Source organism: Bacteroides sp. RTP21281st1_H5_RTP21281_210402 (assembly GCF_040918965.1).
GTDB lineage: Bacteria > Bacteroidota > Bacteroidia > Bacteroidales > Bacteroidaceae > Bacteroides > Bacteroides congonensis.
The window spans coordinates 1-57671 of sequence record NZ_JBCOWR010000017.1; the positions used below are offsets into that span (position 1 = coordinate 1).

Consider the following 57671-nt stretch of genomic DNA (forward strand, 5'->3'; position numbering starts at 1 on the left):
AGGGCAAACATAAAATTACTGTTTGCTAAAATTAATGGATTTAGCACATAAAAAAGCACGGAATTTGACGAAGAACCAATACGCGCTAGAAGGCATTAATTTCCACCAGCCACTTCTCTATATTTCTCGTTTCAACACTAAAGTTCACGCCAATCTTAAAAAGTTTCCGTGAGTCTGTCGCAAACGGACGAGCATAATGTTTATCATTTATCTGCCGCAAAGCTTCTTCCGCCGTACCATCCAATTTAAGGAGCTTCCACTTTATCCACATTCGCATAATAAGGGAGCAAAAAACGAACAAAGCCTTCCTCCACCTCACGATTGGGAAAACCCAAACGATAAATATCAAACTCCTCATCATACCCTTTAATAGTAAGGTACCCGCTTTGGTATATTACCGGAATAGGATTGATAGACTCAGAATCGATACTGTTTAGCACTTGAGTGTCAGTTTCTTCATGAGCCATCCGGTGCAAATCATAATTATGTTTTTTCAGCAACTCCACCAAATAGGTAGGAGTCCCCGTTTCAAACCAGTAACTTTTAAACTCATTGCGCTTAAAAGCCAAAAGCAAACTGAAAGGGTTGTACATTCCTTTAGAGTTATGCGTAAAATGATAACCGTCATACATCTCTTTCAAACGGGCACATACTTCCTCATACGTCATTCCCCGCGCATCAGCAAATTCATGGAGTTCGACATCCAGATTATCGTATAGTTCCTGTTCGCTGACTCCACAAATATCCACATACTTATTCCACATGGAAATGTCATCCAGATTATTCAAATCACTGAACACACTAACTTTACTAAACTTGGTAACTCCCGTCAACAAAGCAAACCTGATAGAGCCATCCTGACTTTTCAATGCACCATAGAAGGCATTCAATGTATTACGGAAACTCTTTTGCAAAGCATCATTACCTATAGCCTGCAACATCGGTTTATCGTACTCATCTACAAGAATAGCGACACGTTGTCCCTCCTGCCGACAGGCACGCTTAATAATACCCTCAAAACGCATCGCTAAGGATTTCTCCGAAGACTCCGCGCCATACATCTTCTCCCACTCCACCAAAGCCCCATTCAGTTTATTCTCCAAACTTTCCGGAGTATCGTATTTTTCCGTATTAAGGTCAAGATGTAATACAGGATATTTTACCCAATCTTTTTCCAGCTTCTCCATAGCCAGCCCTTCAAAGAGCTCCCGCTTTCCTTGAAAGTAGGCTTCAAGCGTAGAAATAAGCAGACTTTTTCCGAAACGACGCGGACGGCTGAGAAAATAATAACTTCCAGTTTTCACCAATTGATAAACCAATGCTGTTTTATCAATATAAAAATAGCCACCTCTACGGATTTTCTCAAAATTCTGTATACCGATAGGGTAAATCTTGCTACTCATATTTCACTGGATTTAGTTTACATAACACAAATATATGCAGAAATATCTATATTGCAGCAACTCATACAAGGAAAGAATTACAAAATTAAAATATAGCACATAGACTTTACATAAAATCAAAACAAGATACCAACAACCCCAATCGGCACCTTATATCTGTAAGGTGTTCCTATTCCATCAGCTATAATAATAGGAATCGGGCAGAGCCGCTAGGATGAGAAGTCAGAAATCGGAATACATATCATACACCTCTTTTATCGCCTTGCTCCAAGTCGGATATTTATGTACCTCGTCCAAGAAGAGATGCTTCCCTCCATTTTTCACAAATACATCCACCAACTCCAACAAAGTATGATTGGAGAAATAAACAGAATCCAGCATACAATAAAGCACTTCCCTACTATAAATCTCATAATACTGCTTCATATACTGCAACATTAAAGTAGTCTTTCCCACTCCACGAGGCCCTTTAATAGCAACCAACTGGGCATTCCAATTGTTCTGATACATCAATGTCCTTATTATCCCGGTCGATGTCAGCGACAACAAACGGTCTTGTTTAGCAAAAAGAGTTTCCATAAATTCTTATGTAAGCATTCGGTAAACCACGTATTTTTTCCTCAAACTTCCGTCATTAACTTTACGTCCAAAAAGCAAAGTTATGATGACACGAGAAGAAGTAGTAGAGATAATGAACTACTGCAAAGAGCACAAAGTGACTTATAAGTCAAGATTAGAGGAACTCAACATCCCTGTATGGCGGTTTTATGACAGCAAATCCCGTTATGCCGGCGAGCAATCATCGGGTAAAACGGCTCAAGGTGAGTTTATCGAGCTCCCGCACAGTGGATCTTTTGTTCCGGTTCCTTCATTTGCCGGTACAACCGGACGGAAACAGAAAAGTACACTGGCTACGCCAAGCGGATTGAAAGAGATAGAAATACGTACACCGGGTGGTAGTGCCATACGCATTTGCGGTGAGCTAAATGAAAAGGAACTGTTTTCAATCATCCAGTCCTGCAACCATGTTCAGCCTTAATGACAGTATGCGCTATCTGTTGTATAACCGCCCGACTGATATGCGCAAAAGCTTCCATACCCTCAGCGGTATCATCACAGACGCCATGGGTCAGGACCCCTGCAACGGCAACGTGTATATCTTTATAAACCGTGCCCGTGACCGTATAAAACTCCTGCATTGGGAGCCAGGCGGCATGGTGCTGTATTCCAAACTTCTGGAAGCCGGCACTTTAGGTAAGCCTGATTCTGCCAGCGATAATGAGGTCTGTGCAAATATAGAATGGCGAGAACTTGTCATGATTGTGGAGGGTATCATGGAAGCCCGCGATTCGCGACGCACGAGACTTGAAAACCTGCAAAAGCTTCGAAAATAGTACCGGCTTTTTACTCCGTTCGCTTTTGTATGCCATGGGATTTTAGTATATTTACATTGTGAAACAATGAGATGCAGATGCTTACAGAAGAACAGGAAAAAGCCTTATTGGAAGAAATTGAGAAGCTCCGTCAGGATAAAGCGGCGCTTATCAGCAGGGTTTCCTCGCTGGAACAATCCCTGTACTGGCTCCGGAAAAAAGTCTTTGGCCGGATGAGCGAGAAGAGTCTTCCGCTTGATCCCAACCAGCTGTTTCTGTTCTCAAAGGAAGCAATGTCCTCCATGGAAATATCCCGGCTTGAGGAGGAAGTCCGCAAGAGTGAAGAAGAAATCACCAGAACTATAAAAGTAAAGGAAAAACCGGTCCGCAAGTCTCTGGACACTTCCTCACTGCCTGTAGAGATTATTGATCTTTACCCCGAAGGGACAACAGACGAGGAAGGCAGGCTTAAGGATGATTTCATTGAAATCGGAAAGGAAGAGAGTTCACGCCTAGAACGTGTTCCGGCAAAAGTATATATTCTGAAGACCGTCCGTCACAAAGTGATAAGTAAATCCGATATGGAGAAATACCCCGAGGAAAGGCAGATTCTGATTCACCCGCTACCTCTTGTTCCGGTCAGCAAATGTATGGCAGACTCCTCGGTTCTGACAGACATTATCATTGGCAAGTTCATGTATCATCTCCCGTTCTACCGTCTGATACAGCAGTATCGCGAATCAGGAATTAGCATAAGCGAATCTACCATGTGCGGATGGTATGAAATGGCGGTGGAGAAACTCAAGCTGCTGTACAACCTGCTCAAACATAAGATACTCTCCAGTGATTATATACAAGTGGACGAGAGTGTCATTCCTGTGATGGACAATGAGAAACATAAAGCGAAAAAGGGGTATGAGTGGTGCGTGCGCGACGGCATCACGGGAGACGTCATGTTCCATTATGACCGTGGCAGCCGTTCGGGTATGGTAGCCCGTGAACTGCTGGGATGCTACCATGGCATTGTGCAATGCGATGGCTATGCAGCTTACGAACAGTTTGAGCAGATGAAAGGAATCACTCTGGTCGGCTGTTGGGCACATGTCAGAAGGAAGTACGTGGATGCCCTGGAAGAAAACAGGACGCTGGCCACACAGGCGATTCATTACATCGGTAGGCTGTACAAGGTAGAGTCTGATGCCGGTGAAGCCGGACTCACAGCTGAAGAGCGTAAGGAAAAACGTATTCGTGAGGCCTATCCGCTGATACTTGAATTTGAAAAGTGGCTGCAGGAGCTTATCTTAGAGTGCTTCCTAAAAGCCGCATGGGTAAAGCTATCGAATATACGTACGCGCTTCTTCCCAGGCTTTCCAGATACGTAAACGATGGAAGAATAGAAATTGATGACAACCGCATAGAAAATGTCATAAGACCTTTGGCTTTGGGAAGAAAGAACTATCTGTTCTGCGGCAACGACGCATCCGCATACAGGGCTGCCATCGTGTACTCTCTGATAGCCACCTGCAAGTCTGCAGAAGTAGACCCTAGAGTCTGGATGGAAGATGTCATGAGTAAAATCCCATATTATGAAAGGGATAAAAAGGATATGACAGAACTTCTACCACGTAATTGGGCAAAATCCAATCAAACTTGTTCCGAATAGATACTATTAACTACGAATAGCACCGATTCGGAACTAATTCACAAAATTTGCAACGTGGTTTACCGAATGCTTACATTCTTATATCTTAGTACTTTCAAAGACAAAGACAATCATTTGCTGTTTACAAACAGCAAATAAACTTTAAAAACTCTGCACACCGATAGGGTAAATGTAAGCGATCAGTCAACTGCTTATTGTCAGCAATAATAAAATCCTGAGATTCCTAGTTCTATGTGGTGATTTTCCCTTATCTGGTAGATGTGGATGATTTCGTGGATTTAATGGATTTCAAAGTAGTCATGCTGCTTTCAAGTTATCAGGAAGCAAATTAGCTATATCCTTGGTGCAGTCTTCATCATAATCATAGACATGATCAGAAGTAAATCACCCACGTTCTGAAGTCTACATCGGCAGCTTTGCAGCATCCCATAAAGCTATAAAAATAATAGCTGTGCTTTCTGCCATATCGTCATTTTGACAGAATAAATATTTTTTCTTCCCACAGCAACGGGTCTTGCCACATTTTCAATCCCATTATTATCAATACTACATCTGCCATCCAAATGATAACGGGATAACTTGTTGAAGCGGTTGTAAGTATATAAAATAGCCTCTTCGATGGGACTGCCTTTGATGCCCCTGGCATGTTCGGCGACTAGCCATTTTTCAATGATAGTAATACGATATATAAATTCAAAGAGAAGTTGGCAAAAGAATGTCCTTATCCAACTTCTCTCTTGAAATAGTTACCGTCTTTTAAACACACTTCTACGAAACGATTTTAAAGTTGGCAATAAACCACTTCTTTGTAATACTTCCAAAAAACATCCCTTTATCTTCAAATACTTGTAATAAGGAACATTTCCGAAATATTCATTCAAAACATTTCTTGCAGTTGACAAATCAAAAGATACTTCCTTCTCCAAATAGAGATACTGAATAATTCGGCTACCCACAAAATGCGACAGAACACGGCATTTATCATATTCAATAGTTTTTTCTGAGATAAGCCCCCTCTCCATATATATTTTATAAATACCGTAATAGTTCACAACATGAGGAATAAAAAAGGCATAAGACATCTTTTTATTAGGCACAACCAAAGTTTCATAACAATGGTAATTCACAACGAGTGAGTTTCGCAATGAAACCTCATGCAAGGTCCAATCCATTTGCGCCAATTGAGTCTTCCATAATTCATCATCATCCCGAAGTTCCTCAAAATTCTTCTTCCAAACACCAAAATTCGTAATCCAAGTAATTTTATTATTAATTATACGCACAAACGAATCCACATTTTCAATTTGGACTTCTTTTGACCTACGATAAGGATTCCGGAGATTCGAATAAAAAAACAAATTAACATCTTCACCTTCACATTTTCGGATGTAATCCTTCATTATTCCTAATCCGCCTGCCTTGAATAATATATAATCATTCAATAACTTCAGATAGCGTCCCTTTCCTCTAGAAAGAGCTAAATAAAAATTCCGGTCTTGAACATTCTCTGAGTTACGATAATATTTAATATTAGGATACTCAGAAGCCATTCTTCGCATTTGCGCTTCTGTATCATCAGTAGAACAATTATCAGAAATTACAATCTCCACTTCCTCGTCAAAATCAGGATCATGTACAACCCGTTCCAACATCACAGTCAAAGTTTCCACCCTATTATAAGTAGGAATACAAAGAGAAAGTAGTATCGTATTATTACTCATAAGCAGCCTGACTGATTAAATATGACAATATACACATTTTTCCTGAAGTTCATCAGGCATGAAAGGAGCCATTTTCTCCAAAGGAGCAGAAGACATTTTTCCATTCTTATCCATAAAAGAAGCAGACTTTGGATAAAGGGTTTGAAGCGGGTGCATCTTTATCTCACAAATATATGCTCCTTCATACTGAAGAACAGCAGCTATTGAACTTTTCAAAGAATCGCCTTCCTGATTTAACCTAACAAAAGGAATATCATAAGCATTAGCTATCTTTTCCATATCGGGACAAACCACTCCACTGCTTGGATCACTCCCCATATAATGCCCTTGAAAGAAAGACTGCTGAGTCGTCTTGATAGCCAAATACCCTTGATTCTCCAATATAAATACTTTCAGCGGAATATGATAAGTCAGCAACGTTTGGAGTTCTTGAATATTCATTTGAACACTTCCATCTCCCGTTACAAGAATTGTACGACCTTTATCATTAGCAATTGCCGCACCAATAGCAGCAGGCAAGTCATACCCCATAGCCGCACAACCTTGGTTTGCAAATACACGTACTCCTCTATTTACTTTCATAGCCTGATAGGTCGAAGTATAGGCTGTACCATTTCCAGTCACCACTACATCTCCCTTATGCAGTTGTTTAAACAATTCATCAGCAAAAACATATGAACTTATATATTCCGGTATAGAAGGATTATCATCAAACAAAGTTGGCAATTCTTTTTCAATCGCACGTCCCCAATTTCTCCAATGTTCAAAAGACGGAAGACGTGTCCCTGCCAATTTAGCCTGAAAAAGATCCAAAAAATCTCGTAAATCTGCATGAATTGGCAAATCAATAGAAAGAGTCGGTTTCTTCAGTTCATTCTCGTCAATATCAACCATCACTTTGTAAGCTTTGGGAGCCAATAAGTCATATGCATAACTTATCTGCCTAATACTCAAACGAGTACCCAACACAATCAACAAATCCGAGTTCTGTACCATTATATTACCGATACGGTCCCCGCATATTCCAGGTTTTCCAAAACACAAAGGATGATCATGCCAAATAATATCCGAACCACTAATAGCAGTCACGACAGGCACATTCAGTTTCTCTACGATCGACAAAAACTGCTCTACCCTTCCGGCCAGACGCACTCCATTGCCAACATAAACAACCGGGCTTTTTGCTGCCTGAATCTTTTGAAGCAGCAATTCTACACATTCTTCTTTTAACAGAGGAGCTTCTTTTTCTATCTCTTCCGATGAGAATTCACGTAGTTTTTCTTCGTCAACAATAGCTCCTTGAATATCCAATGGCACATCTAGCCACACCGGCCCCGGACGGCCATTCAAAGCTAAAAAAACAGCTTTATCAAGATAGTACTTTATATCCAAAGGGTCAGTCACCATCACTGCCATTTTAGTGATAGGCTTCACGATATCAACTATATCAACCTCCTGATCCCCCAATTGCCGAAGATTTAATTCAGGACACGCACAAATTGTAGTACTTTGCTTCACTTGCCCCGATATATATAATGCCGGGATTGAATCACACCACTGCCCTAGAACTCCTGTTAAGGCATTCGTTCCACCAGGGCCCGTAGTTACATTAGTAACACAAAGCTTCCCACTTGAACGATAATAGCCTTCCGCTGCAATTGCCGCTGCCTGTTCGTGGTGGTTACAAACATACTTAATATGTTTATTACGTCCAATTGCATCATTAAGATGCATTGCCCCTCCACCTGTCACTAAAAACACTTGTTCTACACTATACTGAGCATACAAGTACTCAAAAATAAAGTCGCTTACTTTTACCACAGCCTATTTTTTTAGTTATTAAAAGTTTACTCTTTCGCGTTCTATTACTAAAGGACGTTTTCTTACTTGTGTATAAATAGCACCAATATATTCTCCAATAATGCCTATAAACAACAGTTGCACAGAAGAAAAAAAGAAAAGTCCAATTACCAGTGGAGCCATCCCCACACTAAAGCTATCCCAATAAACCAATTTATATACCAAATAGACTAACCCTACCAATAAACTAATGAAAGCTACAATAAATCCAATAAAACTAGCCATGCGGAGAGGAAGTTTTGAGTGATTTACAAACCCCAGCATTGCCATATCATAAAGGGTATAAAAGTTATTCTTAGTCTTACCGCTTTGACGAACCGGCTGAGTATATGTAACAGTGCAATAATCAGCCCCTAGTTCTGCGACCATTCCTCTAAAATAAGGGTATGGATCCTCAATACCCCGAAGAGTATTTAAAAAAGACTGAGCGTATAAACCAAAACCTGTAAAATTACTAATATGTTCCGTAGAAGAAGACTTTGCCATTAACTGATAATACATCTTCCTCAGCGCAAACATAATCGGATTTTCTTTACTTTTACTTTTTACTCCTAATACGATTTGATGTCCTTCCTCCCACCTTTTAATAAAATCAGGAATTAACGAAGGAGGATCTTGCAAATCCGCAACCATCAATATCGCAGCATCACCAGTTGCTTGCAACAACCCATAATAAGGAGAACGTATATGTCCAAAATTCTTGATATTCAATATTAATTTAACATTCTTATCACTCTTCGCCAATTCACGCAAAATGTCAACAGTGCCATCTTTAGAAGCATTATCTATAAAAATATGTTCATAAGTATAATCAGTCAAAGCATCAAACTGCTGTTTGACCTGATTATAGAGTTCACGTACATTCCCTTCCTCGTTATAGCAAGGAGTTACAATACTTATTTTTTTCTTTACCTCCATAAGGTTGATATGTTAAAATTAGGTTAGGTTATATTCAATTATTAAGTCAAACACAACTTGAATCTAAATTGTAAGAAACAAAAGTAGAGAGAATTAACGAATTATCCAAAATGTTTCACGTAAACCTAACCTCAACCAACAGAAAAAGTTTCATATAACATTATCTTAGAGAGCAAGAAAACAGTCAAACAAGTATTTTTGTATTTGCTTTCTTCGCAAACAATGCCTCCCTAGTTGCCATTACAAGTAAAACGAGCCAAAGTAATATAGCACCTACATTATTGATTACATGAGTAGCAACATTTATAGAACTTGGCATTTGTATCGGAAAGAATATGATAATAAACAGAAAAGAAACTAGAAATAACGTTCTAGGCACATTTTTTTTCGACTCTACAACAAATGGTTGCAATCCTATAAAAATTGGAAATAAATAAATTACATTATATGCAAAAGCCTGTTGTGGAAACAAACAACAAAACATTGACAACAAAGCTATTTTAATAAAAGAAGAGTGAATTTTAATACTCAAAAAAAGTGTGTATCCCCCTAAGAAATAGGTCATGTATTTTCCAATAGAATAAAACAGAAGTTTATGTTCCAACTGTAACTTCTCATCAATCTGTAACAACAAAGGAATTATACCATAACGATAAACAGAAGAATCTTGTCCATAAGCAGCAGTTTGTGCTATAACATTATTGTATAATTGCCCAATATTATCAAATCCTCCTTCAAAAAAACAAAATGGCAGCAAAGCCAACAAGAAACAAATGAAAATATAATAAAATAATAATTTATATGATTTTGCACACAAATAATATAGACAAAAAACAGCAGGAAACACTTTCAATACTGAAGCAATAGCCAAACAAATAGCCGCAATCCATCGACCATTTTTACCATCCTTAAATAAAAGAAAATAATTAATGCATGCAGCAGAAAGCAGTATCTGATTTCCTCGTTCTAATGCATATAAATTAGCAGCAGAAAAAAATATAATAAATAAAGCCATTGTTGCATTACATCCATTCTTCTTACAAAGTAAATAAAGAGAATGAAAAAAAACATAAAGAGAAAGCAACATGAAAAGAAATCCACTAACTAATGCTGTCCCATTTTCCCAACAATCTGATAAAGTTATCCCAGAATAATTAGTCATTCTAGTAAACGGATACAAAATCAAATAAGCAAATGGCAAATAATTCTTATTTAAAGTTCCATTAAGTTCATTGAAATAGGGGTCTTTATCTGCAATATAAATTAATGTATTAAAAAAGTCAGCAAAAAAGTCTCCAACTCGCAAAAAGAAAACATGCATTTGTGTTGTAGGATCTACAAATAATAGGATAATCCACATGCACGCTATAAAAAACATGCAATATGTAAAATTCTGGTTATTGTTTATTTGTTTCATTTTTAATCAAGAAGTACTAGATTTATTTTAAAATATTTAACGAATATATTTATTATAAATCAAAACAGAAACCTCCCTCCCCTCATATTCTACATAATTAACTACAAATACAAAAAATTAACCATCATCCACACACAACATTTAAAATATCAAAAAAATAATTGTACAGAGTAGATTCTATATTGTTTCAGTCCTGCCGCAATTCTTTTTAATTGAAAACAAATCGTTTTTGCAAAACAAATGATGCAATCGCAACAATAGGAGTAACAATTATACCTGCAATATACTCATTTAAATCGGTCAATTCAAGTAACAAATGTATTAACCCTATATTTATAAAATAAACAATAGCATAAGCTGCTACAAATTTAAAAATCAATCGATTCTTTGTGTTTTTGAAAACAAAAGTTCCGATTGTTTTAAAGTTAAATAGTACCCCCAATATAGTACTCAATAAGACAGCAACACGATAAGTTATCCCCACATAAACAAAAAGACAATATAGCCCCACACCAAAGGCTGTATTCAATAGCCCAATTAATACAAACCTAATAAATGTAGCATCAATAGCATGTGAAAATATTTTTACTCTCATTTGTTCACTAATTATACATCAGGCAATAGTATATCAAAATAGCGATTCGTCCAAACTATTTTATAATGATTCATATCTAAAAAATTATTCATAGCTTTTATTTGATCTGGACGAGATAAAACGTTCTCAGGAAGATGATTAACATCCATAAAATTAGGATCATATTCCCCCCACAAATTTGTAGTTCTAAAATTCTGTCGCAATACAACAGGAAGGGGGGTATTCTTTGACATAGCAGCTTGTAACTGTCGTTCCAATTCAGCACCCGAAAGACACCATAACCAAGCATTCGAAATATACGAACGTGTATCTGTCATGTAATTTAGTCCCGGCATAAAATTATAAACCAAAAGAAAATCGTCAGGCTCTACATATTTTTCTAAAACAGGCAACAATTCATTCATCAAATTTGCACGATAAGAGCCTGTATAGATAAAACGACAATACTGATTATCAATAGGATGCACTTTTTCCAATCGACTATCTGGATCATAATAAGCCAAATTATCATTTTTATAAATACCACAAGCTATATAGCACACAAATATAATGCACAAATAACAGCGCATATACCGCTTATATATAGAATATTTTCCTAATCTTTCATTCCAAGTAACCTCATCCTCAAATAAACGACACAAATAAGCCGTCCCTAATGGTAGAGCTAACCAAGCTGATGTCCACATTGTATTAATTCCTTGGTCACTCCCCAAAGGCATACAGACAATCATAAAAAGAGAGGCTAGAGCTACATATCTCATACGAAGCCCTTCAATCCGGTTATAATTTATTAGAATTAATATAGTACCAACATAAGATACAAAATGAGTAAAATACATATCATTATGTCGAAGAGCCTTATTAAAGCACAGACCTAGAAAAATCCAAATAAACACAAACAGAAGATTCAATACCCATGAAGAATATTTATTTATCAGTTTGCTCCGCAACCACGTATAGGCTCCACCCAATAACACGACAATCCCCCCAACGGATATTATTCCCCAATAATTCTTTATATATCTTACAATTAATCTCCCAAACTGGTGAGAATTAGTCTCATCGGTTGCACTACTAGCTACCCCTGTCATGGCCTCCATAAAAAAAGTCCAATATCCCCAGTAATACATAGCTGCAACTATCAGTGCTCCCCCCACAATCGTCCCCCAAATAGCCATCCACATTTGACTATTGAAAAAACGTAGACTACCGTTTTTCCAATATAAACAAACCGGAATTAATAATATAATGGGTAAAATAGCCAGATTAGGTATTCGAACAAAGATATTAACGCCTAACATAAATCCACCCAAAAAGAACCAAACAAGCCTATTAGTTTCAAGTCCCCGCCAAAAAACAATTACAACCGAAAGTACAATAAAAGCAGTTAATGAGTTATAGCCATAAGGTTTAGGATCACCGACAACTATTAACATTTGAGCTATTAAACCAACTAATAACCAACCTGAATTTATACTCTTTTTTAAAAACACATAAGAAAGACAGAATGTTCCTGTCACCATTATTATTCCTAAAATCCGTGTTCCTAAAAAGCCTCCTTCCGGAAGCAACAGATTCCATACTCCACCAATTACACCAGTAACCCAATATGGCATTTGCGCTACCACACATTCTGGATTCTTAAATATTTGTTGATAAAAATACATTCCCCAGCCTTCATCAGACAAGTCAAAACCCTGTACTGCACATGCAAGCTGATACAATATAACTAGAACTAAAGCATATGCAAATTTATGTTTTTGAATAGAATATAAAATAATTTTCATGTTTTTTTATTTATCAATCAACAAGAGGTTTTTATCTAATTGCCCTTTATTACCTGAATACCATATATATAAATCGCGAATAGCCAATGCCAAAGGAGTTAAGTTAAGGTCAAATTCACTCTTCAAACGAGAGTTATCCCCACTATATTCCAATCCCATCCCCTCTTGAGATATAACAATTGGATGCAAAGGTTTTCCCGCTACCTCACGCACAATTACCGCTAAGTCATATAATGAGATTGAAGAATCTGGAGTAATATTATAAGCCTGATATTTGGGCTCATTCTGTACAAACCAATCTAATATAGGCATAAAATCATTTACATATAAATAATCAAACTTGCGGTTCTGTTTAATAGAAATTGGCAAATCAAATAAGACCTTACAAATAGCATTTGAAATAAAACGGATAGCATAGTCTTCATATTTACCAAAAATGCCAAACACGCGTAAATCATAAATATTGGAACAATGAGCAATAACTTTCTCACATACATACTTACAATACCCATGTTCATCTACTGGGATATGCTCCTTCCATGAATCCTCTTTCATCTTAGGTTGATAATTACGATTATCATATATCGCTCCAGAACCTATTACCAGGATTTTTTCAAAATACTCCTTATATCTCTCTAAATTAAAAAACATACGGGTATTAATATAAAATATATTTGAGAAATCCTTTGCATTTCTATGACTAGGTTTCACTGCCGCATGTATAACAACATCTACTGTATGTTTATGTAAATAATCAGCAACACTCTTCTCATCCGCTACATTTAACTCCAAACTTGAAGGAGATAATACATTGTATTTATCAACCAGAAAGCTCTCATGTATATTACGCCCGATGAAACCGCTACCACCTGTTAAAAGTATTGTTTTACTTCCCATCAATTATATTTCATTCATTTATATATTTATTGATTTGTTCCACACACAAATCATAGACAGCCTCATCATTATATCGTTTATACCAATCTACTGTCATTTGAACAGTTTGTTCCAAATTAAGTCTGGGTTGCCATCCTAACCTAAAATAAACCTTTGAAATATCAAGCATTAATAATTTGGCTTCATGCAAGCTATTGGGATCAGAGCAGTCATAAAGTTCCCCCTTACCATAATATTTCACAACACGTTCAGCAATTCCCCACACATTTTCAACAGACTCCAATTTCGGACCAAAATTCCATCCTTCACAATATTCAGTAGGGGCTTCCCACATTTTCTTCGCCAATAACATATAGCCGCCTAATGGTTCTAAAACATGTTGCCATGGACGAATAGACCTAGGACTTCTAATATCAATTATCTTATTAGCCTCCAAAGCTCTTATACAATCAGGAATTATCCGGTCTTTTGACCAATCCCCACCTCCAATAACATTCCCGGCACGAACACTTGCAATTGCTTTACCATGCATATTGTAATCAGCAGGATTAAAGAAAGAGCGTCTCCATGAAGATATCGCAATTTCAGCACAACCTTTTGAGGAAGAATAAGGGTCATACCCCCCCATAGGTTCATTTTCGCGATATCCCCATAACTGCTCTGCATTTTCATAACATTTATCAGTGGTTATCATAACTCCCACTTTCACACTTTCCGTAGCACGAATCGCTTCTAAAACATGAAGTGTTCCCATCACATTGGTTTCATATGTTTCGATAGGCATCTCATAAGAAAGCCTAACAAGAGGCTGGGCAGCCAAATGAAAGACGATATCAGGCTGATAGGTTTTAAAAATTTCTTTGAGCAATTCTCCATTACATATATCACCACGCAAATCGGTTATCATAGTACCAATTCCCGAAAGTACATAATTATCCTTTTCAGAAGTTGGCTCTAATGCTAGCCCAATAACCTCAGCACCCAACTCATGCAACCATATAGAAAGCCAGGATCCTTTAAAGCCTGTATGTCCTGTCACCAGAACTCTCTTTCCACGATAAAAATTATGAAAAATATCGACCATCTCTATCTATTTTATTTCCAAACCTTCCAAGGAGCTTTATTTTGCTCCCACATCTCATTCAATTCCGAGTTATCCCTCAAGGTATCCATCGGCTTCCAAAATCCTCGGTGTTTATAGGCATGCATTTGTCCAGCTTTAGCAATCTCCTCCAAAGGTTTTCCCTCAAAAGAAGTAGTATCACCACCTTTTATAAAGCTTAGTACCTCCGGTTCACAAACAAAATAACCTGCATTTATCCAATTACGGTCACCGTCCGGTTTTTCCATAAAGGACTTCACCTTATTGGTGCCCAAATCGATTTCTAATGCTCCAAACTTCCCGCCCGGCTTATAGGCAGTCACAGAAAGCAAACAACCGGATTTTTCATGCTCGGCTATAGTATCTGCAATATTTAAATCTGTCACACCGTCACCATAAGTCAACAAGAATGGTTCATTTTCCAAATACTTTTCGACTCGTTTTATTCTGCCACCCGTCATTGTATTAAGTCCGGTATCTACCATCGTAACACGCCAGTTTTCAGAATGATTATCTAAAATCTCGACACGATTATTAGATAAATCTACTGTCATATCGCAATTATGCCGAAAATAGTTAGCAAAATATTCCTTTATGACATACTGTTTATAACCACAGCAGATAATAAAATCATTAATTCCATAATAACTATAAGTCTTCATTATATGCCATAAAATAGGTTTTCCTCCTATTTCCACCATTGGCTTTGGAATTAAATTTGTAGCTTCACTCAATCTTGAGCCAAAGCCACCGGCTAAAATGACAGCTTTCATAATCTAATTTATTTTGTGTTATAATATTAATGTGAATCCACAAACTGTTTAATCATATCCACCATGAATTGTAACATTTCAGGTTTCATTCCCGGATAAACTCCAATCCAAAAAGTATTATTCATTACGAAGTCGGTATTTACCAACTCACCAACAACACGATAACCTTCACCGGCTTTCTTCATTTCATCAAAAGCCGGATGTTTCAACAGGTTACCTGCAAAAAGATTACGAGTCTGTATTTTATTCTTTTCCAAATACTCAGATAATTCATTACGAGTAAAACCGGCATCCTCTTTCACAGAAATAAGAAAACCGAACCAACTCGGATTGGAATTCTTCTCGGCTTCAGGTAAAATCAAGCCTCTTGTTCCAGCCAGCTTTTCTTTCAGAAAATTAAAGTTCTTTCTACGATCTGATACTATTTGGTCCAATTTCTCCAGTTGCGCGCAACCTATAGCTGCCTGCATATCTGTTACTTTCAGATTATACCCAAAATGGGAGTAAACATATTTATGATCATATCCAAGAGGCAATTCGCCATATTGTTTACTAAAACGAGACTGACAAGTATTATCTACTCCACCCATGCACCAACAATCACGTCCCCAATCACGAAATGAGTTTATCAGCCTATGCAACAATGGATCGTTTGTGTAAACTGCTCCCCCTTCTCCCATTGTCATATGATGAGGAGGATAAAAACTGGAAGTTCCAATATGCCCGAATGTCCCGGTTTTACGGGTTTCACCTTTTAAAGTATATTCAGTACCCAAAGCATCACAATTATCTTCTACTAACCACAGATTGTGAGTATCGCAAAACTCTTTCACGGCCTCTAAATTAAACGCATTCCCCAAAGAGTGGGCAATCATTACCGCTTTTGTCTTGTCTGAATATGCCGCTTCGAGTTGAGTTATATCTATGTTATATTCCGGAACAGTTATGTCTACAAAAACAGGGATAGCACCATATTGAATACAAGGAGTTACCGTAGTAGGGAATCCACAGGCCACAGTTATAACTTCATCCCCTCTTTGTATACGACGTTCCCCAAGCTCGGGAGAGGTTAAAGCCATAAATGCCAACAAATTAGCAGATGAGCCGGAATTGGTTAATGAACAATATTTAATCCCCAGCCAATCAGCCAGTCTTTTTTCAAAACGGTGAGCCCACGGACCGGCAGTCAACCAAAAATCCAAGGAAGAGTCGACCAGATTCACCAATTCTTCCTCGCCAAAATAACGACCGCCATAATTTACAAATGTTTTACCCGGAACAAATTCTTTAGACTGTCCAAAAGTCTCAGCATAATACTCTTTCACAAGCGAAAGTATCTGTTCCTTCAAATTATTTCCTTTCTGTTCCATAATCACTTTTTTCCTTATTCCTCGTTTTTAAATTCACAAATAGAACCATCAAAACTTATTATTAAATGCGCAAAGATACGAAATACTGCGCCATCTTTACATCTTTTATGCAAAAAAGAGGTTCTATCTCCTCCTTTTTAGCTTTTTAAGGCAGTTATAGCTTTGATAACTGCACTAGAAAAATATTCTCCGCCCTGAAGTTTCCGGCTGATCCCTATGACATTTTTTTGCATTTCAGCATATTGCTGCAGCGTCAAATCAGACAGAACCGCATCCAAATCCTCCAATGAATCAACACATAGTCCAATTTTATGTTCACGAACAAAGGATGCTAAAGCAGCCTTGCTCCAAATAATAACAGGCAACCCGCAACGGATGTATAAAGATGTTTTATGAGGATTATTATATTGAAGATATTCTCCCCAGTCGCCTGCACATGTCGAGATAGAAGAGCCGTCCCATACCAGGCCAAAATCCCCCTGTGCAGTAGAAATCAGATCGTCGGACTTGACAAACCCCATATAAGTAAAATGTTCTTTTCCCTTCGCTTTATCCAATTCGAAGCCCGCCCCATAAAGATTGAATCGGAATGACGGACCGGCATATGTACCGATTTCATACAGAAAAGCATTTTTACGCGGATGCAGACCTCCCGCGTAAAGGATCCTAAAAGGTCTTCGCACATCTGAAGGCACACCGACAACAGAAGTTGAAAGATAATCAAAAATTTCAAGAGTTCCTAATTCCGCCTTACAACCTTGTTCTTCAAGCCATTGTTTCATTTTATCATTATGGGCTATGATATAGTCCGAATGATTCAAACGTTGAATCTCACGTACAACAGAAAGTTTATGTCTACGAAAGCTTCCCAAATCATGAATGACCGTTACAACTTTTGCTCCTCTTAAATGAGCCATATTACAAACAAATTCATAATATTTCTTCAGTGGATACTGCAATACCAGAACATCCCCCTTATGCAGACAGAAAGGAGATTTCAATACTCCCAAAAGAGTCACGACAAACGCCAGCATCTTATTTGAATAGACAGTCTGTTTCAAACCGACATTCTTAAATGACATATCAGACATTATCTGTTCAATATCAGTCTTTGCTTTATTCCCTGCGCTAGAAAGCCCTCTGTAATTTCGTGACAAATAACAATTCATATTACTTTTTTCTTAAATCTATTTCTTTTTTCGCCAAACTTAATGCAGCTTCCACTGTATCGTCCATATCCAGATAGGCATACTTCCCTAAACGCCCTCCAAACAAAACACTACTATCCCGAACAGCCAACTCTTGATATTTACAATACAACTTCATATTTTTTTCATCATTCACAGGATAGTAAGGTTCTTTTCCAATTCCAAACGAATCCGGGAATTCATATGTAACCACTGTCGTAGGCTGTGTGCCAAATTCAAAGTGTTTATGTTCAACCACCCTGGTATAAGGAACCTCACGCTCGCAATAATTAATGACTGCATTTCCCTGAAAATTACCGGTATTCAAACTATGATTCTCAAAACGTAAACTGCGATACTCCAAATTTCCAAAACAGCAATCAAAATATTCATCTATACAACCGGTAAACAAAGTCTTATCCGCAATAAAACCCAATTCGGCCTTAGATTTAAAATAGTCAGTATTCAAACGCACATCAACCCCTTCCAACAGAGCAGCTATAAGCACATTATATCCGCCAATAGGAATACCCTGATAAGCATCATTAAAATAATTATTATCATATATAAAACGGAAAGGTATCCTTTTAATGATAAAGGCCGGAAGCTCTTTAGCCGAACGTCCCCACTGTTTCTCCGTATACCCCTTTATCAGGCAGGAATAGATATCTTCTCCACACAGTTTTAACGCCTGTTCTTCCAAATTCCGTGGTTCTTTTATAAAATCAAAAGCTTTACGCTGCTCTGCAATTTTTGCTTGTGCCTCTGCAGGAGTCTTTACTCCCCACAACTGAGAAAAAGTATTCATATTAAAAGGCAAATTATACAATTTGCCCTTAAAACAGGCTAATGGGGAATTTGTGTACCGATTGAATTTCGCAAAACGATTCACAAAATCCCAAACATCCTGATTATCCGTATGAAAAATATGAGCACCATATTTGTGAACACGTATACTATCTATATCTTCACAGTAAACATTTCCTCCTTTATGAGAACGTTTATCTATCACCAAACAAGAAAAGCCCGCCTGACGCATCTGATAAGCAAACACTGCTCCGTATAAGCCAGCACCTACAATTAAATAGTCATATTTCCGTTTCATAAATAGCCTCAACTTATAATAATTTGACAAAGATATGCAAAATCCCCTTAGAAACAGAAGGTATCTTATTATTTTTATTACATTTGCCATATCATTAAAAAAGGTTTCAACATATGAGAATAGGTTTTGACGGTAAACGAGCAGTAGAAAATAAAACAGGGTTAGGAAACTATAGTCGCTTCATCATAGATATATTGAGCCGGCTTCACAAAGAAAATCAATACACCATCTACGCCCCGAAGCCAAAAGAGAACAAACCCCTAGACCGTATTCTTTCAAGAGAAAACATACAGATAATATATCCTGCATCCCATTTTTGGAAAAGACTTTGTTCATTATGGAGAATTTGGGGAATAAACAAACAGATAAAGGAAGAACAACTGTCACTCTTTCATGGACTCAGCAATGAACTGCCATTATCTATAAAAAAAAGTAAAACCAGAAGCATAGTAACCATACATGACTTAATTTTTATACGCTACCCACAATTCTACAAATGGATTGACAGACGTATATATATTTACAAATTCAAAAAAGCATGTCAAAACAGTGACCGCATCATTGCTATCAGTGAAATGACTAAACGCGATATCATTACTTTTTTCGGAATAGACGCACATAAAATCGATGTTGTCTACCAAAGTTGCCATCCTATTTTTAAACAACCGGCAAGCAGCACACAGAAAAAAGAAATCCGGCAAAAATATCAGCTTCCAGACAAGTATATCCTAAACGTAGGAAGTATAGAAAGCCGCAAAAATCTACTTTTAGTTGTGAAAGCACTACATTATATCCCTGAGGACATATCGTTAGTCGCTATTGGGAAAAGAACAACATACACTAATGAGGTTGAAGAGTATATTAACAAACACCAACTTAATCACAGAGTGCATATATTACACAATATTCCTTTTCAGGAACTCCCCGTTTTCTATCAATTGGCAAAGCTATTTGTATATCCTTCCTTTTTTGAAGGTTTTGGCATTCCAATCATAGAAGCTATACACTCCAACATTCCTGTTATTGCCGCTACCGGCTCGTGCCTGGAAGAAGCTGGCGGTCCGGACTCTATTTACATCAGCCCGAATAACGAAAAAGAGCTTGCTATAAATATCAACAAAATACTCACCTCATCCGACCTGGTCAACAAGATGACAACAAAAGGGAAAGAATATATCAAACGCTTTTCCGATGAAACAATAGCCCAAGATATTATGCAAGTATATCAGAAAGCATTATCTGCCACTAAGGCTTAAGGGCTAACTTCACTTTAAAATCCGGCAAATCAAAACGCGCAGCACAACGAGGCAAAAGGAAAGGGTCACTATTTTTTTGCAAACGCTCGTTCATTGTAGTAAAAGCAAGTTTATACCCGGCTTCCTTTACTGCTACACGAGCAGATTCACTAATATCACCTTGCTTTAGATTTCCATTGGGAAAAGCCAGATAAACACATTCACTTCCTATTCTTTGCCGGAGAGCATGCCTGCTCTCAAAAATTTGCCTACGAGTCTCCCTTTCCTGTTGGAACGAATTACATATAAAATGATCTAAGCAATGAGAACCTATGATACAGTCATAATCCCGCTTTAGTTTCACAAGCTCATCCCAATTCATCGGAGCGTCAGAAGAATATTTTTCATAAAGCTCATCCAAAACATTGCTTGAAAGATTAGCTTCCAACTGCGAGCAAATCAAATCAACCTTTGCCATATCCGAATGTTTTAAAGCTTTATTTATCCTTTTCATAATCGCCACCCGTTCAGTATCAGTTGGCAAATCACAGTCAATATCAAGACAATCAACCTGAATGTGAGTTAATTGAGCGCCTAATAATACAGCCCTGTTTATGAAAGTAGGAAAACGCCTCCCCTTTTCCAAATGATTCACCGACACAAATACAGTAAAAGGCAAAGACAAAGAAGAAAGAATCGGAGCAGCAACAGTTAGGTTGTTTCGATACCCATCATCAAAAGTAATAACTACTTCTTGACCGTTAAATCCCGCAGAGACAAACCTTTCGTAATATTCATCCATCGAAATTACATCATAATGTTTTCGCAAATATCGCATTTCCGCCTCAAAAACATCCGGCCGCAGATGTAATGTTTGAACTGATGAATCTATAATTGTATCAACTCCATGATAAAACAATACTCTTGGGGTCTTGTTAAATGTCCGCCATAATCCAAGCACTCCAGAGCCAATCATTAAGTTTTTTAAAAAGGCATGTCGCATAAATACATTTTTTAGAAGAGACAAAGCTATATAAAGTTTTCAAAAGAAGCAATTAATAGTCAAGAAAAGTATTATCTTTGCCCAGACTTACAATATTCAAAAGTAATGGAAAAAGATTCAACCATTTTAGTAACAGGAGGGGCAGGATTTATTGGTTCCAATCTGTGTGATCATCTCCTGAGTCAAGGGCATCGTGTTGTATGTTTAGATAGCTTCATAACAGGGAAACCTGAAAATATACAGCACCAGTTCAATAATCCTAATTTTAAATTGATAGTAGGCGATATACGTAATCTTGAAGACTGCAGAAAGGCAACAGAAGGAGTAGATTATGTATTGCACGAGGCTGCATTAGGCTCTGTTCCCCGTTCAATAAAAGATCCGATTACCACAAACGAAGTCAATATAGGTGGATTTCTAAATATGTTGGTTGCCGCCAGAGATGCAAAAATCAAACGCTTTGTTTACGCCGCCAGTTCTTCTACTTATGGAGACTCACAGTCATTGCCTAAAGTAGAAGAAGTAATAGGCAAACCTTTATCTCCTTATGCCATAACTAAATATGTCAATGAACTATATGCTGATGTTTTCTCCAAAACTTATGGAATAGAATGCATCGGACTTCGCTATTTCAATGTGTTCGGACGACGCCAGGACCCCAATGGGGCATACGCTGCTGTCATCCCTCTTTTTGTAAGGAAGCTTATACAATATAAATCTCCCGTCATCAACGGTGACGGAGAATACTCCAGAGACTTTACCTATATCGATAATGTCGTCCAAATGAATGTATTAGCATTATCAACCAAGAATCCTAATGCTCTTAACACTGTATATAATACAGCATTTGGAGAACGTACAACCCTTAATCAACTGACTGGTTATTTAAAAGATTTTCTAAGTGTTTACGATCCGAAGATTGCTTCTGTTGAGATAAAACATGGTCCAAACAGATTGGGGGACATTCCACATTCTCTTGCCTGCATTGATAAAGCTAAAATGTTACTGAACTATTCACCCAAATTCAGCATGAAAGAGGGATTAAAAGAAGCAATCGACTGGTATTGGACAAACCTTAAGTAAAAGCAGTATGGGAAATATAAAAATAGGCATTATTGGATTAGGGTATGTAGGTTTGCCATTAGCACGCTTGTTCGCTACAAAATATCCAGTAATAGGCTTTGATGCTAAAAAGACCAGAGTAGAAGAATTGATGACCGGACATGACTCCACTTTGGAAGTGGATGATGCAACATTACGTTCTGTCTTAAGAAATAATACACCCGACAAGGAAGAAACCGGTTTATATTGTTCTTACAGCCTGGAAGACCTGAGAAATTGTAATTATTACATAATATGCGTACCAACCCCGGTCGACAAGCATCACAATCCGGATTTAACCCCGCTATACAAGGCCAGTGAAACTGTAGCTAAAGTTATCAACAAAGGAGACACTGTCATTTATGAATCAACAGTATACCCAGGAGTTACCGAAGAAGAATGCATTCCTGTTATCGAAAGAATATCCGGCCTAAAATTCAATATTGATTTCTTTGCCGGTTATTCTCCTGAGCGCATTAACCCAGGAGACAAACAACACACTGTTGAGAAAATCAAAAAAGTGACTTCCGGTTCAACACCTGAAATCGGAGAAAAAATAGATCATCTTTATAGTTCTGTAATTACAGCAGGTACACATCTTGCTTCCAGCATAAAGGTTGCAGAAGCCGCTAAAGTCATCGAGAATTCTCAAAGAGACATCAATATAGCATTCGTCAACGAACTATCCAAGATCTTTAACTTGATGGGAATAGACACTCAAGAGGTACTGGATGCCGCTGCCACAAAATGGAACTTTCTACCTTTTAAACCCGGGTTGGTTGGTGGACATTGCATTGGAGTGGATCCTTACTATTTAGCCCAAAAAGCCCAAGACTACGGCTATCATCCCGAGGTCATACTTGCCGGAAGAAGAATAAATGACAGTATGGGTGAATATATTGCCAGTCAGGTCGTAAAATGCTTAATCAAAAAAGGAAACTATGTGAAAGGCGCACACATACTAGTTTTGGGATTTACATTTAAAGAGAACTGTCCAGATGTACGCAATACAAAAGTCTTTGATATTATAAAAGCATTAAAAGACTATAATACCAATATCACAATCTACGACTATTGGGCCAAACCTGAAGAAGTAAAAAGGGAATATAATTTAGAAATAGCCAATGAGCTTCCCAAAGATAAGTTTGATGCAATAGTCCTTGCAGTAGCTCACAATGAATTTCTGAAACTTGACATCAAAAATATGATAAAACAGGATGGGATTATTTATGATGTAAAAGGCCTACTTAAAAGCAATATGGTTGACGGACGTTTATAATCTTTTTATGATTGACTATCAGATTAATCCCCAATATACACATTTAAAAGAATGTATTCTATCTCTGCCCGAACGCTTCGAGAAAGAAGGAGAAGTTATATATTCAGGAAGAAATACACTAAAAGTAATTAAATGCGGAGAAGTACCCATGTGCGTCAAAGCGTTCAAATTACCACACTTCATCAATAAAATAGTTTATGCTTATTTTCGAAAATCAAAAGCCGAACGTTCTTTCATTTATGCAACCCGCTTCAGCAAGTTAGGTATTAACACTCCTGAACCAATAGCCTTTATATTATATAAAGACAAGCTTGGACTAACAAGAAGTTACTATATTTGCCGCCAGCTGGATTACGATTTTACTTTCAGAGGAATAAGTAATTTGCCTCAACAGGAACAAGAAACCGTTCTTCAAGAATTCGTCAGATTTACCTATGCCTTTCACCAAAAAGGGGTTTACTTCATTGATCATTCGGCAGGAAACACTTTGATAAAAAAGAATATGAATGGAACCTTCAGCTTTTATTTGGTAGATTTAAACCGTACTAAATTTACTAATGTAACCACAAAGGAAGGATTGAGAAATCTTTCCAAATTAGAGGCCTCCCACAATATGCTCACCATAATGGGAAGAGAATATGCCCTTTTAACTCACTGCAATACAGAAGCAACAACAAAGAAACTAATTCAGTTAACAGACAGGCACAATAAAATAACCGAAAGAAAAAGCTTCATTCGGAACACTCGAAGAAAAATCAAGCGCCTCTTTACTTCATAAGGTACTTTTCTATACTTCGGGCCAATACATGCCAATCAAAGTTCTCTACATTTTTACGTGCAGCTTTTCCCAATTGCTCTCTCAGCCTTTCATTCTCTATTAAAGTTTTTAGCCGACGGCGTATCATAAAAGTATATCTCCATGTATGAAGACCGGTAACGCCGTCTATCAACAAATCACGTGTACCTGCTGTTGTCGCAATAACAGGAAGAGCGCATGCCATTGCCTCTGCCACAGTATTGGACCATCCGGCATGCCCCTCCGCAGCCACAAAAATATCTGCCCGATTAAACAGTTCCGAGTTTTTATCAAAAGGATGATTCTGAACAAAATCAAAAGGAACAGAAGTAGAAAAGTTGTCTATCAGTTTCTGAGCTTTCTCACTTATAGCCGTATCAAACAAAAGTAATTTTATATTATATCCTTTTTTATATAACTTCTCGCATGCTTTAACAACATACTTTGTACCTTTGACCCTCTCCGCCAAGCGTCCATAAGCCATAATACAAAAAGGACGCCCCTCAACAGAATAGTCTGTTTTTTCTTGATAATTTGAAACATTCACCCCACCCAACGCTTTGAAGGCTTCAATACCATATTTCTTCTTATCATATAAGTAGATATTAGTAGAGCACGCAAAAACTTCAATATCTGAATATTTTAAAGCTTTCCGGATTTTTTCCGTCATTCTGACGTGATAAAAAATCTTCCTCTTGGTATTAGCTGTAGTCAACTGTTCTAGAAATTTCACCTCCGTTGTAAACAATGCATCAATGTCATCTTTCTTTAGAGCTGCAATTTTTTTTGTTTCTCCTTTAAAATCATACCAGGACGGAGATTTTCCTTCTACCGTGTAAACAGTAAAAGTGTGGCCCAACTCTATAAAAATATTCCCTAATTCCAAAAAGCGCTTCACTCCACCATAAAGTTTCGTATGAGGCAAAATTACTCCTAAATGCATAATTATCCTAATTTATTTTTCCCATATTTTTTTTGAATGCGGACTTTTCTTAAATAAGCATAAGGCTCTTTTTAACCGGCTACGAACTATATCTTTATTTAAAGTCAGACTATCTATCTTTTCTATGGCACCCTCATCAAAACGTTCACCTCGCTTAAGAATATTCCGCATAAAAGAAGCCGAAGTAATTCCCCATTTTAACAAAAACTGCATGCTACCATCATTCTTTCTAACCCGACCTGTTGAACGAGCCTCAAAATGATATACCCGACTTGCAGATATCCCCTTAAACAAGCGCACACCCGCCATCCAAAGTTTTGCAGAGAAATCCGGATCACTATACATTCCCGGTGAAAACTCAACACTATACCCACCTACCAAATCCCAAATATCCCGATGCACAACATTAGGCGGCCAAGTAGCTCCAAACCAGTCGAAATGAGGCAGTAACTGATACTTACCCAATAGCTCTTCTTCATTAAACGTCTCCACACTTTCTCCAAAATTAGCAGGTGCTATCACACTTTTACAAAAAAAAGGACGAGGCTGAATTAAAGTAGATGAAAAGAAAAATTTATTATCCGGCAGGGGCTGAATTTCGTTCCACAAAGCAGCATCCCAACCCGGACATACATACATATCATCATTCATATACAAAATATAATTGGTCTTCACCAAAGGACGTAGTCCATTTAACGCCCAACAAACTCCGATATTATTCTCGCTATAAGTATGCTCATATTCATTCTGCCGTATCCACGCAAGCGTACCATCCCTGCCTTCATTTACATGAATCAGTATCTGATGTCTATATACTGAATTTTTATTTATACTCTCAATACATAATTTGAGATAATCCAAATTATTCCATGTGGGAATGAGAATCGAAAATTTATATTCATCTTCTAACAAATCCTTCTGCATTTTAATTCTTTTTTATTATCAACCAATGATTCCTTCAATCTTCGCAATCACCTGTTCGGGCTTTATTTCTCTCAAGCAGGCATAATCTCCCCGCCAGCAAAGTTTCTGTCCATATACCGAACAGGGACGACATGACAAATCAAGTTGCACGGTATTGACAGGCAATTGTTTCCACCCCATAAAGCCTGCATAAGGATGGGTCGCACCCCATATGGAGACGACTGGGATATTTACCAATGATGCCAGATGCATATTGGCGGAATCCATTGAAAGCATCACATCCAAATGGCTCATCAGGTTCAATTCCGTACGCATATTCAACTTGCCAATCATGGAAACGACAGAAGGGTATTTGGCGATCCATGCATCAAAGATTTCCTGTTCACTTTTACCGCCTCCGAACAGAAAGACTTTCACCGCAGGATTAGCCGCAAAATGGGCAATCACTTTCTCCTGCAGTTCCAATGGATAAATCTTTCCCGTATGTTTGGCAAAGGGAGCAATACCGATCCATTTCTGATTCTCTTTAGGGCCGGTAACCGGTTCTATTTCTGCAAAGTTTCCTTTGCCTTCTCCATAAATGGAAGAGAAGTTCAACAAGACCGGAAGTCCGAGCTTTTCCAGCACATCAGCATAACGACGGAAAGAACTCTTCTGATTTTCCATTACTTTATGATGTCGGCGAACCAGTTTCTTCTTGCCTGCCCGCCCCTTACAAATATGGGCAACCGGTATATTGGCAAGCCTGAAACGCAGGCATAAATATCTGGCACGGAGCACATGGTGAAAATCTGCGATATAGTCAAAGTGCATCGCTTTCAGCTCCGAATAAAGACTGTTCAGTCCCCACAAACCTTTATGTTTACCTGTCAAATCAGCTCCTATGAAATTCACATTGCCGGGCAATTCCTGAAAAAGGGGTTGCCATACAGCACGGCTTAACACTGTTATCTCATGCTGTGGATATTGCACAGCAAGGGAATGTATCACCGGTATTGTCATTGCGACATCACCTAAAGCTGAAAAACGGATAATGAGAATACGCGCCATTCGTTATTTTCTAGCATAAAGCACCGGATTCAATGCCGGGTCGTTATACATCTTCATCTGTTTATATACTTTCATGTATTTATTTCCTGCTTCAATATCTGCCAACAACTGATCGATAGCCGAAGAAAGATCTTTTCGCTGTTCAAGCAGGATATTCAGCTTAGTCTGACATTGCGCACGGTGTTCTTCGGTAGTATCCGTACGTTCCACTTCTTGCTGCATGTGGTAGATTTTCAATGCAAGGATAGACAAACGGTCGATTGCCCATGCGGGACTTTCCGTGTTAATTGTTGCAGCCGGCAGAGGCTTTACGTCTTTATACTTATCCAGAAAATAGCTGTCAATCAATTCAACCAAGTCCGTTCGATCCTGATTGGACTTATCGATTCTTCTTTTCAATACCAATGCTGCTACCGGATCAATTTGGGGATCACGGATTATATCCTCAAAATGCCATTGAACGGCATCAATCCAATTCTTTAGATACAAATAATACTCAATAGTTTTCAACTCGTAAGGATTGTTCATCGGTGCATCTACACTATCCGTTACATGGTAATCATTGGTAGATTTCCAAAAAATCTCGTTGCAAAGGTTACTAAATGTCATAATCTTAACTAGCTTATAGGTATATAATAGGGCAAATCTATGTAATATTTTTCAGACAAGCAACCGTTTCTTACTTTTTTATTTGTTACCTTTGTGGGTATTAAAGATGAATTGTATATGAAAATTATTATAGATAATAAAATACCTTATATAAAAGAGGCGGTTCAGGGAATAGCCGATGAGGTAATCTATGCTCCGGGAAAGGATTTCACTCCGGAATTGGTACGGGATGCGGATGCGCTTATCGTCCGTACCCGCACGCATTGCAACCGTGAATTATTGGAAGGAAGCCGGGTGAAGTTCATTGCTACGGCAACCATTGGTTTCGACCATGTCGATACGGAGTATTGCAAGCAGGCAGGCATCGAATGGACGAATGCCCCGGGATGCAATTCCGCTTCTGTCGCCCAATATATACAATCATCGCTTCTTGTATGGAAGTCTGTCAGGAATAAAAGACTGGATGAACTGACTATCGGGATTATAGGCGTAGGCAATGTAGGAAGCAAGGTGGCTAAAGTGGCACAAAGCTTTGGCATGCGCGTCCTATTGAATGACTTACCGCGAGAAGAGAAAGAAGGAAAAGGGAATTTCTTTTCTTTGGATAAAATAGCGGAAGAATGTGACATCATCACTTTTCACGTACCTTTATATAAGGAAGGGAAATATAAGACCTTCCATTTGGCTGACGAAAACTTCTTTCGTTCATTAAAACGGAAGCCAGTTATCATCAATACTTCACGGGGTGAAGTCATTGAAACGGATGCCCTTTTGAATGCTTTAAGCAGTCAGGCTATTTCGGATGCCATTATTGATGTATGGGAGCACGAACCCGAAATCAATCGAGAACTGCTGGAGAAAGTTATCATTGGTACCCCTCATATTGCAGGCTATTCTGCTGACGGGAAAGCCAACGCAACACGTATGTCACTGGATGCAATTTGCAAGTTCTTTCAGATAGATGGAGATTATGAAATTAATGCACCGGCACCTGCTTTTCCTGTTATTCAAGCAAAAAGTTACGAAGATGCACTTCTTCAAATGTATAACCCAGTCGAAGATAGCGACCGATTGAAAAGTCAACCGGAGCTATTCGAGACCTTACGTGGAGATTATCCTTTAAGAAGAGAGGAGAAAGCTTATATAATAAAGTATTAGGTAATAAGTAATACTTCCTCTATAATCTGTGGGAAGTGCTCGTATTCCAAAGCATGCACTTTCTTGGCGACATCATCAGGAGAATCTGTCGGAAGTACGGGACAAGTCGCCTGGAAGATTGTGTTCCCTTCATCATAATGCTCATTAATATAATGTATAGTGATGCCGCTTTCTTTTTCACCGGCAGCGACTACCGCTTCGTGAACACGGTCGCCATACATCCCCTTTCCTCCGTATTTAGGCAGAAGAGCCGGATGTATATTTATTATTTTATCGGGATAAGCATGCAAAAGCAGATCGGGTACACGAACCAGAAAGCCTGCCAGCACGATAAAATCAATGCGGGCCTCCTGCAAAACAGCCAGAATTTCGTCTCCGGCTATCCAATCTTCCTTTGGAAACACGTTACAGGGCACTCCCAGGCGATGCGCACGTTCTAAAACATAGGCATCACTCTTATTAGAAAGCACCAACGAAACCTGAGCGGAATCGTTTTTTTGGAAATACCGGATAATATTCTCGGCATTAGAGCCGGAACCGGAAGCGAAAATTGCGATGTTTTTCTTCATAACTCTCATATTCGATGCACAAAACAGTGAAAAATGTGCAAAACATTGCATTTATTTAGTCAAATATTTGCGCAAAACGATAAATATTCATTCCTTTGCACCGCAAATTTAAAGAAATAAAACTAATTATTAATTAAAAACTTAAAGTTATGTCTGAAATTGCATCAAGAGTAAAAGCGATTATCGTTGATAAATTAGGCGTTGAAGAATCAGAAGTTACAACCGAAGCAAGCTTCACTAACGACCTGGGAGCAGATTCTCTTGACACTGTAGAACTTATCATGGAATTCGAAAAAGAATTCGGTATCTCTATTCCTGATGACCAAGCAGAAAAGATTGGTACTGTAGGTGATGCTGTATCTTATATCGAAGAACACGCTAAGTAATTCGATTTCATCAATATGGAATTAAAAAGAGTGGTAGTAACAGGTCTTGGCGCCATTACTCCCGTTGGCAACAGCGTTCCCGAGTTTTGGGAAAACCTTGTGAACGGGGTTAGTGGAGCAGGACCTATTACTCATTTTGATGCGTCGCAATTCAAGACCCAATTCGCATGCGAAGTGAAAAACTTCGAGGCAACAAAATACATCGACCGCAAGGAAGCAAGAAAGATGGACCTATACACTCAGTATGCCATCGCCGTTGCCAAAGAAGCGGTAGAAGATTCAGGGCTTGACACAGAAAAAGAAGACTTGAACAAAATCGGTGTTATTTTTGGCGCCGGTATTGGTGGTATACATACATTTGAAGAGGAAGTGGGCAACTACTATACTCGTCAGGAAATGGGACCGAAGTTTAATCCGTTCTTCATTCCAAAGATGATTTCGGATATTGCTGCCGGACAGATTTCTATTATGTATGGTTTCCACGGTCCTAATTATGCGACTTGTTCAGCATGTGCTACTTCTACCAATGCTATTGCAGATGCCTTTAACCTGATTCGTCTGGGTAAAGCAAATGTAATTGTGTCCGGTGGCTCGGAAGCAGCGATCTTCCCTGCAGGTGTGGGTGGCTTTAACGCTATGCACGCTCTGTCAACCCGTAACGACGAGGCTTCCAAGGCTTCACGTCCGTTCAGCGCAAGCCGTGACGGTTTCGTAATGGGTGAAGGTGGCGGTTGTCTGATCCTGGAAGAGTTGGAACATGCTAAAGCACGCGGTGCAAAAATCTATGCAGAAGTTGCCGGTGTAGGCATGTCTGCAGATGCACATCACTTGACAGCTTCCCATCCGGAAGGTCTTGGAGCTAAACTGGTGATGAAGAATGCACTGGAAGATGCGGAAATGGATCCGAAAGAAGTAGATTATATCAATGTACACGGTACATCTACTCCGGTGGGTGATATTTCAGAAGCAAAAGCGATTAAGGAAGTATTCGGCGATCATGCGTTCGAGTTGAACATCAGTTCAACCAAATCAATGACAGGTCATTTGTTGGGTGCTGCCGGTGCGGTAGAATCCATTGCAAGTATCCTTGCCATCAAGAACGGTATCGTTCCTCCGACTATCAACCATGAAGAAGGTGACAACGACGAAAACATCGATTATAACCTTAATTTCACGTTCAACAAAGCACAGAAACGCGAAGTTAATGTTGCCTTGTCCAATACATTCGGATTCGGCGGTCACAATGCGTGCGTTATCTTCAAGAAATACGCTGAGTAATATCGTGTTACGTAACCAAATAGATAAGATAAGGCTCTTGTTCCGCAAGGACAGAGAGTCTTATCTTTGTTTTTATCATATACTCGGATTCTATCCGCGTAATATCCGGCTTTACGAGCAGGCTCTTCTGCACAAGTCTACTTCGCTCCGTTCGGAAAAAGGACGTCCTTTAAATAACGAACGCCTGGAGTTCCTGGGTGACGCCATCCTTGACGCCATCGTAGGAGATATTGTCTACAAGCGTTTTGAAGGGAAACGGGAAGGTTTCCTGACCAACACGCGTTCCAAGATCGTACAACGGGAGACTTTGAACAAGTTGGCCGTCGAGATTGGGTTGGACAAGCTCATAAAGTATTCTACCCGCTCTTCTTCTCACAACAGTTATATGTACGGAAATGCTTTTGAAGCATTTATCGGAGCTATTTATCTGGATCAGGGATATGAACGTTGCAAGCAGTTTATGGAGCAACGTATCATCAACCGGTATATTGACCTGGATAAAATATCCCGCAAAGAGGTTAACTTCAAATCCAAGTTAATCGAATGGAGTCAGAAAAGCAAGATGGAAGTTTCTTTTGAACTGATAGAGCAATTCCTCGATCAGGACAGCAACCCTGTATTTCAAACAGAAGTACGCATAGAAGGCCTTCCTGCGGGAACAGGTACGGGGTATTCCAAGAAAGAGTCTCAACAGAATGCTGCCCAGATGGCTATCAAGAAAGTGAAAGATCCGACATTCATTACGACCATTAACGAGACTAAGGAACAGCAAACAGCAATAGCTGACGAGTCTGAGACTGAACCGGATACAGCCCCCGAAATGGAAATTGAAAATATGTCAGAAGAGAACCAATCTGTCGACGGCGAAGTTGCTATGGCGGAAGTGTCCTCGGAATCTAACCAAAGCAAATTCCCATACGACGACCCTGAATCACCAGATCGTGTTCTTCCGTAACCAGTTTCAGTTTTCCGGCAACCTCTTCAAGGGGGATAGATGAAATGTCGTCTCCTCTTAGAGCTACCATTCGCCCGAATTCTCCATTTGCAATCAATTCTGTTGCGTGACCGCCCATACGGGTGGAAAGGTTACGGTCGAAAGGAGTAGGCGAACCGCCACGTTGGATATATCCCAATACAGTTTCACGAGTCTCTATTCCGGTTTCATATTCAATTTCCTGTGCAATATATTCCGCAGCACGTTTACGGCCATCTGTCTGAATCCCTTCAGCCACTACTACAATGGAGTAAGGTTTGCCTTTTTTCAGCCTATCCAGAATTGTATTGCCAATATTCTTTATGTTATAAGGGATTTCAGGGACAAGGATAACATCTCCCCCACCTGCCATACCAGAATACAAAGCAATCCAACCGGCTTTATGTCCCATCACTTCAATTACCATCACTCTTTTATGAGAGCTGGCAGTGGAATGCAGGCGGTCAATGGCATCCGTGGCAATGCTTACTGCCGAATCAAACCCGAAAGAGATATCTGTTCCCCAGATGTCATTGTCAATGGTTTTCGGGACTGATACGATATTCACCCCCATTGCGGCAAATTTGGCGGCGGTCTTTTGTGTTCCATTTCCCCCGATGCAGACTACACAATCCAAGCCCATTTCCTGAATATTCTGAAGGATAAGTGCCGGCTTGTCAACATCCGAGATGACACCTCCTTTCTTAAAGGGCTTTTCGCGGGAAGTTCCCAGCATCGTTCCTCCAAGATTCAGCAGGCCGGACAGAGATTTATCTGTAAAGGACTCGACATCCTTCGTCAGCAAACCTTGAAAGCCGCTGTGAATACCTATCACTTCCATCCCATAATAATTGATGGCTGTCTTGCACACGCCACGAATGGTGGCATTAATACCGGGGCAGTCCCCGCCTGAGGTTAAGATTCCAATTCTCATTGTCGCATTTTTTAGTCAAAAACTCGGGGATTCTGGTAAACTCGTCAATTTTAACGATTATTTCCGTCGTAAAGATAGAAAAAAAAGATAAATAAGTTACTTTTGCACGACTAAACATTATTATGTTAAAGCAGAAATGAATATTACAAAAATTATTAGTAAGACTTTTGATTCCCGTTTAAAACAAATAGATCTATATGCTAATCAGGCTAGTGAGATTCAACATCGTGTATTGAATCGCTTGGTGCAGCAGGCTGCCCGGACTGAATGGGGTAAAAAGTACGACTATGCCTCTATCCGCAGCTATGAAGATTTCAGAAAACGCCTGCCCATCCAAACATACGAAGAGATAAAGCCTTACGTAGAGCGTTTACGGGCAGGAGAACAGAACCTGCTTTGGCCGTCGGAAATACGTTGGTTTGCCAAATCATCCGGTACGACTAATGATAAGAGCAAGTTTCTTCCTGTCAGCAAGGAAGCATTGGAGGATATTCATTACAGAGGTGGGAAAGATGCTGCGGCCCTTTATTTCCGTATCAATCCGGATAGTCATTTCTTTTCCGGAAAGGGATTGATTATGGGTGGTAGCCACAGTCCGAATCTTAATTCCAATCATAGTTTGGTCGGGGACTTGTCGGCTATTTTAATTCAAAATGTAAATCCGCTTATTAATTTCATTCGTGTGCCAAGCAAGAAGATTGCATTGATGAACGAATGGGAAGCTAAAATAGAAGCAATCGCTAACAGTACTATTCCGGTGAATGTAACGAGCTTGTCCGGTGTGCCATCCTGGACGCTGGTGCTTATCAAACGCATTCTTGAGAAAACCGGGAAACATACATTGGAGGAAGTATGGCCTAATCTGGAAGTGTTCTTCCATGGTGGCGTGGCTTTCACTCCTTACCGCGAACAGTATAAGCAGGTGATTCAGTCGCCTAAAATGCATTATGTGGAGACTTATAATGCTTCTGAAGGGTATTTCGGTACGCAGAATGATCTTTCTGATCCTGCTATGTTGTTAATGATTGACTACGGAATCTTCTACGAATTTATTCCACTGGAAGAAGTGGACAAGGAAAATCCGCGGGTATATTGCCTTGAAGAGGTGGAACTGAACAAGAATTATGCAATGGTGATTTCTACTTCCTGCGGTTTGTGGAGGTACATGATTGGTGATACGGTGAAGTTTACGAGCAAGAATCCCTATAAGTTTGTTATCACGGGAAGAACAAAGCATTTCATCAATGCTTTCGGTGAGGAATTGATTGTTGATAATGCTGAAAAGGGACTGGCTAAGGCTTGCGCAGAAACGGGAGCACAGGTTTGTGAATATTCTGCGGCGCCGGTCTTTATGGATGAGAATGCAAAATGCCGTCACCAATGGCTAATAGAGTTTGCCAAGATGCCGGATTCTGTTGAGAAGTTTGCGGCGATACTGGATGCTACTCTGAAAGAGGTCAATTCTGACTATGAGGCAAAACGGTGGAAGGATATTGCGTTGCAGCCATTGGAGGTAATTGTTGCCCGCCAAGGGTTGTTCCATGATTGGATGGCGCAAAAAGGAAAATTGGGAGGGCAGCACAAAGTTCCCAGATTGAGTAATACGAGGGAGTATATTGAGACGATGTTGCCGTTGAATCAATAGTATTCTTTTTCTTTCGTCTTGATACGAAAGAAAAAGAACCAAAAAGAAAGAATCAAGGCTGCGTTTTTTCAGCTACTCCGGTGATTTCTCCAGCTAAAGGGCAGAAACTCGCTACGCTCAAACAGTCTGCCCTTCTTAACGCTGAAGAAAACACCTGCGCTTGACGCTGAAAAAACGAGGCCGGGAAACCATGCGGGGTGTTCGCTGCGGACACTGAGATGATTATCGGGATTCAATTATAATTCCGCCACCTAGCAGTAGACCGTCTTTATAGAATGCAGCGGCCTGCCCCGGCGCGATGGCGGTCAAGGGCTCATGAAGTTGCACGTGAAGTAAATTATCCGGTGTAATAGTAATCGTACAACGGTTTTCCTGTTTGCGATATCGTATCTTCACGATGATATCAGAATGCCCCAAGATGCGTTCGCGGTTCACGATGTTCCAGTCTTTCAACCACATTTCTGTCTTTTCCAAGGCGGAAAGTGAGGACAATATCACTTCATTCTTTTCTACGTTTATCTCTTTTACGAAAACAGGACGGTTCAGATGAATACCTAGTCCACGTCTTTGGCCAATGGTATAAAAAGGGTATCCTTCGTGCCAAGCTATGAAATTCCCCTTTTCATCGACAAATCTTCCTCGTCTGACCATTTCTGACCACGGCTGACCATTCCCGACCAATGTCTGACCATTCCTGACCAACCAATCTTTCAGGAAGCTTCGGTAGTCCATCGGGCAGAAACAAACTCCTATACTATCCTTTTTGGTAGCGACTTTTTGGAAGCCACGTTCAGCAGCCCAGGCACGGGCTTCAACTTTCGTAATTCCTCCCATTGGCAGAAGAATTCTGCTGAGTATATCTTGCTTCAAGCCCCACAGAAAAAAGGACTGGTCTTTGTCCGGGTCAACGGCGTGTGTAATATAGTAAGTATCTGCCAGCTTTATTTTTTGGACATAATGACCGGTAGCGATGTAAAAGATGCCCATTTCATCAGCTATTTTGGCAAGCAAAGGCCACTTTAGATAGTTATTGCACAACGTACAAGGTACTGGAGTATGACCTGCCATATACTCATGCACAAAATATCCGATGATTTGCTCATTGAATATCTCACGGGCGTCATATGTTATATGCGGGATACCGAGACGTTCTGCCAGATTACGGGCATCTTCCAGATATTCGGTCGAGTCGTTCAGTTCATAAAAACGAAAAGTGACTCCGGTTACTTCATAACCGGCTTCCAGCAGTCTCATAGCGGCCACAGAGCTATCTGTTCCACCACTCATACCTAACAATACTCGTTTGTTTTCTTCTATCATGCTGCAAAATTAAGGATTTTCCCGTATCTTTGTCAGTTAAAGCCTAAAGAGAATGAAAGAGAAAATAACTAATGGACAAGTCATCATCGTTTTTACGGAACATCCGGTATTCGGCATATTACTGATTCCTTACATAGCGGAAAGACCGGGCGATGGCACGTTGCAGTTAGTGGAACAGGCTTTTCACGCTTCTCCCGAAGCTATGGAACGGATGAGTGAAGCGGAAAGACAGGCCATTGATATTGCCTCTCATTATACGGAGAAGTATCTGATGAGCAATTACTCCCGTGAAAAAAACGTATCACGCTTTCTACATAAATTATCTGAAGATCCTGAACGGATCAAAAACAGCATCCGTCCGTTTATTGAGAAGAAGTTGCAGGAGATGCTGACGTTGATACGCGAAAGCGGACTGCCTTTTTATCAAAAACAGGCTGGTAGTAAAGTTTTATATGCTCACCACGCCTATCGGGTGCATGCTGATGATGTTGAGACTCGTGTAATCTTTCATGCCGACAGCAAAACGTTCCGTTATCAGTTACAATGTTACGATGGAGGGCAGCCATTCTCTTTGACCGAACTGAAGCCCGTCACCGTACTGACTTCCTCGCCGGCAATTCTGCTATTGGGTATGGAGTTATATTTCTTTCCGCATATTGAGAGTACAAGAGTCTTGCCTTTTACAAAGAAAAAATCGATTAGTGTGAATGCTTCCCAGATTGAGAAGTATATAGATAACATTATGATTCCAATTGCACGCTATCATGAGATTGAAACTCACGGACTGAATCTTATTGAAGAGGAATGTAGCTGCGAGGCATTATTATCTCTTGATACAATTCACGGCGAGCAGGTGCTACAACTTAGTTTTCGTTATGGCGACCAGGTATTTACACCAGATAGTGCCGCTGAAATGAAGAAAATCGTTTATCGGAAAGAATCCGGCGACGTATTCTTCTTCCGGCGCAACGTTATCGAAGAAGAGAAAGCAACCCGACTTTTAACGCAAGCCGGATTACAACTACTTGATACTTCTTTCAAATTATCGCCCGAAGCTAAGGAGAAAACGATTGGAGAATGGATTAACAATCACCGGGAAATGTTACAACTCTCCTTCCAACTTGTCAGCAGTATGGGAAATATGCCTTATTGTCTGGATGAGATACGTATCGAACAAAGCTGTGAAGATGAAGTCGATTGGTTTGAATTGCATATCACGGTGGTTATCGGCACATTACGTATTCCCTTTTCCCGCTTTCGCAAACATATCCTGGAAGAAAAAAGAGAATATCAGTTGCCCGACGGCCGCATGATTCTCCTGCCTGAAGAATGGTTCAGCAAATATGTGAATCTATTGGAAATGGGAATGCAGACGGAAAAAGGAATCCGTGTGAGACGCACGCTCTTAGGTGCTGTACAGACAGCTTTAGGAGAAAATGCACTCAAACAGTTCCCGTCCCAAAAGCACATACACAACATTGCCGTGCCTAAAGCGCTCAAGGCAACATTGCGTCCTTACCAACAGAAAGGATTCTCATGGATGGTACATCTGCACAAACTAGGGTTTGGCGCATGCCTGGCAGATGACATGGGACTTGGAAAAACACTACAAACCCTAACCTTACTGCAATACATATATAAGCCGTATGGGCATAAGCAGGCTGCCACCCTGATTGTCGTCCCTACATCGCTGCTTCACAACTGGCGGCGGGAAACCAAACGTTTCACCGTTCTTTCAATGACAGAATACAATAATACCGTATCCATCCCCAAAGAGCACCCGGAGAAATTCTTCAATCAGTTTCATTTGGTTATTACTACGTATGGGATGATGCGGAACAATATCGATATACTCTCTTCTTACAATTTTGAATACATCGTACTCGACGAGAGCCAGAATATCAAGAATAGTGATTCACTCACTTTCCGTTCGGCCACCCGGTTGAGAAGCAATCACCGGCTTGTACTGACAGGTACTCCGATTGAGAACTCCCTCAAAGACCTATGGGCACAATTCCACTTCATACAACCGGACTTGCTGGGTACTGAGAGTGATTTCCAAAGACAATTCATAATTCCGCTCCGCCAGGGAAACACCCGTGTAGAGACACAGTTGCAACAACTAACCGCCCCTTTTATCCTTCGCAGAAGCAAAAAAGAAGTAGCTCCGGAACTTCCTGCGCTTACCGAAGAAACGATTTTCTGCGACATGACTGAAGAACAAGACACTTTGTATGAACAAGAGAAGAACAGCCTGCGCAACACCTTGCTTCAACATCCACAAAGTACGGACAAATTCCATTCGTTCAATGTCTTGAACGGGATTCTGCGTTTACGTCAACTGGCTTGTCATCCACAGCTTATCTTACCTGACTTCACCGGACTGTCCGGAAAAACAACACAGATAATCGAAACATTCGATACGTTGCGAAGCGAAGGTCACAAAGTTCTGATTTTCTCGTCCTTCGTCAAGCATCTGGAAGTGTTGGCTGAAGCCTTCCAGGAACGTGGTTGGAAATATGCCCTATTGACAGGAGCGACGAACAACCGCCCTTCCGAAATTGCCCATTTCACCGAACAAAAGGACGTACAGGCCTTTCTTATTTCCCTGAAAGCCGGTGGCGTGGGACTCAATCTCACTCAGGCGGACTATGTATTTATCATCGACCCCTGGTGGAATCCTGCCGCCGAGTCCCAAGCCATCGCCCGCGCCCATCGTATCGGGCAGGAGAAGCGGGTGATTGCTTATCGTTTCATTACTCAGAACAGTATAGAAGAAAAGATTCTCTACCTGCAAGATGAAAAGCGGAAACTCGCGGAAACATTTGTCACTGAAAGCGAAGTATTGCCTGCATTGAGCAATGAACAATGGGTAGACCTGCTTGAATAAGAAAAAGAGGCTTCACAATCCATCTTTTAGTATCCCATTCCAAACTGCCACAAAGGCAGCACATTCATGTACCCTCTCTCAATATCATCTTTTACTACATATCCTTTTTGCACATCCTGAATCTGTCTTTGTCCCTTTTTCTTCCCACCCACTTCAAAAGTCAGATCATCAATCAAGAAATCAGAAACAGGCGAAGCCACTACATCCGAAAAGACACGAGCCTGATTCAGGAAGAAAGTCTCTCTGATATTTCCAATATTAGAATCTTCATGAGCCAGATTATATATCAGATTCGTATTATCCAAATAAACCTTATCCACTTTTCCTAATCCGCGTATACCGCCGGTAGCATCCCGCAATTGCGTTATCAGTCCTGCCTCTTCAATATAGAGACAATAATCGGAAATGTTATTACGGCTTACTTCAAGTATTTTAGCTATACTGCTAAAATTCGGTTTAAAGGGTACACTTTTAGCAATAATAGCAAGAAGTTGCTTCAGTTTCCGCCCGGTAGAGACATTCATATCCGCAAATTGAGGAATATCCGATTCCAAGGTTAAATTTAGAATCTGCCGTAAACGTATATCGTAATCATTTTCCAATGCAAAAGGATAGTAACCTTTTTGCAGATATTCATGAAAAAGCGGAAGTGGATGTTCCAAGCCGGGAATCTCCACCTTATGTGCTATAATATCCTGCAAACTATATATTTCCGAAGGAATATGATGGAATAATTGCAGAAATTCACGAAAAGAAAGCCCTTGCATCTGATACATTACAGCCCGACGGCTCAAGTCTGAAGCTCCCTTATTTATGTCTAATATTGACGAACCGGTAAAGACTACATGCAACTCTGAATGATAATCATAAATTAATTTAAGTTCTTTCGACCAATCCTTATATTTATGAATCTCATCAACAAACAAATACTTTCCGCCCATCTTCACAAAGTTGTCTGCCAAATCAAGCAAACGATGGCTGGCAAAGTAAAAGTCTTCTGCCGTCACATATAGAGACTCATTCAAGTCCAGGTTCTCCTTAATATGTTGCAACACAAGAGTCGTTTTCCCTACCCCTCTTGGCCCTGTAAGCCCTATCATACGACTTTCCCAATTTATCCTGGAATAAATATACCGGTGAAACTCAATATTAGTTTCCCGTATCATCTTGCTGAAATATTCAAATAATTTATCCATATCTCTTCGGTTTATAGACAAAGATACGATTATTTGCACTATTATAGTGCAATTTAAATCATTATTTGCACTATAATAGTGCAATTTAAATCAAAGTAGTATCTTTCTATACACAATCTTGCTAAAACACTTTTTTACCCTATCTTTGCACACAAAATAGCACTACATGAAATATAAACTTATCGTGCTTGATCTTGACGGCACACTCACTAATTCCCAAAAAGAGATTACTCCCCGCAATAAGGAGACATTGATACGTGTACAAGAACAGGGCGTCCGGTTAGTACTGGCATCGGGGCGACCGACTTATGGTATTGTACCGCTGGCAAACGAACTACGTATGAATGAATTTGGCGGATTCATCCTGTCTTATAACGGAGGAGAAATCATCAATTGGGAAACACAGGAAATGATATACGAAAATGTTCTCCCCAATGATATCGTTCCGGTGCTTTATGAAAGTGCGCGCGCTCACCATCTGAGCATACTAACTTATGACGGAGCAGAAATCGTGACCGAGAACTCCCAAGACCCGTATGTACAGAAAGAAGCTTTCCTGAATAAAATGGAAGTGCGCGAAACGAACGATTTCCTGACAGATATCACACTGCCGGTAGCTAAATGCCTGATTGTAGGAGATGCCGACAAACTCATTCCACTGGAAGCCGAACTTTGTCTCCGGTTGCAAGGACGCATTAACGTCTTCCGTTCAGAACCCTATTTTCTCGAATTAGTCCCGCAGGGAATCGACAAAGCCTTGTCTCTCGGTGTCCTATTAAAAGAAATAGGAATAGGACGCGAAGAAATCATAGCCATAGGTGATGGTTACAACGATTTGTCGATGATAAAGTTTGCAGGATTAGGCATTGCCATGGGCAATGCACAGGAACCGGTGAAAAAAGCGGCGGATTATATCACTTCAAGCAATGAAGAAGACGGCGTAGCCGAAGCAATCAATAAGTTTTTGCCCTGAAAGTTAACCCGTATCCCTAACGAAGATTTTTCCAGTAACAGCGAGGGCACCTTGCCTATTGGTGAATGTTGGATGCCGGAAGCGTAATATTGGATCAGTAGAATTTTAGTGGGGATATGCATATTTTTTTGCGATCTTAAAAAGGAGGAACTTTCTATCGGTTACTACTGATTCGAGCGTTTCAGTACTGAAATGAAACAAACTTATAGTGCGGTCGCCCTGGTTATTTTCAGGAATGTGGTTGCCCTTTATCAAATCCCCTGATATTCAAACTGCGCCAAGTTATCCCCATTCTTCATTCATATAATAAAATAAGGCACGGGCAAACCGGGGAAACCGCAGGAACACCCAGTAGAAAAACCAGAAGAGATAGCCAGTAAAGAGTATCGCTATCACGTAGGCCGTCCAGCCGTAGGGCAGGAAGTGCGCCAGCAATGCCAGCAGGGTGATGACGAGCAGACCTATGTAGCGGCGGCCTATCCACGGCATGGATTCGGGCAGGCAGTCGTAGTCGGGGGCTACGTCGTCGGGCGTTTCGTTCACGGCATCCCAGCAGCAACAGTTCAGATTGTCGTATTCTTTGTAGAACAGCGGCGTGTACCAACCGATGAGTGCCACCAGATGAACAGACTGAAGTACGGCAACCGCTTCGCCCCACGCCGGGAATACTGCATAGAGGACACACAGCACGGGCAAGGGCAGCAAATGGAGCAGATAGTTTTTACGACCGGTGGCAGTAGAGTCGCACAACCCCAACAGCAACCCGGTATGTGCCATGAAGAACAAGGTGAGACAAGCCGGGACGAGAGGCGATGCCCAGACCCCCGCAGCACTCCCGTTGGAAGGGGATGCCGGACATAGCCCGAATCCGGCGGCAATGCCGAGTAAGATGTAAACCACCGCCAACACACAGCGTCCCCGGAGGTACGACTTGCTTCCGGTGTGCCTCATGCGGGGGATGGTGTCGTAGTCGTTGTAGGGATAGAGAAACAATGCCATATAGCCGTACACGAAAAACTGTGCGGCGAAGCAGATTTCTATCATCCGGTCTATGTCGATGGTTGCTTCCATATAGTTATTGTTTTAATTGATTGATATTTCTCTTTCAGACCGCCGGAGTGTTTCAATTCGCTCCGCTGTTGGTCAGCTTGAGGTTCACCACCTGTTCCTTTCCGCCTTCCAGCTCGGTCAGCCCGGCAGGGACGGCGTAGGTGACGGTTCGGCCGCCGACGGTGATTTCTATCCACGGGGTTCCGGGAGTAACCGGCTGCGGCAGGAGGATGACGCGGAAGGTGTTTCCAGAAGCGGATTCCAAGGGGGGCTGTTTCATATCGCTTAATTTTAAGTTCTTAAATTTTAAGCGTTCAATATGAAAGAGGGTATTGGAGGATGGGATTATTTCAGGTATTGGTTCTCCTTTCTTATAGGCTGCTGTTTCGCTTGCAAAAGTACCGATTCGCTGCCGGATGGCCAAGTATCCCACTCGTTTTTTCCTTTCCATCTCCAATACAATCTTTCAAAGAACTCTTGTGCCCTTGCGGGGGCGGTAGCGGGGAGGGTTGCCGGGTTCCCGAAATTGAACTTTGGCGGTGCCAATGTTGAACTTCGACCGCCTCGAAGTTCAACTTCGGGAGTTATATTCTTACAGGGATACAGGGACTATCCCTTTTTTGCCCAGCCAACAATGTTTATGTAAAAATCGTTGTAATCCTCATCAGTCGAGTCTTCAATGCAAAAGCTATAAACTTGTCCTACCTTTCCGGCATGTGAATCGGTCACATTGTTGGCGGTGATGCTTTGATTTATCTCTGCGCTTTCAGGAATATCCACATACAGGTACAATACATCGCCGGTAAAATCGCGATGTCCTTGTCCCAATACCTGATAGGATGTGCTGCGGTTCGTTTTAGGATATTGAAAATACACTTTCCCTGCATTGTCCGTCAATGTAATTGTCCCGGTAAAAAGGCATTGGGAACATACTGTCCAGGCTATGTTATAGCCTTTCTTTATCTCTGTAAGCTTGAATTCTTTCTTTGCCATAATAATTCGGATTTTAAGAGTGTCGCTGCTGTAAAAACTTTCAACTCGTGCTGTAGAGCAATGCGGAAAATCTCCTTGGCTTTCGCTTCGTCTATCTGCCTGCGATAACTTTCGAGCATGTTTGCCATCTGATAAGCTCCATCAGGCGTACCGCCGTTTCCTTCTATCCAGAAATAATAAAGTCCGTCTTTCGGGGCTGTTTTGTCCAGTTCGTTGGCTATCCAGTTCCACAAATATTCGCAAGGCAGCATTACGCTGAACAGGTAGGGCGAATCAAGGTTTCCCGCCACAAATGCTTCATAGGCGGCGTATTCCTTGATTTCATCTCCGGGAATTACGCCTGAGGCTTCACGCACGTGCCACGCTTCGTGATAATAGGTATTGTATTCCTCATAACTGGTGTACTTGCCTTGCAGGAAGTCACCGCAAGCATCGTCCAAAGCGTGGGTCGCCGCTACCGCATAAGCATCTTGGGCCTTGAAGCAATAGTAAGCGTCCTGCACCATCAACGTTCCATAAGCATTCGGGTCGAGGTCGTTGTTCAGAATGCCTTTGAAGTATGCCGTTTCCAGCACTTGCCGTGCGATAGGCTCGCACTCCTGCCACATTTCCCAAAATAGGGCGTCCGGTGGCGGAGCATCAGAAGACAAGAGCTGTCCTCTCCTGCCCAATCTTTCTGCCACAACGGAAAAATCACGTCTGATATACCATTTGTTCATATTCATATATTTTGTAATGATAGTTTTCAATATTGCTTTCTTTCACTTCGCTCTGCCGACCGGGCTGCTCCTTCTTATGGGAAGGTGATGCTCTTCCATTTCATGTTGTAGCCGTCGAGCACAGTCCATTCGTTACCGTTGGAGACTTTGGGGACGGCCATGCCGTCCTGCTTCTTGTCGGCGTTCAGCACGAGGTCGCACATGGCGGAATTGAATGCGTTATCTCCGGTATGACCGGCGGTGGTTCTGTTCTGAAAAACGGCATTGCGCTCTATACTGCTGCCATTATCTATATCAACGAAATCTCCGGCTGCGGTGGCTTTTATCCGGGTAAGGCTGCTGCATCCCGTTACGATATAACTGCTGAACCGGGTACACATCGGTATTTCGAGCGTTTCGAGGCCCGTACATCCGAAGAAAGCATCATGGTCGATCGCTGTTACATTATCCAGCGTGAGTGCGGCCAATGAAGTGCATTCCCGAAATGCATTGTTATCAATCCGGGCAACCTGCGAAAGATTCACCGTAGTCAGCGCAGCGCAACGGATAAAGGCATACTCTCCGATTACCTGCACGCCATCGGGCAGCGTCACCTCCTGCAAGGCGGTGCAATCCATAAAGGCGTTGTCGGGCAGTGTTGCCTCTGTTCCCCAGCCCGTCACTCCGCTGAGGTCGCATTTCGTGATTTTTGTATTACCGGCAAATGTACCTCTGTTACCGCCCATTCCTATCTTGGAAAGTTCGCCCGTCAGCTTGATTTCGGTGTAGCCTGCGTCGATGGCGGCAAGGATGTTTAGCTGTGCTTCGTCGGCGGTCATGGAGGTCATGTCGATGTCGCCGGAGGTGGGGGGTGTGAAATTTTTCGGGCGTAGCTTGATTTGATAATCCGCCGGGTCGAGGTAAAGCTCGAAGTTGCCGTCGTATTTCTTCATCTGCTCTCCATAGAGGCTGACTATTGACTCCGGATTCACTTTCAAATGGTCGCAGTCCGCCTGCGTCAGTTGGTTACCGTCGGTTCCTTGGGCGATGGAGGTTATGCCGACCAGGCTGAGCTTGAGGTGCACATCACCCGTGAGGGCTTTCGGAACGGAGATAAGGGGGGAGGAAACGGGTGAATAGCGCTGTAGATCTATGTAAGCCCCGGCGGCGGTCTTTCCCCCGTTCAGCACGAGGGTGGAGCCCTCCGCGACTCTTGCACAGCTCGAACTGCCTGCCGCGTAAGACAATTCGCAGCCGTCACCCAGTTCCAATGCTGCTTTCTCGCCGAAAGCCAGAATCATAGATTGAACCCCGTCCAATGTCACGTTCCCGCCCAGCGTAATCCTGCCGTTGAGAACACCTACCATGGCAGAATATGAGTTCGGATCTTGAACCAGCTTGATATTGGTGAATTCGATATAAACGGCATCGGCGGCGGCATTGTTATTTCCGAGTAAGTAAAAGCTGCCGTTTTCCCAAGTGAGGGTGTGGCCGCCGCCGTCTATCTTGAAGTAGCCGCTGCCGTTTATGAATGTGCCGCTGCTACTATCTCCTCCTGCGGGTACTGTGATGTCACCGCCCAGCGTAATGAGCGTAGGGGCGTCGGCCGAACCGCCCGTCTGCAGGGCTTCGTGCAGGGCTTCGTAGGTGGTGACGGTGATACCTTCCGGCACGGCATCCATTACCGTCACTTCGCAGGTGGCCTGTTTGCCGCCTGCCGTGGCGATGATGGTGGCGTTTCCAGCTGCCACAGCCGTAACGAGGCCACTGTCGTCCACCGTTGCGGCAGCGGTGTTACCGCTCTTCCACACGACGTTCTTATCGGCGGCATCTTCGGGAGTAACCGTTACGGTGAGTCGTCCGGTTTCGCCTACGGTCAGTTCCAAAGTAGGTTTATCCAGTGTTATGCCCGATACGGCTACCGGATTGTCGTCTTCGCTGCACGCTGCCAACAGCGCCGCCGCCGACAGGAATAATGTCAAGAATTTCGTTTTCATAAGTTCCTTACTGTATTAGGTTGATCATATTAGTTGGTATAATAGTGTTTTTATATAGGATGCCTTGCGGCTATTTTTCGTGCAGAAAAAGGAAGAGACCGGTTACTGAAGAACCTTTCATATCGCACGAAAATAGAACATGTAATCAATTATTGCAAATAAAATCAATTGTCTTTCGTTCAAACTAATGAAAGACAATTTTTTACATGCTGAAAAGCAGGAAAACCAACGAAAGACAATTTTCAATTAACGAAAGACAATTTTATCCAAGCATGAGAAACAGTGTGGCAATCGAGGAAATTCAGAAAAAAAACAGACACATCATTCACCGATAATCTGATGCTTCGATTTCCGCCGCATCAGTGTCCTTTAAGCAGATTTGTCTGCAATAAGTTTTTGGGGTCATTTCCATCATTTTTTTGAAATCCCTGTTGAAATTACCGCTATTGTTGTACCCTACCATTTCACATACCTCTTCTATCGTATATCCGGGATTTTCAGTAAACAGACGGGCTGCCTCGCGCAAACGAAGTTCCTTGCGCCACGGGCGGAAGTCCATTCCGTAATGGTCTTTCATATATTGCCGGAAGAATGATTGGGGTACCCCGAAAGAATCGACCACGATACCGGAAGGGATATCCTTCTCACAGTATTCTTTCTCATCCACGTATTTCTGTAATCTTTCTTTTAATAGCTGTTCCTTTGTAAGAAAAATAGTTTCCGGCGTCTCCTTGTCCTCTTTTACAGACTTGCCTGTTTCGACCATGTCTGTTTCTATCGGGGTTGCATAAACCTTTGCTTCGGGTGGAACAGCCGCAATGACCGGAATCGCAAATTTCATCCTTCGATAGTAGTTGACGAACCACATCACCATGAAACTGTAATAAAGCACATACAGTGGAACAAAGAACTTGTACCAATCAGTAAAAAACAAGACGGATATGGCCATGACCCCAACAGCCAATGCACTATAAAATCCGGTCTTTACCCATGTCAGACGGTTCTCCCCGTCCTCGTCATAGTAGTCCTCCACCTCTTGTACCGTCTTGCGGTAAGCCTGCGTGAATTTTCGGGTATAGATAATCAACTGGATAATATAAGCGGCGATGCCCGTATAAAAGAACCACAAATAATAATCTGTAAAACAAAACAAGGTGATAAACAGGGTTGCACCTGCCACCGCAATACCTCCGGCCTGTCGGAACACCATGCTCCATCTGACTTCACCCGGACGTATGAAAACCAACATGGACATGGTAAAAAGAAGAGCCTGAAACGATGCCACAAAAAGCGTACTGGCAGGTTCAATACGACGGTCATAACCCGTAAAGCAGCATACCAGGCTGAGAAGGGCGAGTACAAAATAAGAGGGCACAAGGATATTACGGGCCTTCCGTAACTTCTCCAATCCGTCTTCCGGCAGTATCGTTGTAGTTGCCAGCATACCTCCCAGCATCGCTATCATGAAAGCCGAAGCTCCCATCAGGATTTTATATGTTGTTTCATTCATGTGTTCAGATCATTAGGATTACAAAATTAGTCTTTTTTGCATTTCGTGCCAAATAATTGGTTGTGAAACCAATCGTTTTTCGATGTGAAACACTTTGTTCCAATAAGGGAAAATAAATCAAGACTATAAATGAACCTGTCAAAGATGGGGCGCATATTCAGATTTTATACTAACTTTGCGATTCCAATAGAACAAATATAAAAGGTTATGGAACATCAACTTACCATTTACAACACGTTAGATAGAAAGAAAGAGTTGTTCGTGCCGCTTCATGCGCCCCATGTAGGAATGTATGTATGTGGGCCAACCGTATACGGTGACGCTCATTTGGGACATGCACGCCCGTCCATCACATTCGACATACTCTTCCGTTATCTCACTCATCTAGGATATAAAGTGCGTTATGTACGTAATATTACCGACGTAGGTCATTTGGAGCATGACGCCGACGAAGGAGAAGACAAAATTGCCAAAAAAGCACGTCTGGAAGAACTGGAGCCGATGGAAGTAGTCCAGTATTACCTGAACCGCTATCATAAGGCAATGGAAGCGCTCAACGTACTTTCGCCAAGTATCGAGCCGCATGCTTCGGGACATATCATCGAACAAATCCAACTGGTACAGAAGATTCTGGATGCCGGATACGCTTACGAAAGCGAAGGTTCCGTTTACTTCGACGTAGCCAAATACAATAAAGACCATCACTACGGAAAATTGTCCGGACGCAATCTGGACGACGTATTGAATACCACCCGCGACCTTGACGGACAAAGCGAGAAGCGCAATCCCGCCGATTTCGCCCTCTGGAAAAAGGCACAACCGGAACATATCATGCGCTGGCCGTCTCCCTGGAGCGACGGTTTCCCCGGATGGCATGCCGAATGTACCGCTATGGGACGTAAGTATCTTGGCGAGCATTTCGACATTCACGGCGGTGGAATGGACTTGATTTTCCCTCACCACGAATGTGAAATCGCACAGTCGGTAGCTTCGCAAGGTGACGACATGGTTCACTACTGGATGCACAACAACATGATTACCATCAACGGAACAAAGATGGGCAAATCACTCGGTAACTTCATCACACTGGACGAATTCTTCAACGGCACTCATAAGTTACTGGCACAAGCCTACACTCCGATGACTATCCGTTTCTTCATCCTGCAAGCTCATTACCGTAGTACGGTCGATTTCAGCAATGAAGCGCTGCAAGCATCGGAAAAGGGTCTGCAACGCCTGATGGAAGCCATTGACGCATTGGAAAAGATAACTCCCGCAGCAGCGACTTCAGCAGGTATTAACGTAAAAGAACTGCGTGCCAAGTGCTATGAAGCAATGAATGATGACTTGAATACTCCTATCGTCATTGCACAACTTTTTGAAGGCGCCCGTATCATCAACAATATCATCGCCGGAAATGCTACTATTTCCGCCGAAGATTTGAAAGACTTGAAAGAGACTTTCCACCTGTTCAGCTTCGACATCATGGGACTGAAAGAAGAAAAAGGCTCATCCGATGGTCGTGAGGCAGCATACGGCAAGGTAGTAGATATGTTGCTGGAACAGCGTATGAAAGCGAAAGCCAATAAGGATTGGGCTACTTCCGATGAAATCCGTAATACATTGACCGCACTCGGATTCGAGGTAAAAGATACGAAAGACGGTTTTGAATGGAGACTGAATAAATAAGGCAAGAAGCAGTGCACTTCATTGTGCAGACTAAAAATAAAGAAGACCGGCTCACCACGAACCGGTCTTCTCTTTTTTCATAGAAACATATAATAACTAATACCCCTTTAAAGTTGTTTCTCTTACTTATTCACTAATCACTTATTATCCATTAGTATCTCAACAGGTTGTCCATGCTGGCAAGTCACTGTCAATACAGTATTTTCTCCTTTTTGTTCCAACTGAACATTCTCCATTGGGTTCGTCAATGTCCAATGCCCTTTAAGACGTATTTCCTTACGAATAGGGCGGCTAGGCTCTTTGGTCGTATAAGCCTTTTCTTTGATGTTCAAGTTCGGGTCGCAGATACTCAATCGAATACCTTTGGCTGATTCTTTGGCATACATCACCATCGTTTCCGCAGGAATAGAAGCAATCAGTTTGTCACTTTCAGGCTGATAAGTCTCAAAAGCAGCATAGGCTGTAATACCTGTTTTCTTATCATACACAACATGAGCAGTCTGATCGCGCTGTAAAACTTCATAGGCAGGAGCTTTACGAAGTTCATCCAAATCAGAATCAGAGGGTTGTATCAGAACCATATACTCGTATGTTCCATCCTTCGGAGCCTTACCATGCTCTATCCACGCAGAAGAGAATGTTCCTTTTGTCACCGCACGAGTCTTTTCATGACGTGATTCCTGCTCTGCAACTTGCGTACGAACATTTCCGTCAACCACGTGATAATAATTATCATAGCCATCATGCAGCCAATAATTATCATCTCCTACTTTAGAATCCTTTCCATTGTACTTTGTCTGGAAAAGGGTCGTTTCCGTAGGATAATCCGCGTTGCTATTAGTTATGCCTGTCCCCATGCAAATCATCCGGTTGTCAAAACAAAATACTGATTTACGGGCAACAAAGTCAGGCGTAAAGTTCTCATAACCTCTTTCCATCAGTTTCATGGCAAACATACCGTTTTTACCATCCAGCGAACTGCTACCCGAAAAGTTCTCTTTGGAATGAGCCATTGTGGTTCCTTTCAGCGGACTATCCAACAGTTCGAAAGGTAAGTGAATGGTAGTCGTACCCGGCAAACGGTTCCAGTCCCAGCCTTCCTGTACAAAACCGCTTCCGGCACGGGATACGGGGTTTCCTTTTCCCATAATCTGTACCGAGCCATAACTTTGGTAACGTCCATAACGATTATCTTTCACATAGATTTCAGAACCCCATACATCAGTCGTATATCCTTTCAGTGTCACCATCCAATCCGCACGGCGGAAAATACCTGCCGAACCGTAGTTATAAACAAAGAATCCTTGTGGAGCTTGGGCGGTTTTGATGCCTTCTTTCTTAAAGAAACGTGCATTCGGAGTATCTCCATTGCGTACAAGACGCAGATAATCAGCAGCCAGACCACGGTCGAACGTATTCCCCTGACCTGACAAATCGCCCGACAAAGCAATATTGGCAAATGCTTCAATATCATCGCTCCCCATTTTTCCACCAAAAGGATGACGACCACTGATACCTATCCCCCACTCATAAAGATTACAATAATTACGCATGGCGATAAAAGCGGACTTCATATGCCGGCGGGCATCTTCCGTAAGCTCGAAACCTGTGCCATTGGTGAAGGCTATAAATTGTCCCACCGTAGCCAGTACTCCGGTTGTATATCCCGGATAAAAGCCACCGTGATGGAAAGTAGTGCCGTCTACCTTTATACCACCAATCGTTCCCGGCGTATATCGCAAGGAAGAAGACAGCCAGCGTGACAAACCGCCCAACGCTTGCTCCTGTTCCCTTGCATCGGGAAACATCATGGCGGAAATAAACTTCGCCATCAGCAATGTATGCCAGGAATCCAACAACTCATCACGCGTTGGTGAACATGGTTGGCGAGTCTCCTGCAAAGCAGCCCAGAAACGTAGTGTAGACAGATAAGCATCACGGTGAGCATGTTTATAAATCGCATCACGCATCAACCAAGCAGTGGTATATATCTTACGGATCTGATAACCATAATGATGATTCGTTCCCATACCGCTGCCGAATGCAAACCCTTGATCTATGGCATAGTCGAATACTGTAAAGTAATTCTTCCTTGATATTTCATTCTGATTATAATAGGCATCAAGCGCAAAACCGGAAAGCATGGTCTCAATATCATTCCATGACATCTCTCCTTTTTTCTTATCCAGCTCATCGGGAGCAACAATAGGAGCCCCCACAAAACCTGTCCCGGCAGTAGACGGATGAATGGCTGCTCTCTCAAACGTTTTGTAGGCTGCATTAATCTGCCCTTGCGGTACTTTTTTCACTTCCAGAAAGTCCGTCAAACGTTGTTCGATAGTTTTCAGGTCTTTCTTCTGTTGACTGGTCAATTTAGAGGATAATGGAGTATCATAAGATTGCTGTTCCCATTTCCACACGAGACACCAGTGCCAGAGGTCACGATTAGACAAGCCGTTATTGGACGGCAACTGCTGGTCGGGAGTAGTGCGAAGATTCATCTTCTTCTCAGGAAAAGTCAGACGGTCAAGGAAAATACGTCCTTTCCGTTGAGGAGCAACCAACCGGTAAGCAACGATATTCTTGTCGTTCTTCTCTCCTTTCATATACTCGAAAGAAATCCAGCACGCACGCCAACCGGCTGCCTGCAAATGATAAGAGAACCAATAAGAGACTTCGCCCGCCTTATTCAGAAACTCGAAACGAATAGAATCCTGCTGCGGTTTCTCATTATAAATCCACAAAGTAATGCCGAACTGCTTCTCTTTCTTCGCATTGAGTGATAAAGGAGAGATTTGAACATTTAAAGCAGAACCGGGTTGAAAATCCCATTCCAGGCTGCTCTCCCCTTCTTTATAAAAGAGAGAGGATGCTTTCAGTTCTCCTTTTCCCGAAACGTTGAACACTTCGGGGACTCCGTCTTCAAAGCCGATGAATTGGGCAAAAGCGGAAGAGATACTTCCAAGCAATAATAGTATAATGAAACAAGTATTTTTCATTCAATCGCATATTAATTTTTAGACAGAAGAACATAAGAACAAAAGATAGAACAATAATTCTATAAACAGCAAAAATAACTATCTAAACACAGCCTTTATATTCTTTTGTTTTTCTGTCTAAATTAAATTTTCATTCAACTACATAGGTTTCTGTTAATAAGGAATTCTGTCCGACAGAATCTTTTCCGTGTACCAAGGGTCGTTAATTTCCTTCAGCATAGTACCCATTTCACGATAAAGTTGCTCCACTACTTCCTTATTTTCTTCCAAAGGCAGGTTGTGCAACTGATAAGGATCATTCAAGTCATCAAACAGAAGGCTCTTCTTTAGTTGCTTCGTATTGCGGTCGATATATAAGGCTAAGGTATATTGTGCGGTCTTGATACCTCTCGAAGAAGGGAAATAAGTCTGTACCAATCCGTTTTCATCCTTTTCACCGTCCAGATTCTGGATATACAGCGCACCCGTCGGGCGGACAATTTCCGCCTTTTCATCGAAGAAAAGAGGAGCAAAGTTACGGCCTTGCACTTCTGCCGGAATAGAATCACCCAATCCGCACAAGCCAAGCACAGTAGGCATAATATCCGGTGATGAAAGCAGCAAGTCATCTACTCTCGGCTGAATCTTGCCCGGGAAACGCACGATAAACGGAATATTCATTGATTCGGAGTAAGGCGAGTTCTTCGGGTCTTCGGTACGTTGGCTGCACATCGTCTCGCCATGGTCGGAAGCGAAGATAACAACCGTATTTTTATCCAGTCCCAAGTCTTTCAGCGTTTCCAGAATCTGACCGAAGGCACGGTCAACTCCCGTTACGGAAGCAAAATAGTAACGGGCAGATTCTGCCTTTTTCATCTTCAAGTCTACGTTCGGACGAACCAGCAAGCTATCCAAAGGTTTATCCTTGTAAAGGTTGAAATCCTGCTCTTCACAGTCGTCCAAAGAACGATACGGACTATGAGGCGGGTTCATGCCTACCATAATAAAGAAAGGTTTCTTTGTATCGCGCACGTTACCTTCATTTTTCAAATATGAAACCACCTTGCCCGATTCATGCAAAGGCGACCATTCTTTCGGGTCGTGTCTCTTGCCGTCCGTATCCCAATAGTGAGGATTCTTATGTTCATCAAACGTACCGTAAGAATACCAATAGTTAAATCCGTGACGACGTTCTTTCGGAGTATAGGCATCCCATGCCGGACGTTTGGATTCTACATATCGTCCCGGATGTTCGGGGTCGTTCGGGGTCGGAAAATCGGCATGAAGTTTTCCGAAATAAGCACAGTCATAACCGGCTTTACTGAACACATCGCCGATACATTCAGCGTCTTCACGCAAAGAACTGATGGGACGCGTAGAATTACAGTTCAAAGGCACGCCGCTCCGGTTGGGATACATGCCGGTCAATAACATTCCACGATGAGGACTACTCAGCGGGCAGTTGCTCTGTGCAGAAGACAACACCATGGATTCGCGGGCAAATGCATCCAGATTGGGGGTATGAACAGGATCGCCCTGAAAATTCACTTTATCCCGGAATCTGTCCTGACTCCAGAATCCCATTGCCTGGTTACGGTATTGGTCGGGAAATACATAGATAATATTGGGATGCTCAGCTTGTTCCACAACTTGCTTCGGGGCCTTGCAACCCTGTGCCGCAAACAAAGTCAGACCACCTACCAAAAGGTTTATAGGTTTATTCATGATAATGATAGTTAACGATAAACGGTTTATAATAAAGATGATAAACAAATGAACGGTGAACGATGGACAAGCTATATACAGAAGCCTATGTTCATCATTTACCGTTCACTGTACATATCAATGAGATTTATTTCTTTTCGAGATCTCTTTTGCGCATCAGCGCTTCCAGAAAGTAATAGTCGGCATAGTTCAGAGGAACATCGATTTCCTGACCGTGAGGAATACTGCCCACCGAGTGCATCAGGATAAAGTTACCGTTAGTACCCACCTCTGCACGATATGCGGGCGAACCCAGGCTTACCATAATCTTATCAGCAGTTTCCTTGTACTGGTTGCCCGGCAGATAACCGTCCAATTCGTAAAGGGCAGAAGCTGTACAAGCCGCAGCGGAAGCGTCACGTGGTTCATTCGGAATGTTCGGTGCATCGTAGTCCCAATAAGGAACGAGGTCTTCCGGCAGATTCTTGTTGTTAAAGATAAAATTATATACCTTTTGAGCCTGGTCGAGATATTTCTTGTCTTTCGTATAGCGATAGCAAGTAGTATATCCGTAAAGAGCCCAAGCCTGTCCGCGAGCCCAAGCCGATTCATCAGCATATCCCTGTGCAGTTTGTCTCTTGCGCACTTCACCGGTTTCGGGATCGTAGTCTACGACATGATAGCAACTGTTGTCCGGACGGAAATGGTGTGCCAAGGTCGTATCGGCATGTTTCACCGCAATGTTGTAGAAAGTAGAATCACCGGAGAAAGCTGTTGCTTCGAACAACAGTTCGAGATTCATCATATTATCAATAATCACCGGACATTTCCATCCACGTGTTCCCTGCCAGCCTTTATCTGCATCCCATGACTGGATAACACCTGCATTCGGACGGAAACGGGTAGAGAGTGACTTGGCTGCTTCGACAATCACATCCTTATATTCTTTCTTGTCAGCCAGACGGTATCCGTTCAGATAGCTGCAACCAATCATGAAACCAACATCATGATGCCATTTCAGATACTTCACAGAATCAAGAGCTTCCGTATATTTTTCAGCCAGCGGCAACCATTTCTTATCTCCGGTCAGGTTATAAGTCAGCCACATGCTACCGGGATAAAAACCCGAGCACCAATCTTCAATAGGTATATAAGATATACTGCCGTCTTCATTGATAGTTCTCGGATTCAGAACCTTGCCGGATTTCTCGATAATATCCGTTTGAATCGTGTTCTGTGCCACTGCGTTGTCGATGTTGTCCTGAATAAAGTCTACTTCAACCTTTTTTTGTCCACCGCAACTCGTAAAGATTAGAAGGGAAAGTCCTAATGCGCTAAGAATTGTTTTCATAATACAGGGATTATTTGTTAAGTGATTAATTTTCTTGATTGCAAAAATAGTGCATTTCAAGAGAATAGACCGACCTAAATAATCCAAATGAGGGACAATTTTGGTACATTTGCGGAAGAAACATCGAAAAACAATAAATATGATGAGCCCACAAGAGTTTTTTAAGAATGACGTATTCGCTGAAAACGCAGGTATAGTTCTGCTGGAAGTAAGCAAAGGATACAGCAAAGCCAAGTTGGAAATAAAACCTGAACATCTGAATGCAGGAGCCCGTACACAGGGCGGAGCCATCTTCACGTTGGCCGACCTTGCACTGGCTGCGGCTGCCAATTCACATGGCACACTTGCCTTTTCACTTTCATCCACCATTACTTTCTTACGTGCTAGCGGACCAGGGGATACTCTTTATGCCGAAGCACGCGAACGTTATATCGGACGAAGTACGGGTTGCTATCAGGTAGATATCACTAATCAGAACGGCGACTTGATTGCTACTTTTGAATCCAGTGTATTTAGGAAAGACCAGAAAGTTCCTTTTGAGGTAGAAGAATAAAAAGAAGTTAAAGCAAATTGGAAGCTGTATATTTAGGCACGGATTTCGCGGATTACACGGTTCTTATATAATTGAGACTGTGTAATCCGAGAAATCCGTACCTAATTTCCGACTTATTTTACGATAGAAGTCATCGGATGCCGGTTTCCCCGAACATCATTCAAGAACGCCTTTGCCGATCCGAAGTTCAGGAACAAATCCAGACGAACCGGAAGATGGTTCTGGTCATCTGTCACAAAGAAAGTTATGACTTCTTTCTCCTTCCCTTTCTTATCGTATTCGACTAATGAGAAAATCAGGCAACGATAAGTAACTCCGTTCTCGGCTTTCACGTTTTCCTTTCCGCGATAGATAAGCGTCTGCTCTTCCACTTTCCGTCCCGTAGCCATCGGAAACTTGATCTTCTCTCCTACTTTATAATCAGTAGGATCATAAGAGCGTGCCTGAGCCAAAATACTCAACATATCATATATACAACGGCTGTCACTCGCTTCCGATTCATCAAACGTTCCATCCCTATACGTACGTTTCTGGTTGACAAAGCAGAGTCCGTCCTTATACGAGAACCAAGCCTCATCCACTGTATAACGTTTTCCTTCCTCGGCACCCTTACGGAAATAACGCGGCTCCAGTTTCTCGCCAATCACGCAAGTCAACGTATCACGCATCTTGAAAAAGAAGTCCGCCCGTTTGCTGCCCAAAGCAAGCAGGTTCATCCGGTAAGCAGGTTCCGAATGGTAGGTAGTCGCATTGGTCGTCAGACTGGCGAGTCCGGCTTTCACCCAGACAAACTTCCAGTTGAAGTACAAATCATACATCACGTGTTCGCCCGTTTGAAACGCATCATTCTTCGCCTCACATTGGGCACTCGCGGGAAGGGCGAAAATTCCCATCAGTAATGCCACAGTTCCGATAATCAGACTACGGCGAAAGTTAGCGACGCCTGTTCTGGTTATTTCTATCTTTTTTCTTTTTGTCTTCATCTGGTTTTTGTTTTTTAAGCTCATCCGGTTTCTGTTTATCCACAGGGGTCGCATGAATATCCCACGGTTGTGTCACGTCCCACAACGCTTTATACTCTAATATGGTCGGATAATAGAAAACCGCTTCCGGTTGCAAACCCTTTGCAAAGTCTCCCGTGTCCCATTCTCCGTTTCCATTTGTGTCGTTTATCAGCCTGGCTGCATATTTCCCCGGATTCAGGAAGTAAAAATCAACCATTCCATCCTTCTCCACTCTCCGCTTACGAACCACCTTGTCTTGCGCATCAAGCAGTTCGACGAATGCCAGAGAATCAGCTCCTGTCACGTTGAAATGAAGCGTGAAATATTCATCTTCACTACGTACCTTGAATCCTTGTTTTATCTTATCGGTAAACAATCCGTATATACCGTGGAAAGCCGTAGAATCCACTTCAAACTCATATTCAAAGGTCGGCTCCCAATCATAATACAGATTAAACTTCTTCTGGTTCAGAGAATCCCGTCCAAACTCGAACGGTATGTCCTGCCAAAGCGTATCTACCTTCTGACGCAGATGAATGGCCGCACTGTCAAAGCTGGCTATCGGTTCCTCAAAGTTCAAAGATATATAACCGTATACATCCATTGACGAAGGCGCACTGACATTCACGGGCAGGAACTTCGTCGGTTCCGGTTCTTCCTCTTCATCTTTCTTTTTCTTCTTTTTCTTCTTCTCCTTTTCCGGCTCGTCTT

Annotated in this window: 50 protein-coding genes and 2 pseudogenes (1 of these 52 running past the window's edge); 17 read left to right on the top strand and 35 right to left on the bottom strand. The window is 41.5% G+C overall.

Annotated elements, in window-relative coordinates; all coding sequences use genetic code 11:
* Nucleotides 1-85 precede the first annotated feature (85 nt).
* Nucleotides 86-1403 (bottom strand): annotated as a pseudogene (locus tag AB5443_RS20325) (AAA family ATPase).
* A gap of 222 nt (nt 1404-1625) precedes the next feature.
* Nucleotides 1626-1982, bottom strand: a complete 357-nt coding sequence (locus AB5443_RS20330) for an AAA family ATPase (RefSeq protein ID WP_229087820.1) — start codon at nt 1980-1982, stop codon at nt 1626-1628.
* An 82-nt stretch (nt 1983-2064) separates the two neighbouring features.
* On the opposite strand from AB5443_RS20330, the gene AB5443_RS20335 reads away from it, so the two are divergent.
* The 4 genes from AB5443_RS20335 to AB5443_RS20350 all read left to right on the top strand — a co-directional run bounded on the left by AB5443_RS20335 (nt 2065) and on the right by AB5443_RS20350 (nt 4439).
* Entirely contained in the window at nt 2065-2442 is a 378-nt protein-coding gene (locus tag AB5443_RS20335; RefSeq protein WP_229087818.1) for a hypothetical protein, read from the top strand.
* Nucleotides 2390-2797: an IS66 family insertion sequence element accessory protein TnpB gene (tnpB, locus tag AB5443_RS20340; RefSeq protein WP_225694564.1), complete on the top strand. Its 408-nt coding sequence runs from the start codon at nt 2390-2392 to the stop codon at nt 2795-2797. The genes AB5443_RS20335 and tnpB overlap by 53 nt, the downstream gene beginning before the upstream one ends.
* A gap of 77 nt (nt 2798-2874) precedes the next feature.
* Entirely contained in the window at nt 2875-4158 is a 1284-nt protein-coding gene (locus AB5443_RS20345; protein WP_279187227.1) for an IS66 family transposase, read from the top strand.
* Nucleotides 4101-4439: a transposase gene (locus AB5443_RS20350; RefSeq protein ID WP_277131601.1), complete on the top strand. Its 339-nt coding sequence runs from the start codon at nt 4101-4103 to the stop codon at nt 4437-4439. Before AB5443_RS20345 ends, AB5443_RS20350 begins: the two co-directional genes overlap by 58 nt.
* Nucleotides 4440-4736: 297 nt before the next feature.
* On the opposite strand, the pseudogene AB5443_RS20355 reads toward AB5443_RS20350, so the two are convergent.
* The 13 genes and pseudogenes from AB5443_RS20355 to glf form a co-directional block, all read right to left on the bottom strand.
* Nucleotides 4737-5107: pseudogene (locus tag AB5443_RS20355) on the bottom strand (transposase); the annotation flags it as partial.
* A 78-nt stretch (nt 5108-5185) separates the two neighbouring features.
* Nucleotides 5186-6160: a glycosyltransferase gene (locus AB5443_RS20360; protein WP_195406708.1), complete on the bottom strand. Its 975-nt coding sequence runs from the start codon at nt 6158-6160 to the stop codon at nt 5186-5188.
* 15 nt (nt 6161-6175) lie between these two features.
* Nucleotides 6176-7981, bottom strand: coding sequence for a thiamine pyrophosphate-binding protein (locus AB5443_RS20365; protein ID WP_195406707.1), 1806 nt, complete (start codon nt 7979-7981; stop codon nt 6176-6178).
* An 18-nt stretch (nt 7982-7999) separates the two neighbouring features.
* Nucleotides 8000-8938 (bottom strand): glycosyltransferase family 2 protein, encoded by a 939-nt coding sequence (locus tag AB5443_RS20370; RefSeq protein WP_195406706.1) that lies wholly within the window; start codon nt 8936-8938, stop codon nt 8000-8002.
* 184 nt (nt 8939-9122) lie between these two features.
* Nucleotides 9123-10355, bottom strand: a complete 1233-nt coding sequence (locus AB5443_RS20375; protein WP_368119632.1) for a glycosyltransferase family 87 protein — start codon at nt 10353-10355, stop codon at nt 9123-9125.
* Nucleotides 10356-10563: 208 nt separating this feature from the next.
* Nucleotides 10564-10950, bottom strand: a complete 387-nt coding sequence (locus tag AB5443_RS20380) for a GtrA family protein (protein WP_022137254.1) — start codon at nt 10948-10950, stop codon at nt 10564-10566.
* 11 nt (nt 10951-10961) lie between these two features.
* Nucleotides 10962-12737 carry a hypothetical protein gene (locus tag AB5443_RS20385; protein ID WP_022137255.1) on the bottom strand — a complete coding sequence of 592 codons (1776 nt, stop codon included), beginning with the start codon at nt 12735-12737 and terminating at the stop codon, nt 10962-10964.
* A gap of 6 nt (nt 12738-12743) precedes the next feature.
* Nucleotides 12744-13634, bottom strand: coding sequence for an NAD(P)-dependent oxidoreductase (locus tag AB5443_RS20390; RefSeq protein WP_022137256.1), 891 nt, complete (start codon nt 13632-13634; stop codon nt 12744-12746).
* 10 nt (nt 13635-13644) lie between these two features.
* On the bottom strand, nt 13645-14718 hold the full coding sequence (gene rfbG / locus AB5443_RS20395) for a CDP-glucose 4,6-dehydratase (RefSeq protein ID WP_022137257.1): 1074 nt from the start codon (nt 14716-14718) through the stop codon (nt 13645-13647).
* Between the two features lie 11 nt (nt 14719-14729).
* Nucleotides 14730-15509, bottom strand: a complete 780-nt coding sequence (gene rfbF, locus AB5443_RS20400; RefSeq protein ID WP_022137258.1) for a glucose-1-phosphate cytidylyltransferase — start codon at nt 15507-15509, stop codon at nt 14730-14732.
* A gap of 26 nt (nt 15510-15535) precedes the next feature.
* Entirely contained in the window at nt 15536-16879 is a 1344-nt protein-coding gene (gene rfbH, locus AB5443_RS20405) for a lipopolysaccharide biosynthesis protein RfbH (protein ID WP_022137259.1), read from the bottom strand.
* A 137-nt stretch (nt 16880-17016) separates the two neighbouring features.
* Nucleotides 17017-18048, bottom strand: a complete 1032-nt coding sequence (locus tag AB5443_RS20410; protein ID WP_022137260.1) for a galactofuranosyltransferase — start codon at nt 18046-18048, stop codon at nt 17017-17019.
* A 1-nt stretch (nt 18049) separates the two neighbouring features.
* Nucleotides 18050-19171 carry a UDP-galactopyranose mutase gene (gene glf / locus AB5443_RS20415; RefSeq protein WP_277131602.1) on the bottom strand — a complete coding sequence of 374 codons (1122 nt, stop codon included), beginning with the start codon at nt 19169-19171 and terminating at the stop codon, nt 18050-18052.
* Nucleotides 19172-19284: 113 nt separating this feature from the next.
* Here glf and AB5443_RS20420 point away from each other — a divergent pair, with 113 nt between their 5' ends.
* The gene (locus AB5443_RS20420; protein ID WP_277131603.1) at nt 19285-20427 is read left to right on the top strand and encodes a glycosyltransferase family 1 protein; all 1143 of its coding nucleotides are present in this window, start codon (nt 19285-19287) and stop codon (nt 20425-20427) included.
* Here AB5443_RS20420 and AB5443_RS20425 read toward each other — a convergent pair.
* Nucleotides 20417-21409: a polysaccharide deacetylase family protein gene (locus AB5443_RS20425; protein ID WP_277131604.1), complete on the bottom strand. Its 993-nt coding sequence runs from the start codon at nt 21407-21409 to the stop codon at nt 20417-20419. The two genes, AB5443_RS20420 and AB5443_RS20425, sit on opposite strands and share 11 nt — an antisense overlap.
* Before the next feature lie 105 nt (nt 21410-21514).
* Between AB5443_RS20425 and AB5443_RS20430 the strand changes: the two genes are divergently transcribed.
* Genes AB5443_RS20430 through AB5443_RS20440 form a run of 3 tightly spaced genes read left to right on the top strand, consistent with a single transcriptional unit; the run spans nt 21515 to nt 24567 of the window.
* Nucleotides 21515-22492, top strand: a complete 978-nt coding sequence (locus AB5443_RS20430) for an SDR family oxidoreductase (RefSeq protein WP_277131606.1) — start codon at nt 21515-21517, stop codon at nt 22490-22492.
* A gap of 7 nt (nt 22493-22499) precedes the next feature.
* A complete protein-coding gene (locus tag AB5443_RS20435; RefSeq protein WP_022137265.1) occupies nt 22500-23789 on the top strand; it encodes a nucleotide sugar dehydrogenase in 1290 nt (429 codons plus the stop codon).
* 7 nt (nt 23790-23796) lie between these two features.
* Nucleotides 23797-24567, top strand: coding sequence for a lipopolysaccharide kinase InaA family protein (locus AB5443_RS20440; protein WP_195406699.1), 771 nt, complete (start codon nt 23797-23799; stop codon nt 24565-24567).
* Here the strand turns inward: AB5443_RS20440 and AB5443_RS20445 are convergent.
* Genes AB5443_RS20445 through AB5443_RS20460 form a run of 4 tightly spaced genes read right to left on the bottom strand, consistent with a single transcriptional unit; the run spans nt 24557 to nt 28111 of the window.
* Nucleotides 24557-25528: a glycosyltransferase family 4 protein gene (locus tag AB5443_RS20445; protein ID WP_277131609.1), complete on the bottom strand. Its 972-nt coding sequence runs from the start codon at nt 25526-25528 to the stop codon at nt 24557-24559. The genes AB5443_RS20440 and AB5443_RS20445 overlap by 11 nt on opposite strands.
* Before the next feature lie 12 nt (nt 25529-25540).
* Nucleotides 25541-26452, bottom strand: a complete 912-nt coding sequence (locus AB5443_RS20450) for a glycosyltransferase family 2 protein (protein ID WP_022137268.1) — start codon at nt 26450-26452, stop codon at nt 25541-25543.
* A gap of 18 nt (nt 26453-26470) precedes the next feature.
* Nucleotides 26471-27502, bottom strand: coding sequence for a glycosyltransferase family 9 protein (locus AB5443_RS20455; RefSeq protein WP_277131612.1), 1032 nt, complete (start codon nt 27500-27502; stop codon nt 26471-26473).
* A gap of 3 nt (nt 27503-27505) precedes the next feature.
* Nucleotides 27506-28111 carry a DUF4254 domain-containing protein gene (locus AB5443_RS20460; RefSeq protein ID WP_277131614.1) on the bottom strand — a complete coding sequence of 202 codons (606 nt, stop codon included), beginning with the start codon at nt 28109-28111 and terminating at the stop codon, nt 27506-27508.
* 117 nt (nt 28112-28228) lie between these two features.
* On the opposite strand from AB5443_RS20460, the gene pdxB reads away from it, so the two are divergent.
* Nucleotides 28229-29269: a 4-phosphoerythronate dehydrogenase PdxB gene (gene pdxB / locus AB5443_RS20465; RefSeq protein WP_368114257.1), complete on the top strand. Its 1041-nt coding sequence runs from the start codon at nt 28229-28231 to the stop codon at nt 29267-29269.
* On the opposite strand, the gene purN is transcribed toward pdxB, so the two are convergent.
* Nucleotides 29266-29889: a phosphoribosylglycinamide formyltransferase gene (gene purN, locus AB5443_RS20470; RefSeq protein ID WP_277131618.1), complete on the bottom strand. Its 624-nt coding sequence runs from the start codon at nt 29887-29889 to the stop codon at nt 29266-29268. The genes pdxB and purN overlap by 4 nt on opposite strands.
* 98 nt (nt 29890-29987) lie before the next feature.
* Here purN and AB5443_RS20475 point away from each other — a divergent pair, with 98 nt between their 5' ends.
* The 3 genes from AB5443_RS20475 to rnc are packed head-to-tail and all read left to right on the top strand — an operon-like array spanning nt 29988 to nt 32457.
* The gene (locus AB5443_RS20475; RefSeq protein WP_002558672.1) at nt 29988-30224 is read left to right on the top strand and encodes an acyl carrier protein; all 237 of its coding nucleotides are present in this window, start codon (nt 29988-29990) and stop codon (nt 30222-30224) included.
* Nucleotides 30225-30239: 15 nt separating this feature from the next.
* A complete protein-coding gene (gene fabF / locus AB5443_RS20480; RefSeq protein WP_022136931.1) occupies nt 30240-31502 on the top strand; it encodes a beta-ketoacyl-ACP synthase II in 1263 nt (420 codons plus the stop codon).
* The gene (rnc, locus tag AB5443_RS20485) at nt 31468-32457 is read left to right on the top strand and encodes a ribonuclease III (RefSeq protein WP_277131622.1); all 990 of its coding nucleotides are present in this window, start codon (nt 31468-31470) and stop codon (nt 32455-32457) included. Before fabF ends, rnc begins: the two co-directional genes overlap by 35 nt.
* Here the strand turns inward: rnc and AB5443_RS20490 are convergent.
* The gene (locus AB5443_RS20490; protein ID WP_073346891.1) at nt 32399-33409 is read right to left on the bottom strand and encodes an ATP-dependent 6-phosphofructokinase; all 1011 of its coding nucleotides are present in this window, start codon (nt 33407-33409) and stop codon (nt 32399-32401) included. The genes rnc and AB5443_RS20490 overlap by 59 nt on opposite strands.
* A gap of 136 nt (nt 33410-33545) precedes the next feature.
* Between AB5443_RS20490 and AB5443_RS20495 the strand changes: the two genes are divergently transcribed.
* Entirely contained in the window at nt 33546-35054 is a 1509-nt protein-coding gene (locus AB5443_RS20495; RefSeq protein ID WP_022136927.1) for a GH3 auxin-responsive promoter family protein, read from the top strand.
* Between the two features lie 222 nt (nt 35055-35276).
* Here the strand turns inward: AB5443_RS20495 and mnmA are convergent, their stop codons facing one another.
* Nucleotides 35277-36374: a tRNA 2-thiouridine(34) synthase MnmA gene (gene mnmA, locus AB5443_RS20500; RefSeq protein WP_368114256.1), complete on the bottom strand. Its 1098-nt coding sequence runs from the start codon at nt 36372-36374 to the stop codon at nt 35277-35279.
* A gap of 52 nt (nt 36375-36426) precedes the next feature.
* Between mnmA and AB5443_RS20505 the strand changes: the two genes are divergently transcribed.
* Entirely contained in the window at nt 36427-39264 is a 2838-nt protein-coding gene (locus AB5443_RS20505; RefSeq protein ID WP_368114255.1) for an SNF2-related protein, read from the top strand.
* Between the two features lie 26 nt (nt 39265-39290).
* Here AB5443_RS20505 and AB5443_RS20510 read toward each other — a convergent pair whose 3' ends face one another.
* Nucleotides 39291-40460, bottom strand: a complete 1170-nt coding sequence (locus AB5443_RS20510) for an ATP-binding protein (protein WP_368114254.1) — start codon at nt 40458-40460, stop codon at nt 39291-39293.
* Nucleotides 40461-40626: 166 nt separating this feature from the next.
* On the opposite strand from AB5443_RS20510, the gene AB5443_RS20515 reads away from it, so the two are divergent.
* Nucleotides 40627-41433 carry a Cof-type HAD-IIB family hydrolase gene (locus AB5443_RS20515; protein WP_195662382.1) on the top strand — a complete coding sequence of 269 codons (807 nt, stop codon included), beginning with the start codon at nt 40627-40629 and terminating at the stop codon, nt 41431-41433.
* A 282-nt stretch (nt 41434-41715) separates the two neighbouring features.
* On the opposite strand, the gene AB5443_RS20520 is transcribed toward AB5443_RS20515, so the two are convergent.
* The 6 genes from AB5443_RS20520 to AB5443_RS20545 all read right to left on the bottom strand — a co-directional run bounded on the left by AB5443_RS20520 (nt 41716) and on the right by AB5443_RS20545 (nt 47681).
* Complete coding sequence (locus AB5443_RS20520) at nt 41716-42504, bottom strand: hypothetical protein (RefSeq protein WP_368114253.1); 789 nt, start codon at nt 42502-42504, stop codon at nt 41716-41718.
* A gap of 52 nt (nt 42505-42556) precedes the next feature.
* Nucleotides 42557-42934: a fimbrillin family protein gene (locus AB5443_RS20525; RefSeq protein ID WP_368114252.1), complete on the bottom strand. Its 378-nt coding sequence runs from the start codon at nt 42932-42934 to the stop codon at nt 42557-42559.
* A 158-nt stretch (nt 42935-43092) separates the two neighbouring features.
* Nucleotides 43093-43476 carry a hypothetical protein gene (locus AB5443_RS20530; RefSeq protein WP_022137009.1) on the bottom strand — a complete coding sequence of 128 codons (384 nt, stop codon included), beginning with the start codon at nt 43474-43476 and terminating at the stop codon, nt 43093-43095.
* Nucleotides 43443-44195 carry a hypothetical protein gene (locus AB5443_RS20535; RefSeq protein WP_368119633.1) on the bottom strand — a complete coding sequence of 251 codons (753 nt, stop codon included), beginning with the start codon at nt 44193-44195 and terminating at the stop codon, nt 43443-43445. Before AB5443_RS20535 ends, AB5443_RS20530 begins: the two co-directional genes overlap by 34 nt.
* A gap of 74 nt (nt 44196-44269) precedes the next feature.
* Nucleotides 44270-46171, bottom strand: coding sequence for a leucine-rich repeat protein (locus tag AB5443_RS20540; protein WP_368114250.1), 1902 nt, complete (start codon nt 46169-46171; stop codon nt 44270-44272).
* A gap of 325 nt (nt 46172-46496) precedes the next feature.
* Nucleotides 46497-47681, bottom strand: a complete 1185-nt coding sequence (locus AB5443_RS20545; RefSeq protein WP_368114249.1) for a helix-turn-helix domain-containing protein — start codon at nt 47679-47681, stop codon at nt 46497-46499.
* 207 nt (nt 47682-47888) lie between these two features.
* On the opposite strand from AB5443_RS20545, the gene cysS reads away from it, so the two are divergent.
* Nucleotides 47889-49370: a cysteine--tRNA ligase gene (gene cysS, locus AB5443_RS20550; protein WP_022137024.1), complete on the top strand. Its 1482-nt coding sequence runs from the start codon at nt 47889-47891 to the stop codon at nt 49368-49370.
* A 137-nt stretch (nt 49371-49507) separates the two neighbouring features.
* On the opposite strand, the gene AB5443_RS20555 is transcribed toward cysS, so the two are convergent.
* From AB5443_RS20555 to AB5443_RS20565, 3 genes are all read right to left on the bottom strand, one after another.
* The gene (locus tag AB5443_RS20555; RefSeq protein WP_368114248.1) at nt 49508-52369 is read right to left on the bottom strand and encodes a chondroitinase family polysaccharide lyase; all 2862 of its coding nucleotides are present in this window, start codon (nt 52367-52369) and stop codon (nt 49508-49510) included.
* A 153-nt stretch (nt 52370-52522) separates the two neighbouring features.
* Nucleotides 52523-54073 (bottom strand): sulfatase, encoded by a 1551-nt coding sequence (locus tag AB5443_RS20560; RefSeq protein WP_368114247.1) that lies wholly within the window; start codon nt 54071-54073, stop codon nt 52523-52525.
* 127 nt (nt 54074-54200) lie between these two features.
* Entirely contained in the window at nt 54201-55403 is a 1203-nt protein-coding gene (locus tag AB5443_RS20565; RefSeq protein ID WP_195662391.1) for a glycoside hydrolase family 88 protein, read from the bottom strand.
* A gap of 142 nt (nt 55404-55545) precedes the next feature.
* On the opposite strand from AB5443_RS20565, the gene AB5443_RS20570 reads away from it, so the two are divergent.
* Nucleotides 55546-55956 carry a PaaI family thioesterase gene (locus AB5443_RS20570; RefSeq protein ID WP_044653564.1) on the top strand — a complete coding sequence of 137 codons (411 nt, stop codon included), beginning with the start codon at nt 55546-55548 and terminating at the stop codon, nt 55954-55956.
* Between the two features lie 113 nt (nt 55957-56069).
* Here the strand turns inward: AB5443_RS20570 and AB5443_RS20575 are convergent, their stop codons facing one another.
* Together AB5443_RS20575 and AB5443_RS20580 are read right to left on the bottom strand one after the other, a co-directional pair.
* Nucleotides 56070-56939, bottom strand: a complete 870-nt coding sequence (locus tag AB5443_RS20575) for a DUF3108 domain-containing protein (protein WP_044653560.1) — start codon at nt 56937-56939, stop codon at nt 56070-56072.
* Nucleotides 56890-57671 carry the 3' portion of an Ig-like domain-containing protein gene (locus tag AB5443_RS20580; protein ID WP_368114258.1) on the bottom strand. The gene runs 1129 nt beyond the window's last position, so only the last 782 of its 1911 coding nucleotides appear in the window; the start codon falls outside the window, past its right edge — the gene reads right to left on this strand; it ends in the stop codon at nt 56890-56892. Before AB5443_RS20580 ends, AB5443_RS20575 begins: the two co-directional genes overlap by 50 nt.

What these genes read in the sequence shown, in the direction of transcription:
- AB5443_RS20535 (WP_368119633.1), bottom strand. Translation starts at nt 44,195, where the DNA reads ATGAACAAATGGTATATCAGACGTGATTTTTCCGTTGTGGCAGAAAGA.
- AB5443_RS20380 (WP_022137254.1), bottom strand. Translation starts at nt 10,950, where the DNA reads ATGAGAGTAAAAATATTTTCACATGCTATTGATGCTACATTTATTAGG.
- rfbH (WP_022137259.1), bottom strand. Translation starts at nt 16,879, where the DNA reads ATGGAACAGAAAGGAAATAATTTGAAGGAACAGATACTTTCGCTTGTG.
- AB5443_RS20520 (WP_368114253.1), bottom strand. Translation starts at nt 42,504, where the DNA reads ATGGAAGCAACCATCGACATAGACCGGATGATAGAAATCTGCTTCGCC.
- AB5443_RS20450 (WP_022137268.1), bottom strand. Translation starts at nt 26,452, where the DNA reads ATGCAGAAGGATTTGTTAGAAGATGAATATAAATTTTCGATTCTCATT.
- AB5443_RS20540 (WP_368114250.1), bottom strand. Translation starts at nt 46,171, where the DNA reads ATGAAAACGAAATTCTTGACATTATTCCTGTCGGCGGCGGCGCTGTTG.
- rfbF (WP_022137258.1), bottom strand. Translation starts at nt 15,509, where the DNA reads ATGAAAGCTGTCATTTTAGCCGGTGGCTTTGGCTCAAGATTGAGTGAA.
- AB5443_RS20420 (WP_277131603.1), top strand. Translation starts at nt 19,285, where the DNA reads ATGAGAATAGGTTTTGACGGTAAACGAGCAGTAGAAAATAAAACAGGG.
- cysS (WP_022137024.1), top strand. Translation starts at nt 47,889, where the DNA reads ATGGAACATCAACTTACCATTTACAACACGTTAGATAGAAAGAAAGAG.
- AB5443_RS20330 (WP_229087820.1), bottom strand. Translation starts at nt 1,982, where the DNA reads ATGGAAACTCTTTTTGCTAAACAAGACCGTTTGTTGTCGCTGACATCG.
- AB5443_RS20370 (WP_195406706.1), bottom strand. Translation starts at nt 8,938, where the DNA reads ATGGAGGTAAAGAAAAAAATAAGTATTGTAACTCCTTGCTATAACGAG.
- glf (WP_277131602.1), bottom strand. Translation starts at nt 19,171, where the DNA reads ATGAAACGGAAATATGACTATTTAATTGTAGGTGCTGGCTTATACGGA.
- AB5443_RS20385 (WP_022137255.1), bottom strand. Translation starts at nt 12,737, where the DNA reads ATGAAAATTATTTTATATTCTATTCAAAAACATAAATTTGCATATGCT.
- AB5443_RS20455 (WP_277131612.1), bottom strand. Translation starts at nt 27,502, where the DNA reads ATGGCGCGTATTCTCATTATCCGTTTTTCAGCTTTAGGTGATGTCGCA.
- AB5443_RS20515 (WP_195662382.1), top strand. Translation starts at nt 40,627, where the DNA reads ATGAAATATAAACTTATCGTGCTTGATCTTGACGGCACACTCACTAAT.
- AB5443_RS20560 (WP_368114247.1), bottom strand. Translation starts at nt 54,073, where the DNA reads ATGAATAAACCTATAAACCTTTTGGTAGGTGGTCTGACTTTGTTTGCG.
- rnc (WP_277131622.1), top strand. Translation starts at nt 31,468, where the DNA reads ATGCGTGCGTTATCTTCAAGAAATACGCTGAGTAATATCGTGTTACGT.
- AB5443_RS20335 (WP_229087818.1), top strand. Translation starts at nt 2,065, where the DNA reads ATGATGACACGAGAAGAAGTAGTAGAGATAATGAACTACTGCAAAGAG.
- AB5443_RS20410 (WP_022137260.1), bottom strand. Translation starts at nt 18,048, where the DNA reads ATGAATTGTTATTTGTCACGAAATTACAGAGGGCTTTCTAGCGCAGGG.
- AB5443_RS20460 (WP_277131614.1), bottom strand. Translation starts at nt 28,111, where the DNA reads ATGACATTTAGTAACCTTTGCAACGAGATTTTTTGGAAATCTACCAAT.
- AB5443_RS20345 (WP_279187227.1), top strand. Translation starts at nt 2,875, where the DNA reads ATGCTTACAGAAGAACAGGAAAAAGCCTTATTGGAAGAAATTGAGAAG.
- mnmA (WP_368114256.1), bottom strand. Translation starts at nt 36,374, where the DNA reads ATGATAGAAGAAAACAAACGAGTATTGTTAGGTATGAGTGGTGGAACA.
- AB5443_RS20565 (WP_195662391.1), bottom strand. Translation starts at nt 55,403, where the DNA reads ATGAAAACAATTCTTAGCGCATTAGGACTTTCCCTTCTAATCTTTACG.
- AB5443_RS20525 (WP_368114252.1), bottom strand. Translation starts at nt 42,934, where the DNA reads ATGGAAAGGAAAAAACGAGTGGGATACTTGGCCATCCGGCAGCGAATC.
- AB5443_RS20475 (WP_002558672.1), top strand. Translation starts at nt 29,988, where the DNA reads ATGTCTGAAATTGCATCAAGAGTAAAAGCGATTATCGTTGATAAATTA.
- AB5443_RS20495 (WP_022136927.1), top strand. Translation starts at nt 33,546, where the DNA reads ATGAATATTACAAAAATTATTAGTAAGACTTTTGATTCCCGTTTAAAA.
- AB5443_RS20530 (WP_022137009.1), bottom strand. Translation starts at nt 43,476, where the DNA reads ATGGCAAAGAAAGAATTCAAGCTTACAGAGATAAAGAAAGGCTATAAC.
- pdxB (WP_368114257.1), top strand. Translation starts at nt 28,229, where the DNA reads ATGAAAATTATTATAGATAATAAAATACCTTATATAAAAGAGGCGGTT.
- rfbG (WP_022137257.1), bottom strand. Translation starts at nt 14,718, where the DNA reads ATGGTCGATATTTTTCATAATTTTTATCGTGGAAAGAGAGTTCTGGTG.
- AB5443_RS20375 (WP_368119632.1), bottom strand. Translation starts at nt 10,355, where the DNA reads ATGAAACAAATAAACAATAACCAGAATTTTACATATTGCATGTTTTTT.
- AB5443_RS20445 (WP_277131609.1), bottom strand. Translation starts at nt 25,528, where the DNA reads ATGCATTTAGGAGTAATTTTGCCTCATACGAAACTTTATGGTGGAGTG.
- AB5443_RS20505 (WP_368114255.1), top strand. Translation starts at nt 36,427, where the DNA reads ATGAAAGAGAAAATAACTAATGGACAAGTCATCATCGTTTTTACGGAA.
- tnpB (WP_225694564.1), top strand. Translation starts at nt 2,390, where the DNA reads ATGAAAAGGAACTGTTTTCAATCATCCAGTCCTGCAACCATGTTCAGC.
- AB5443_RS20435 (WP_022137265.1), top strand. Translation starts at nt 22,500, where the DNA reads ATGGGAAATATAAAAATAGGCATTATTGGATTAGGGTATGTAGGTTTG.
- AB5443_RS20360 (WP_195406708.1), bottom strand. Translation starts at nt 6,160, where the DNA reads ATGAGTAATAATACGATACTACTTTCTCTTTGTATTCCTACTTATAAT.
- AB5443_RS20570 (WP_044653564.1), top strand. Translation starts at nt 55,546, where the DNA reads ATGAGCCCACAAGAGTTTTTTAAGAATGACGTATTCGCTGAAAACGCA.
- AB5443_RS20425 (WP_277131604.1), bottom strand. Translation starts at nt 21,409, where the DNA reads ATGCGACATGCCTTTTTAAAAAACTTAATGATTGGCTCTGGAGTGCTT.
- AB5443_RS20510 (WP_368114254.1), bottom strand. Translation starts at nt 40,460, where the DNA reads ATGGATAAATTATTTGAATATTTCAGCAAGATGATACGGGAAACTAAT.
- AB5443_RS20430 (WP_277131606.1), top strand. Translation starts at nt 21,515, where the DNA reads ATGGAAAAAGATTCAACCATTTTAGTAACAGGAGGGGCAGGATTTATT.
- purN (WP_277131618.1), bottom strand. Translation starts at nt 29,889, where the DNA reads ATGCAATGTTTTGCACATTTTTCACTGTTTTGTGCATCGAATATGAGA.
- AB5443_RS20440 (WP_195406699.1), top strand. Translation starts at nt 23,797, where the DNA reads ATGATTGACTATCAGATTAATCCCCAATATACACATTTAAAAGAATGT.
- AB5443_RS20390 (WP_022137256.1), bottom strand. Translation starts at nt 13,634, where the DNA reads ATGGGAAGTAAAACAATACTTTTAACAGGTGGTAGCGGTTTCATCGGG.
- AB5443_RS20555 (WP_368114248.1), bottom strand. Translation starts at nt 52,369, where the DNA reads ATGAAAAATACTTGTTTCATTATACTATTATTGCTTGGAAGTATCTCT.
- fabF (WP_022136931.1), top strand. Translation starts at nt 30,240, where the DNA reads ATGGAATTAAAAAGAGTGGTAGTAACAGGTCTTGGCGCCATTACTCCC.
- AB5443_RS20490 (WP_073346891.1), bottom strand. Translation starts at nt 33,409, where the DNA reads ATGAGAATTGGAATCTTAACCTCAGGCGGGGACTGCCCCGGTATTAAT.
- AB5443_RS20350 (WP_277131601.1), top strand. Translation starts at nt 4,101, where the DNA reads ATGGGTAAAGCTATCGAATATACGTACGCGCTTCTTCCCAGGCTTTCC.
- AB5443_RS20545 (WP_368114249.1), bottom strand. Translation starts at nt 47,681, where the DNA reads ATGAATGAAACAACATATAAAATCCTGATGGGAGCTTCGGCTTTCATG.
- AB5443_RS20575 (WP_044653560.1), bottom strand. Translation starts at nt 56,939, where the DNA reads ATGAAGACAAAAAGAAAAAAGATAGAAATAACCAGAACAGGCGTCGCT.